Genomic DNA, 57671 nt, shown 5'->3' on the forward strand with positions numbered 1-57671 from the left:
AACCGGGGTGGGGGTTCAAGGCGGACTACCGGCCCGGCCAGTACGTCGGGATCGGCTTGCGTGTCGACGGGCGCTGGCACTGGCGGTCCTATTCGCTGACCTCGGTGCCTGAACGCGACAACAGACTCATCTCGATCACCGTGAAGGCCACCCCCGAGGGCTTCCTGTCGACGCACCTGGTGGACGGGGTGGCACCCGGAACGATCGTCCGGTTGGCGGCTCCCAAAGGGGACTTCGCGTTGCCCGACCCGCCGCCCGACACGATGCTGTTCGTCACGGCGGGCAGCGGCATCACTCCGGTGATGGCGATGCTGCGTACGCTGGCCCACCGCGGGCAGACCGGCCGCGACATCGTGCACGTGCACTCCGCCCCGTCCGGTGACGACGTGATCTTCCGGGAAGAACTGCAGCGACTGCACGATCGCGCGGACGGGTACCGGCTGCATCTGCAGCTGACCGACCGGGACGGTCACCTCGACTTCGGCAGGCTCGAGGACATCGTCGCGGACTGGAGGCAGCGCCAGACCTGGGCCTGCGGCCCGCCGGCGATGCTCGACACGATCGAGCGGGTCTGGGCCGAGGCGGGGGTACCCGCCGAGCAACTGCACATGGAGCGATTCGTCATCGCCCGCACCGACCGGGGCGGGGAGGGCGGCACCATCACCTTCGCCGTCTCGGACAAGACGGTCGAGGTGGACGGTGCGACCTCGCTCCTGGAGGCCGGTGAGCAGGTGGGCATCCAGATGCCGTTCGGGTGCCGGATGGGCATCTGCCAAACCTGCGTCCTGCCATTGGAATCCGGTCATGTCCGCGATTTTCGATCCGGTACCGAGCACGGCGCGGGCGACCGGATCCAGACCTGCATCTCGGCGGCAGCCGGGAACTGCACCATCAACGTCTAGGAGGTCCCGCATGGCTATCACCGATATCAAGGCGTACGCGCACCTGACGGACGCCGACGTCGCGGAGCTGGAACGCGAGCTGGACGCGATTCGAGCTGACATCGAGGAGTCGCGAGGTGAACGCGACGCACGCTACATACGGCGGGCCATCCGGCTGCAGCGGGCGCTCGCCGTCGGCGGCCGCATCACCCTGTTCAAGAGCCGCAACAGATACGCCTGGGTGGCCGGGACCGGAATGCTCGCCGCGGCCAAGATCATCGAGAACATGGAGTTGGGGCACAACATCACCCACGGTCAGTGGGACTGGATGAACGACCCGGAGATCCACTCCACCGAGTGGGAGTGGGACACGACCTCGCCGACCGTGCACTGGAAAAAGTCGCACAACTACATTCACCACAAGTACACCAACGTCGTGGGTCTCGACGACGACATCGGCTACGGCATCATGCGGTTGACCCGGGACCAGCGCTGGGAGCGCTGGATGATCGGCAACCCGGTGTACAACTTCCTGTTGGGCACGCTCTTCGAATGGGGTGTCGCGCTGCACGGGGTGGAGACGACCAAGTGGCGCAAGGGCGAGAAGTCGATGGGCGAGGTGCGCAAGGACCTCAAGATCATCGGCCGCAAGGTCGGTAAGCAGGTCGGCAAGGACTACCTGGTCTTCCCGGCGCTGGCCGGACGCAACTGGAAGCACACGCTCGGCGCCAATGCGGTGGCGAACCTGATCCGCAACTACTGGGCCTACATGGTGATCTTCTGCGGGCATTTCCCCGACGGCGCAGAGAAGTTCACCCGGGAGGAGTTCGAGCGGGAGACGCACGCCGAGTGGTACCTGCGCCAGATGCTGGGCTCGGCGAACTTCCACGCCGGCCCGGTGATGGCGTTCATGAGCGGCAATCTGTGCTACCAGATCGAGCACCACCTGTTCCCGGATCTGCCCAGCAACCGCTACGCCGAGATCGCGCAGCGGGTCCGCGCCCTGTGCGACAAGTACGACCTGCCCTACACCACGGGATCGCTTGTGCGGCAGTACAGTCAGTCGTTCTGGACGATCGCCAAGCTGGCCTTGCCGAACAGGTTCTTGAAGGCGACCGCCGACGACGCGCCCGAGACCAACTCCGAACTGAAGTTCCGGATCCGCGGCGGCGTCCGGGACACCTTCGGCATCGATCCGCGCACCGGGCGGCGGCGCGGGCTGCGCACCGCGCTGCGCGAACTGGAGAACGACACGGTCGTCATGGCATAGCCCCGAATGCGAGGGCTAGTGTGGCGACATGAAGTCGACCATCCTCTCCCGCCGCGACCTGGACTTCCTGCTCTACGAGTGGCTGCGGGTGGAGGAGCTGACCAGCCGGGAGCGGTTCGCCGAGCACTCCCGGGAGACCTTCGACGGTGTGCTGGACCTGTGTGAGCAGGTGGCCGAACGCTATTTCGCTCCGCACAACAAGCTCAGCGACGCCCACGAACCGCAGTTCGACGGCACGACGGTCACCGTCATCCCGGAGGTCAAGGAGGCCATCGACGCGTTCGCCAAGGCCGATCTGCTGGGCATGAGCTTCGACGCCGAACTCGGCGGCGCACAGCTGCCGGTCACCGTCGCGCAGGCCGGTTTCGCATGGATCTCGGCGGCGAACACCAGCAGCTCCGGGTACGTCATGCTGACCATCGCCAATGCCAACCTGATCGCCAAGTTCGGCACGCCTGCGCAGATCGACACGTATGTGCGGCCGATGCTGGCCGGCCGGTTCACCGGGACCATGGCGCTCTCGGAAACCCAGGCCGGCTCCTCGCTGGCCGACATCACCACCCGCGCCGAACCCCAGGACGACGGCAGCTACCGGCTGACCGGCTCCAAGATGTGGATTTCCGGTGCCGAACACGAACTTTCGGAGAACATCATCAACCTGGTGCTGGCCAAGATCCCCGGTGGTCCGGCGGGCACCAAGGGCATCTCGCTGTTCATCGTGCCGAAGTTCCTGGTCGGAGCGGACGGCTCGGTCGGCCGCCGCAACGACGTCGCCATCTCCGGGCTCAATCACAAGATGGGCCAACGCGGGATCACCAACACCGTGCTCAACTTCGATGGTGCCGTCGGCTATCTGGTCGGCGAACCGCACCGCGGCCTGGCCTACATGTTCCACATGATGAACGAGGCCCGCCTCGGCGTCGGGATGGGCGCGGTCGCGCTCGGCTACACCGGCTACCTTAAATCCCTGCAGTACGCCCGGGAGCGTCCGCAGGGCCGGCTGGTCAAGGACCCGGCCAGCCCGCAGGTCCCGATCATCGAGCACGCCGATGTGAAGCGGATGCTGTTGGCGCAGAAGGCCTATGTGGAGGGGGCGCTTGGACTGGCGCTGTACTGCGCGAAACTGGCCGACGAGGAGGACACCGCGCTGCTGGACATCCTCACCCCGATCGCCAAGAGCTGGCCCTCGCAGTGGTGCCTGGAGGCCAACAGTCTGGCCATCCAGGTGCACGGCGGGTACGGCTACACCCGTGAGTACGACGTCGAGCAGCACTACCGGGACAACCGGCTCAACCCCATCCATGAGGGCACCCACGGCATTCAGAGTCTGGACCTGTTGGGCCGCAAGGTCACCCAGAACGGTGGCGCGAGCCTGGCGGCCTTGGGGGAGCGGATTGCCGCGACGGTGGCCGCAGCCGGCGATGATCCGCTGGCCGCACAGTTGGACGCCGCCTGGCAGCGGCTGGTGACGGTGACCGCCGGCATGTTCGCCTCCGGTGACGTGGAGGCCGCGATGGCCAACAGTGCGGTCTACCTGGAGGCCTTCGGGCACATCGTGATCGCCTGGATCTGGCTGGAGCAGTACCTGGCCTGCGCCGGCAACGACGGCGACTTCTACGCGGGCAAACGGCAGGCCGCGCGGTTCTTCTTCCGCTATGAACTACCCAAGACCGCAGCGCAACTGGATCTGCTGGAAAGCCTGGACCGCACCACCCTGGATATGGAAGACGCCTGGTTCTAAAACCCCGCCCAAACGAACAAACGGGCGCCAGAGTGCGAGTGGATCGCACCATTTCGTCGATCTCGGCGGCTAGAACTCGATGATCTGGCGCACCGCCCGCCCGTCGGCGAGTTCGTCCATGCCGGTGTTGATCTCGTCGAGCGCGATGGTGGAGGACACCAGCTTCTCCACCGGCAGCCGTCCGGCCCGCCACATCTCGACGAAGCGCGGGATGTCCCGGGCCGGCACCGCGGAGCCCAGGTAGCTGCCGATCAGCGTGCGGCCCTCGGCCACCAAACTCAACGGTGACAACGAGATCCGCGCATCCGGTGGGGGCAGGCCGACGGTGATGGTGCGTCCGCCCGGCGCGGTCAACCCGATCGCGGTCTCCAACGCGCCGGCATGCCCGACGGCCTCGATCACCACCTGCGCCGTGAAATCGGCCTGCTCCGGCGTGAACGTCTCGTGCGCGCCGAGTTCACGCGCCAGCGCCAGCTTGTCGGGCAGGCGGTCCACGGCGATCACCCGGACGCCGTCGTGGGCGAGCGCGGTCAGCATGGCGGCCATCCCGACCCCGCCCATCCCCACGATCGCCATGGTCTGCCCGGGCTTCGGTTCCCCGGCGTTGAGCACCGCCCCGCCACCGGTCAGCACCGCGCAGCCCAACAGCGAGGCGACCACCGGGGGAACGTCCGCGTCCACCGGCACCACCGAACGCCGGTCCACCACTGCGTGGGTGGCGAACCCGGACACCCCGAGATGGTGCAGCACCCCGCCGCCGAGCCGGACCGCACCGGTGAGCAGGGTGCCCGCACCGTTGGCGGCGCTGCCCGGAATGCAGGGGGCCAGGCCGTCGGTGGCGCAGGCCGAGCATTCGCCGCACCGCGGCAGGAAGGTCATCACCACCCGTTGGCCGGGCGCCAAGTCCGAGGCGCCGCCGACCTTCTCGACGACACCGGCGGCCTCATGGCCGAGCAGCATCGGGATGGGGCGCACCCGGTTGCCGTCGACCACCGACAGGTCCGAGTGGCACAGCCCGGCCGCCTCGATGCGCACCAGCAGTTCACCGGCACCGGGATCGTCGAGTTCGAGTTCGGTCACCGACAGCGGCCGCGACGCCGCATAGGGCCGGGACGCGCCGATCGTTTCCAGCACCGCACCACGGATCCTCATGGTTCCAGCCTGACATGCTGAGCGGCATGGAGTATTCGAACGCGGACTTCGGAGTGCACTGGCCGGTGCAGACGCGGTGGACCGACAACGACATGTTCGGCCACCTCAACAACGCGATCTACTACCAACTGTTCGACACCGCCATCAACGCCTGGATCGGTTCCGGCGCGGGCGTCGACCCGATGTCGGCGCCCTGGCTGGGGGTGGTGGCCGAGTCGAGTTGCCGCTACTTCACAGAGCTGAAGTTCCCCTCCGATCTGGTGGTGGGACTCGCCGTCACCCGGCTGGGCACCAGCAGCGTCACCTACCGCACCGGGTTGTGGGCCGACGGTGGGCCGGTCGCCGCCGTCGGATCCTGGGTGCACGTCTACGTGGACCGCCAGACCCGCCGGCCGGTCCCGATCCCCGACGCGATCCGAACACTGCTGGGCACGGCTGTCCGCGACGCGAAGCTCTGACCAGCCCGGCGTTTCCGCCGCCGCTCAGCGGGTAGCCGCCCGTGAAACAGCCACGGAGGAGGCGCCATGCGCGCAATGGTGTACCGCGGGCCGTACAAGGTGCGGGTCGAGGAAAAAGATCCTCCCACGATCGAGCATCCCAATGATGCGATCGTGCGGGTCACGATGGCGGCGATCTGCGGATCCGATCTGCATCTCTACCACGGGATGATGCCGGATACCCGGGTCGGCATGACGTTCGGTCACGAGTTCATCGGCGTGGTCGAGCGGGTGGGCCCGTCGGTGCAGAATCTCAAACCGGGCGACCGGGTGATGGTGCCGTTCAACGTCTATTGCGGGTCGTGTTATTTCTGCGCGCGGGGCCTGTACTCCAACTGCCACAACGTCAATCCCAACGCCACCGCCGTCGGGGGCATCTACGGGTACTCCCACACCTGCGGTGGTTACGACGGCGGGCAGGCCGAATTCGTCCGGGTCCCGTTCGCCGATGTGGGTCCGGCGATCATCCCGGACTGGATGGACGACGAGGACGCGCTGCTGTGCACCGACGCGCTGGCGACCGGCTACTTCGGTGCGCAACTGGCCGATATCGCCGAGGGCGACACCGTGGCGGTGTTCGGGGCGGGGCCGATCGGTCTCTACGCGGCGAAGTCGGCCTGGCTGATGGGCGCGGGTCGCGTCATCGTGATCGACCATCTGGAGAACAGGCTGCAGAAGGCCCGCATCTTCGCCCACGCCGAGACACGCAACTTCGCCGAGTACGACGACATCGTGGTGGAGATGAAGAAGGCCACGGGTTGGCTGGGCGCGGACTCGGTGATCGACTGCGTCGGCGCCGAAGCCGACGGCAACTTCTTACAGCACGTCACCGCGACCAAGTTGAAACTGCAGGGCGGCTCCCCGGTGGCGCTGAACTGGGCGATCGATTCGGTGCGCAAGGGCGGCACGGTATCGGTGATGGGTGCCTACGGGCCGATGTTCAGCGCGGTGAAGTTCGGCGACGCAATGAACAAGGGGCTGACGTTGCGGATGAACCAATGCCCGGTGAAACGCCAGTGGCCGCGGCTGTTCTCGCACATCCAGAATGGCTATCTGAAACCCAATGACATTGTCACCCATCGGATCCCGCTGGAGCACATTGCGGAGGGGTACCACATCTTCTCGGCCAAACTCGACGACTGCATCAAGCCGGTCATTCTTCCCCAAGCCAGCTGACAGGAGTATCGCCATGGTCTACACCGCCGAACACCCGCCGGTACCCGACAGTGACGAGTTGCGCGCCCGCATCCCGGGGTGGGGCGCCGACCTCGACCCGGCCGACCGGCCCGCCGTCCCCAGGATGCGGTTCGATCCGTCGGCCTCCGGGGCGCACTGGGACCTGCCCGAGCAGCAGCCCGAGCGCGTGCCCAGGGAGCGTTCCATCGAACATGCGCGTCTGACACCGGTTTTCGGGACGTCTGCGCCGTTACGGGGGGTATCCGGTCTCGTGCGCAGGTTCGCCTACCGGTACAGCGAGGGGCGCGCGGCGCACTGGCTGCTGCTTCTCGGCGCCGACCGGGTGGACGCCGTGGAGAGCCACCTGGCCTCGCTGTTCACGTTGCGTCCGGACAATCCGATCACCGAGACCGGGGTCAAGAGCGAGTTCACCCACCACGGCTGGAAGGCCCGGGTCGGCACCACCCGCGTCGACAACGCACACACCTGGATCGACCCGCTACTGATCGCCGGGCCGTGGGTGGCCGTCGGGGCGCTCGCGGTGAAAGGCATCCGCCGGGTGGCGGCCCGGTGGACCTGACCGTCACCTTCATCGGTAATGCCACCACGCTGATCGCGTGCGGTGGCCTCACCGTCCTGACCGATCCGAACTTTCTGCACCAGGGCCAGCACGCCTACCTCGGCTACGGGCTGGTGTCCAAGCGGCGGCACCCGCCGGCGCTGAGCATCGACGAACTGCCGCCGCTGGACGGAATCGTGCTCTCGCACATGCACGGCGACCACTGGGACCGCGTCGCGCAGCGCGACCTGGACCATGGCCTGCCCGTCGTGACCACCCCGCACGCCGCCAAGCGTCTGGTCCGTCGCGGCTTCGACGCCGCAGCCGGGCTGACGACCTGGGACTCCCGCGAGATCGTGAAGGACTCCACCAGGTTGCGGATCACCGCCCTGCCCGGACGGCACGCGCCCGCCTGGACGCAGCGGCTGCTGCCGCCGGTGATGGGGTCGATGCTGGAGTTCGGTCCGGTGGGGGCGGACTTCCGGCGCCGGCTCTACATCTCGGGGGACACCCTGTTCATCGAGGACCTCAAGGAGATCCCGGTCCGGTTCAGCGCCATCGAGGCCGGCATCGTTCACCTCGGCGGCACCCGGCTGCCCGCCGGGGACCGACTGCCGTTCGGGCTCACCGTGACGATGGACGGCGCGCAGGGGGCCGCCGCCGTCGAGGCGATCGGACTGCCGAAGGTGATCCCGGTGCACTTCGTACGACTACGGGGTGTTCGCCTCGCCGCTGCGCGACTTCCGGGAGGAGATGAGCCGACGCGGGATGGGCGAGCGGATCATCGAGATCTCCCGGGGCGGGTCCATTCAGCTCACCGATTGATTCTGCGCACAGGTCACCGAAGTGCGCGAGCGGTGCGCCCTCACCGCAGAGTCAATACGCGGTCCGGTCCCGATATGCTCGCCGAATGCCGATCGTCAGCAAGACCGTCGAGGTCGCCGCACCCGCCGCCGCCATCATGGGGATCGTCGCCGACTTCGAGGCGTACCCGCAATGGAACGAAGAGGTCACCGGTGCCTGGGTGCTGGCCCGTTACGACGACGGCCGGCCCAGCCAGCTGCGCCTGGACACCAAGGTGCAGGGCATGGAGGGCACCTACATCCAGGCGGTGTACTACCCGGGTGAGTTCCAGATCCAGACCGTGATGCAGCAGGGCAACCTGTTCTCCAAGCAGGAACAACTCTTCGCGGTGGTGGATATGGGCCCGACCAGTCTGCTCACGGTGGACATGGACGTGGAGGTGTCGATGGCCGGCGTGCCGTCGATGATGGTGAAGAAGATCGCGGGCGACGCGCTCGAGCACCTGGCCGGCAACCTGAAGAAGCGGGCCGAAGAGCTGTCCTGACACCGAGATCGACGTTTGGTCGGTTTCCTCTCGCACTTTCCTGCCCGTTTGTTCGTTTGGGCGCAAGAGGGGTCAGGTCCACAGGCCGAGCTCGTCGAGCAGGCTGGTCAGCCGGCGCGCCCCGTCGTCGAACTGGCTGCGGGTCAGCCGCACCACCTCGGCGACGTCGCGTCGGCGCATGGCGGCCACCAGTTGCCGGTGATTGGCCACCGCCTCGACACCCCACTGCGGGTCGGAAGCGTAGATGTGCGGGGGTAGGTAGCGGGCCGCGTTGAGCAGGAACCAAGCCAGCTTCATCCGATTCGTCGAGCGGTTGAACGCACGGTGGAAGTTGAACTCCGCCAACGCGATGGTGTCGACGTCCCCGCCCTGCACGGCCGCGTCCAGGGCGTCGGTCAACCGGTCCAGTTCGTCGATGTCGGCCTCGCCGGCGCGCACCGCCGCGGTCGAGGCGAGTTCGGCGGCGATGGCGCCCTGCAGCCAGAAGATGTCGGCGATGTCGTCACGGGTGAACGGCGCGACCACGTGCCCGCGGTTGGGTTCCAGTTGCACCAGGCCCTCACCGCGCAGGGTGCGCAGCGCCTCGCGCACCGGGGTGATGCTCACCCCCAACCGGGCCGCGGTCTCATCGAGACGCACGAAGGTGCCCGGTCGCAGCGTTCCGGACATGATCGCGACCCGCAGATGGCCGGCCACCTCATCGGAGAGCTGTTCGCGGCGGCGCTTCACTGGTGCTTCCACGTCTGTCGGCGCCGTCCTTTCGAGCGGGGTATTGCGGTCGGACGGCTTGTTCTCCCGGCCGGTGTCGTCATAGTGTGACCGGGCCGACACAAAGTTTGATCAAATATAAACCTTGCCCAAGCCTCGTTGCGCACCCTCGACGAAAGAGCCTCCGCGTTGACCGCTCAGAGCACCGAACAGCCCTACCTGGCCCGCCAACAGAACTGGTCCAACCAACTCTCCCGGCATGCGCTGATGCAGCCCGCGAAGACCGCGCTGCGGTTCCTCGGGCAGACCACCACCTGGGCCGAGCTCGATCAGCGGGTCACCAAGCTGGCCGGCGCACTGCAGCGCCGCGGCGTGGGCCCCGGCGACCGGGTGCTGATCCTGATGCTCAACCGCACCGAGTTCATCGAGTCGTTCCTGGCCGCCAACCGGCTCGGCGCGATCGCGGTGCCGGTGAACTTCCGGATGACCCCGCCCGAGATCGCCTACCTGGTCAGCGACTGCGAGGCGGCGGTCGTCATCACCGAGGCGGTGCTGGCGCCGGTGGCGACCGCGGTGCGTGACCTGGACGCCACCCTGTCGACGGTGATCGTCGCGGGCGGGGCCACCGAGGACGGGGTGCTCGGTTATGACGACATGCTGGCCGAGGACGGGCCCGATCCGGCTGCGGTGGATATCCCCAACGACTCCCCGGCGCTGATCATGTACACCTCGGGGACCACCGGGCGGCCCAAGGGTGCGGTGCTCACCCACACCAACATCGCCGGGCAGGCGTTGACGACCCTGTACACCACCGGTGCGGACATCAACCACGATGTCGGTTTCATCGGCGTGCCGCTGTTCCACATCGCCGGTATCGGCAACATGATCCCGGGTCTGCTGCTGGGCCGCCCGACGGTGATCTACCCGCTCGGTGCGTTCGACCCGGGCGCCCTGCTCGACGTGCTGGAGGCAGAACAGGTCACCGGCATCTTCCTGGTGCCCGCGCAGTGGCAGGCGGTCTGCGCCGCCCAGCGCGCACAGCCGCGCAACCTCCGGCTGCGCGCGTTGTCGTGGGGGGCCGCGCCGGCCTCGGATACGTTGCTCAAGCAGATGGCCGAGACCTTCCCCGGCGCCAACATCCTGGCCGCCTTCGGGCAGACCGAGATGTCCCCGGTGACCTGTATGTTGTTGGGCGAGGACGCCGTTCGTAAGCTCGGCTCGGTGGGTAAGGTCATCCCGACGGTGTCCGCCCGGATCGTCGACGAGGACATGAACGACGTCCCGATCGGTGAGGTCGGCGAGATCGTCTACCGCGCACCGACGCTCATGGCCGGCTACTGGAACAACCCCAAGGCCACCGCGGAGTCGTTCGCCGGCGGCTGGTTCCACTCCGGGGATCTGGTGCGCCAGGACGAGGAGGGCTACATCTGGGTGGTCGACCGCAAGAAGGACATGATCATCTCCGGCGGGGAGAACATCTACTGTGCCGAGGTCGAGAACGTCCTGGCGGCGCACCCGGCGATCACCGAGGTCGCGGTCATCGGTCGCCCGCACGAGAAGTGGGGCGAGGTGCCGGTCGCCATTGTGGCGTTGGCCGCGCCTTCCGACGCGTCGCTCACCCTGGAGGCGCTCGACGAGTTCCTCACCGAGCGGCTGGCCCGCTACAAGCACCCCAAGGCGCTTGAGATCGTCGACGCGCTGCCCCGCAATCCGGCGGGTAAGGTGCTCAAGACCGACCTGCGTGCCACGTACGGTTCCGGCACCTGATTGACGGCGGCGAAAGTTCTACTCCGGCAATGGTTTCTGAACCCGATCAGTCGACGGTCACCGCACGGGATTTGTTTGCTAACGGTTGCGGGGTCAATAAAGCGGTTGTGCAGCACCGCCGGTACCGGATCGGGTACAGTCCTGTGGTCCGTCTTACTACCGACCAGTAGTAAGGCGGCGCATCACACACCGACGGATACGGGGCTCCGGATAAGTGGAGGAGGGGGCGTGCGACAGGTGATGCCGCCACGCAACGAGCTCGGTTCGGCGGTGCGCCGGTGACGGCGGGCAACGGTCTGGTCGACTACGTCAAAGAGCAGCTCGACAAGCCGCTGACCATGGTCGGCGGCTTCTTCAAAATGTCGGTGCTGACCGGAAAAGCACTGCTCACCAGGCCCTTCCAGTGGAAGGAATTCGTCCTCCAGAGCTGGTTCCTGATCCGGGTGGCGTTCCTGCCGACGCTGGCGGTGTCGATCCCGCTGACGGTGCTCATCATCTTCACCCTCAACATCCTGCTGGCCGAATTCGGCGCCGCCGACGTCTCCGGCGCCGGCGCCGCGCTCGGCGCGGTCACCCAGTTGGGGCCGCTGGTCACCGTGCTCGTGGTGGCCGGCGCAGGATCCACCGCCATCTGCGCCGACCTCGGTGCCCGCACCGTGCGCGAGGAGATCGACGCGATGGAGGTGCTCGGCATCGATCCCATCGAACGGTTGGTGGCTCCTCGCGTCGTGGCCGCCACGTTCGTGGCCTTCCTGCTCAACGGCGCGGTGATCACCATCGGTCTGGTCGGCGGGTACTTCTTCGGTGTCTACATCCAGAACGTCAACGCCGGCGCGTACGTTGCCACGCTGACGCTGCTCACCGGATTTCCCGAGGTGATGATCTCGGTCATCAAGGCGACCCTGTTCGGGCTGATCGCCGGGCTGGTCGGCTGCTACCGCGGCCTGACCGTGGCCGGCGGCTCGAAGGGCGTCGGCACCGCGGTGAACGAGACCCTGGTGCTCTGCGTGGTAGCGCTTTTCGCGGTCAACGTGGTGCTGACCACGATCGGCGTCCGGTTCGGGACGGGGGGCTGACGTGAGCACTTCAGCCGTCCTGCGGACCCGGTTCCCCCGCGCGTTCGACCGCACCCGCGGTTTCGTCGGTGCGCCGGGCCGGTTCCTGGACAGCATCGGGCACGTCGCCTGGTTCGTCCTGCAGGCCGTCGGTCAAGTTCCGCACGCCTTCAAGAACTACCGCCGGGAGGCGCTGCGTCTGGTCGCCGAGATCGGGATGGGCACCGGGGCAATGGCGGTCATCGGTGGCACCGTCGCCATCATCGGTTTCGTCACGCTGTCGGCGGGCTCGCTGATCGCCATCCAGGGTTTCGCCTCACTGGGCAACATCGGTGTGGAGGCCTTCACCGGGTTCTTCGCCGCACTGGCCAATATCCGCGTTGTGGCGCCCGTTGTCACCGGCCAGGCCATGGCCGCGACCGTCGGTGCCGGCGCCACCGCCGAACTCGGCGCCATGCGCATCAGCGAGGAGATCGATGCGCTGGAAGTGATGGGCATCAAGTCGATCTCATACCTGGTGTCCACCCGCCTGATGGCCGGTGCAATCGTCATCGTCCCGCTCTACGCGATGGCGATCCTGCTGTCCTTCCTGTCCGCTCAACTGGTCACCACGGTGTTCTACTCGCAGTCGGTGGGCACCTACGAGCACTACTTCCACACGTTCCTCCGCGTCGATGACGTCATGTGGTCGTTCCTGGAGGTGATCATCATGTCGATCATCATCATGTTGAACCACTGCTACTTCGGCTATTTCGCGAGCGGCGGCGCGGTGGGCGTGGGCGAGGCGGTGGGCCGCTCGATGCGTACCTCCCTGATTGCCATCGTTCTCGTGGTCCTGTTGGCCTCGTTGGCGCTGTATGGCACCGACCCGAACTTCAACCTGACGGTGTGATGCCATGGCCGCCGAGCTGAACAAGTCGAAGACCCCGCCCTACAAGCTGGCCGGGCTGGTGCTGCTGTTGATCAGCGCGTTGATCCTGGGGCTGACCTGGCTGCAGTTCCGTGGCTTCTTCGAGGATCGGGTGCCGCTGACGGTGACGGCCGAACGGGCCGGTCTGGCAATGGACCCAGGCTCGAAGGTCACCTTCAACGGTGTACCGATCGGCCGGCTGCAGTCGGCCGAGGCGGTGACCGATGGACAGGAGTCGCATGCCAAGCTGCTGCTCGATGTGGATCCTCGATATCTGCACTTGATCCCGGTCAACGTCGAGGCGGAACTGCGCGCCACAACGGTGTTCGGCAACAAATACATCTCTTTCCGGTCGCCGGAGGATCCGTCGGCGGAGACCCTGAAACCAGGAGCGGTCATCGTTGCCGGTGGGACCACCACCGAGTTCAATACGCTGTTCGAGACGATCATGGGTATCGCCCAGCAGATCGACCCGGTCAAGCTCAATCAGACCCTCACCGCCGCCGCGCAGGCGCTGGACGGGCTCGGTGACAAGTTCGGCCAATCACTGGTGAACGGCAACGAGATCCTGGGCGATCTGAATACCCGGATGCCTCAGTTCGCCCATGACGTCAGGGCTCTGGCCGATCTGTCGGAGGTGTATGCCGATTCGGCGCCGGACCTGTTCGACGGGCTCGATAACGCGGTCACCACTGCGCGCACCTTCAACCAGGAGCGCGGCAATATCGATCAGGCGTTGATGGCCGCGGTCGGATTCGGTAACAACGCCGGTGATGTCTTCGAACGCGGTGGCCCGTATCTGGTGCGCGGCGCGCAGGATCTGCTCCCCACCTCGAAGTTGCTCGACTACTACAGTCCCGAATTCTTCTGCCTCATTCGCAATTTCGCCGAAGGGGCTCCGAAAATCGCTGCGTCACTTGGCGGTAACGGCTATTCGTTGCAGACCATCACCGAGATAATCGGCGCGGGAAATCCCTATGTGTTCCCGGACAACTTGCCGAGGGTCAACGCAAAGGGCGGACCGGAGGGTCGTCCGGGCTGTTGGCAGAGCATCACCCGTGATCTGTGGCCCGCACCGTATCTGGTGATGGATACCGGAGCCAGCATCGCCCCGTACAACCACTTCGAACTCGGTCAGCCGATCGCCGCCGAGTACGTCTGGGGCCGCCAAGTGGGGGAGCACACGATCAACCCATGAGTGACGCTTGCGGAACGAATCGACTGCGCAGCATGCGGGACCCGAGCTTGCGAGGGAGCCGCATGAGTGACGCTTGCGGAACGAATCGACTGCGCAGCATGCGGGACCCGAGCTTGCGAGGGAGCCGCATGAGTGACGCTTGCGGAACGAATCGACTGCGCAGCATGCGGGACCCGAGCTTGCGAGGGAGCCGCATGAGTGACGCTTTCGGAACGAATCATCAGAGGGCATGCGAGGGGGCCGCATGAGCATCAAGGGCACATTGTTCAAGCTGGGTGCCATCTCCGCGGTGTTGCTGACCTTCACCGCGCTCATCTTCGTAGTGTTCGCCCAACTCCGATTCGACAAGACCACCGGATACTCCGCCGTGTTCGAGAACGCCAGCGGTCTGCGCCCCGGCCAGTTTGTCAGGGCCTACGGCGTAGAGGTCGGCAAGGTCGAGGACGTGACCCTGATCGACGGCGGCGAGAAGGTCCGGGTCGACTTCGCGGTGGAACGCGATCTCCAGCTGTTCTCCGAAACGGCCGCTTCCATCCGCTATCTCGACCTGATCGGCAACCGCTATCTGGAGATCCGTCGGGGAGACAGCAACCAGATCCTGCCGGCGGGCAGCACCATCCCGGTGGAGCGCACCGAACCGGCGCTGGACCTGGACGCGCTCGTCGGAGGGTTCCGTCCGCTGTTCAAATCCCTGGACCCGGACAAAGTGAACAACATCGCCAACTCGCTCATCACGGTTTTCCAGGGGCAGGGCGGCACCATCAGTGACATCCTCGACCAGACTGCGGAGTTGACCACCGCCCTGGCCAGCCGTGATCAGGCCATCGGTGAGGTGATCACCAATCTCAACACCGTGCTGGACACCACCGTGAAACATCAGACGCAGTTCGACGAAACACTGCAGAACTTCGAGAAGCTGATCACCGGTCTGAAGAACCGGGCAGATCCGATCGCGTCGTCGGTAGCCGAGATCAGCAACGCCGCCGGATCGCTGAGCGATCTGCTGTCCGACAACCGGCCACTGCTCCACGACACCCTCGGGTATCTGGAGGGCACCGGACAACATCTCGTCGCGCAGAAGGATGCAATAAACCAGTTCCTGTTGGACATCCCGGAGGCGCTCAAGGTCGTCGGGCGCTCCGGCGGTATCTACGGTGACTTCTTCAACTTCTACGTCTGCGATCTGTCCTTGAAGCTCAACGGGGCGCAGCCGGGCGGGCCGGTCCGCAACGTCCGGTTGGTCACTCAGCCGTCAGGTAGGTGCACGCCGAAATGAGGACGATCCAGGGTTCGGACCGGGTCCGCAAGGGTGTGATGGGCGTAGTCACAGTGCTTCTCGTCATCGGCGTGGGCTCCAGTATCACCAGCGTGCCGATGCTGTTCGCGGTGCCCACCTACTACGCGCAGTTCAAGGACACCGCCGGCCTCAACGTCGGTGACAAGGTGCAGATCGCCGGAGTCGACGTCGGCACGGTCACCAGCATGGATATCAACGGCGACAAGGTCGAGATCGGCTACACCCTCGGCGGCCGGGAGATCGGAACCGAGAGCCGCGCTGCGATCCGGACCGATACCCTCCTGGGCCGGAAGAACATTCAGGTGGAGCCGCGCGGTGACCAGATCCTTCAGCCGCGCGCTTTTCTACCGGTCGAGCAGACCCAGACGCCGTACCAGATCTACGACGCATTCCTCGATGTCACCCGAGCCTCGCAGGGCTGGGACACCCAGGCCGTCAAACAGTCGCTGAACGTACTGTCCGAAACTGTCGATCAGACCGCACCGCACCTGAGCGCAGCACTCAAGGGCGTGCAGGAGTTCTCCGATTCGCTGGGCAAACGTGACGATCAGCTCAAAGCACTGCTGGCCAACGCAGGCAAGATCGCCACAGTGCTCGGTGACCGCAGCGCGCAGGTCAACGCGCTGCTGGTCAACACGCAGACGCTGCTGTCGGCGGTCAACGAGCGCCGGCAGGCCGTCAGCGTGCTGTTGGAGCGGATTTCAGCTGTCTCGCACCAGGTTTCCGGGTTCATCGACGACAACCCCAACCTCAACACCGTGCTCACCCAGCTGCAGACGGTCAGCACCGTCCTCAATGAGCGCAGGAATGAACTCGCGGACACGATCAGTCTGGCGGGCAAGTTCATGATCTCGCTCGCCGAGGCACTATCGTCGGGCCCCTACTTCAAGGTGGTGCTGGCCAACCTGCTGCCACCGACCCTGCTGCAGCCGTTTGTCGATGCGGCGTTCAAGAAGCGCGGTATCGACCCCGAGCAGTTCTGGCGAAATTCCGGACTGCCTGCGTTCCAGTTCCCGGATCCCAACGGCGAGCGCTTCGAGAACGGTGCGCCCCCGCCTGCACCGCGGGTGCTGGAGGGCACTCCGGAATTCCCGGGTCCGGCTGTCCCGCCCGGATCGCCCTGCTCGTACACCCCGCCGGCCGACGGCCTGCCCCGTCCTGGAACCCCGTTGCCCTGTGCGGATCTGAGCGTCGGTCCGTACGGCGACAACCCGTACGGACCGAACTACCACGGTCCGGTCGGCGTCCAGACCTCTGAACCCGACCCACACGGACTCGGGCCGACCCCGGGCATTCCCAGTGCTGCGATCCCCGGCCAGTTGCCGCCGAATGTCCCGGGCGCCCCGGCACCGCCGTTGGCTCCCGGTCCGCCCGGAGCGCGCACCGTGCCGGTCGGTCCGCCCGGGGTTCCGGCCCCGCCGGGACCGACCCCGGGCCGCGCCGTCCCGGCACCGATCCTGCCCGGACCGCCCCCGCCGCCGGGGCCGGGCCAGCAGCTCTCCCCGGCCGGCACCTTGCCGTTGCCGGGTAACCCACCGTTCCTTCCGCCCGGATCGCAGCAGGGAGGGGTGCAGTAGATGTCGACCATCTTCAACATCCGAAACATCAAGCTGCCGGTGCTGTCCAGGGCGTCGGTGATCCTGGGGATCATCGTGCTGGTTGTTGCCGTCGGTGCGGCCGCGGTGGGCTGGAACGTCTACAAACGGGTGAGCACCACGACGGTCACCGCGTACTTCCCCGAGGTGCTCGCGCTGTACCCGGGGGACAGAGTCCTCATCATGGGCGTCAAGGTCGGCCAGATCGACTCGATCACCACCGACGGCGACAAGATGAAGGTCGATTTTCACTGGGACAGCAGGTACAAGGTGCCGGCGAATGCGTCGGCATCGGTGCTCAACCCGAGCCTGGTGGCGTCCCGCGTCATCCAGCTGTCCCCGCCCTACACCGGCGGGCCCGCCATGGCTGATGGTGCGGTGATCCCATTGGAGCGCACCCAGATTCCGGTCGAGTACGACGAGTTGCGCAATGAGGTGACCCGAATCCTGGCCGACCTCGGGCCGACCGCCGAACAGCCCAGGGGGCCGTTCGGCGATATCGTCGACTCCTTCGCGGACGGGTTCGCCGGCAAGGGCGAACAATTCAACAAGACGATCCAGGGACTCTCCGAAGCGCTCGGTGCGTTGAATGAGGGTCGCGGTGACATCGTGACCGTGATCAAGAGCCTCGCGACGTTCGTCAACGCGCTCTACCGGAACGACCAGCAGTTCGTGGCCCTCAACAACGATCTTGCCCAGTTCACCGATTCGTTCACCAATACCGACCGCGAGGTGGCCACCGCGCTACAGGACCTCAATCAGGTGCTGGCGACGACGCGAAAGTTCCTCGACGACAACGCTGAACCGCTCACCGCCGACATCAAGAACCTGGCGGACGTGACCAACGCGATCCTCCAGCCGGAGCCGCGCGACGGTCTGGAGATCGCGCTGCACACATTCCCCAACCTGCTGGCCAATGCGAACAACATCGCGTCACCGAATCAAGGTGGCGTCGTTGCCCTTCCGGTGCTGCCCGGCGTCACCAGCTTCTCCAACCCGCTGAACTTCATCTGCAGTGCCATCCAGGCCGGCAGCCGGCTGGGCTATCAGGAGTCCGCGGAGCTGTGTGCCCAATACCTGGCGCCGATCATGGACGCCATCAAGTTCAACTTCCTGCCCTTCGGCATGAACATGGCGAGCACCGCGATGACTCTGCCGAAGCAGATCTCCTACTCCGAGCCCCGGCTTCGGCCGCCGCCCGGGTACAAGGACACCACCGTGCCGGGCATCTTTGCCCGTGACACCTTGTTCTCGCACGGCAATCACGAGCCGGGCTGGATCGTGGCGCCGGGCATGCAGGGCGTCGAGGTGTCGCCGTTCACAGCGAACATGCTGACCCCGGATTCGTTGGCTGCGTTGCTCGGTGGGCCCGACATCGTGCCGCCGCCGGCGCCTCCGGCCTTCGGTGTGCCACCGGGAGGCAATCTGCCCGGCCCGCCGAACGCGTACAGCCAGACCAATCCGCTGCCGCCGCCTTGGTACCCGCAGCCGGGCCCGCCGCCGGCCCCGGCACCGGGCGTGATCCCCGGTGATCCGTTGGGCGCCATCGCTCCTGCGGCTCCGGCAGCGCCGGCCGCCGTACCGGCACCCCCCGGGCCCCCGCTGCCCGCCGAGATAGGAGGGGGCTCATGACTCGGCCACAGATGAACTGGACGAAGCTCGGCGTCCGCACCGTCGCGCTGGCGGCCACCGGTCTGATGCTCAGTGGCTGTGGCCAATGGCGGGGTATCGCGAACGTCGCGCTGCCGGGTGGCCCCGGCACGCAGGACGGTCACTCGACGATCTACATCCAGATGCCGGAGACGTTGGCGCTCAACGCGAACAGCCGGGTCCGCGTCGCCGATGTCTTTGTCGGGCGGGTACGGACCATCGAGTTGAAGAACTGGGTGCCCACCCTGACGGTGGACCTGGAACCCGGCATCAAGTTGCCGTCCAACGCCCTTGCACGGATCGGGCAGACCAGCCTGCTGGGCTCTCAGCATGTGGAACTGGACTCCCCCGCTGAACCGTCGCCGACCCCGCTGCGGAACGGCGACACCATCCCGTTGCAGAACTCCTCGGCGTTCCCGACCATCGAACGGACCCTGGCCGCGATCTCGGGAGTCCTCACCGGAGGTGGCATCCCCAACCTCGAGGTGATCCAGAATGAGGTGAACGCGCTGCTGACCGGTCGGGCCGATGAGATCCGCGAGTTCCTGAACCGGTTGGACACCTTCACCCTGGAGCTGAACAAGCAGCGCGACGATCTGACCCGCGCGATCGACTCCACCAACCGCCTGCTGGTCGTCATCGCGCAGCGCAACGACACGCTGGATCAGGTGCTGACCGAATTCCCGCCGCTGATCCAGCATTTCGCGGAAACCCGGGACCTGTTCGCCGATGCGGTGACGGCGCTGGGCCGGGTCTCCGAGGCGTCCGACGAGACGCTCAGCAACTCGAACGCCAACCTGCACACCAACTTGCAGGATCTGCAGCGCCCGCTCAAGCAGTTCACGAGGGCGGCACCGCACCTGGTAGAGGCGGTGAAGTTGATCCTGACCGCACCGTTCGCGATCGAGAACATCCATAAAGCCATCCGCGGCGACTACATCAACACGTCGGCGACCATCGACCTGACGCTGTCCGCCCTGGACAACGGCTGGCTTTCGGGCACCGGTCTGTCGGGCATGCTGCGCGCGCTGGAACAGGCCTGGGGCCGTGACCCGGCGACGATGATCCCGGACATCCGTTTCACGCCGAACCCGCTCGATGCGCCGAACGGACCGCTGGTCGAAAGGGGGGAGTGAGACATGTTGCTGACCAAGTTCATTCGAATACAGTTGCTGGCCTTCGCCGCCCTGACACTGGTCGCTCTGGTGGTGCTGTCCCTGGTATATCTGCGCCTCCCCGCCCATTTCGGCATCGGGATGTACCGCCTGTATGCCGATCTGCCGAGTTCGGCGGGACTCTACGAAACTGCCAACGTCACCTACCGCGGCGTCACCATCGGCAAGGTGCGCGCCGTCGAACCCACCCCACAGGGCGCCCGGGTGACGATGGACATCGACAACGACGCCAAGATCCCACTGGATGCCAGCGCCAACGTGCATTCGGTGTCGGCGGTCGGCGAGCAGTTCATCGACGTGGTGTCCGACACCGATGACGGCGCGTACTTCTCTTCCGGCCAGACCATCACCAAGGCCACTGTGCCCTCGGAGGTGGGGCCGGCACTCGACGCCGCCCAGGCCAGCCTGGCCGCGATACCGAAGGAGAAGATCGGCCAGCTGCTCGACGAGACGGCCACGGCGGTGGGCGGGCTGGGGCCGTCACTCCAGCGGCTGGTGGATGCGACGCAGGCACTGGCCGGGGACTTCCGGGACAATCTGGGGGCGGTGGACGATATCGTCGACCGTTCCGGGCCGATCCTGGACAGCCAGGTGAATTCTGCGGACGCCATCGCCCGGTGGGCGGCCAATCTGAACACCATCGCGTCGCAGACCGCCGAGCAGGATGCCGCGCTGCGCAGCGGTCTGCAGCAGGCGGCCCCGACGGCCGATCAGCTCAGCGGGGTGTTCAGCGACGTCCGCGACGCTCTGCCCCAGACGCTCGCCAATCTCGAGGTCATATTCGACATGCTCAAGCGGTACAACAAGCATGTCGAGCAGATACTTGTGCTCCTACCGCAGGGTGGCGCCCTTGGCCAGGCCGGGACGATCTTCGGTGCCCAGGGCCTGCTGCACTTCGGTCTGGGCGTCAACTCGCCCCCGCCTTGCCTGACCGGGTTCCTGCCGGCCCCGCAGTGGCGGTCACCGGCCGACACCAGCACCCAACCGATCCCGCAGGGTCTCTACTGCAAGATTCCCAAGGACGCCACCAATGTGGTGCGCGGCGCGCGCAACAACCCCTGCGCCGACGTGCCGGGTAAACGTGCCGCCACCCCACGGGAATGCCGCAGCGACGAGCCCTACGTGCCGTTGGGCACCAACCCCTGGTACGGCGATCCGAATCAGATCGTCGACTGCCCCGCCGCCGGCGCGCGATGCACCCAACCGGTGAACCCCGGCCAGGTCATCCCTGCACCGTCGATCAACAACGGGTTGAATCCACTGCCGGCCAGTCAACTGCCCCCACCGGAATCGAGCGCACCGACCAGCGATCCGCTCACCCCGCCCGGACAGGGCACGGTCACCTGTAGTGGACAGCAACCCAACCCCTGCATCTACACTCCGGCATCAGGTCCGTCGGCGGTCTACAGCCCGTCCAGCGGCGAGGTGGTCGGACCTGACGGGGTCAAGTACTCGGTCAACAACTCGAATAACCCAGGAGAGAACGGATGGAAGGAGATGCTGGCACCAGCCGGCTGAACCCCACCGACCAGGACGACGACACCAGCGACATCCCAGCCGCCGAGGAGGCGGTTCCCGCGACACCCCAGGACACCAACCACGGCCGACTCGGCCGCGGCTGGTTGACCGGCATCTGCGCCGCACTCTTCGTGCTGGCCGCGGGCCTCACCGTGACCGGATACCTGCTGCTGCAGTCCAATGCCCGCAGCGAGCAGATCGCTCGCGACGACGCGGTAGCCCTGCAAGCGGCCAAGGACTGCGTGATCGCGACCCAGGCCCCGGATACCGCGTCGATGGGCGCCGCGCAGGCCAGGATCGTCGAGTGCTCGACCGGTGACTTCGGCGCCCAGGCCGTGTTCTACAGCTCGATGCTGACGGAGGCCTATCAGGCGGCCAATGTGCAGGTCGAGGTCGCCGATCTGCGTGCGGCGGTCGAGCGCCACCACGACGACGGCTCGGTCGATGTGCTGGTGGCGTTGCGCACCAAGGTGAGCAACAGCGAAGCCGCCGGCCAGGAACAGGGCTACCGGTTGCGCGTCACGATGCAGCGTGACAACGGTACCTACAAGATCGCCAACCTGGTCCAGGTCAGCACGTGACGGCCGTGCTCGACGAGGTTACGCAGACCCGGGAGGTCGCAGCGGCGGACCTGGCGTCCTGGGGCGCCAGGGCGGGCGCGTTGAGCATCGATGTGCTGTTCGGCATGGCGCTCCTCGGCACGCTGGCGCAGCTGGCCTGGACCGCGCCGTTGCTGGGCTGGCTGTGGTGGGTCTACGTGACCCTGGCGGCCGTGGCCGGCCTGGCGATGATGGCCAACCGCTGGCTGCTGCCGGCGCGGTACGGCTGGACGGTGGGTCGTGCGGTGGCCGGTATCCGGGTGGTGGGCCTCGACGGCACGCCGGCGGACGTCGGACGGTTGTTTCTCCGCGATATCGCCCACCTGCTGGACACCGCCGCAGTGCTGCTCGGCTGGCTGTGGCCGCTGTGGGATCGGCGACACCGCACCTTCGCGGACCTGTTGTTGCGCACCGAAGTGCACCGGGTTGGCGAGCCGGAACGCAGTCCGCGCCGACCGGTCGCGATCGGACTGCTGACCCTCGCCGTGGTATGCATCGCCGCGACCGCGTCGGGCTACCTGGTGGTGTACCGACACGACCGTGCCCTCGAGGAGGCGCGGACCCAGATCGCCGAGCAGGGCCCCCGCATCGTCGAGCAGGTGCTGAGCTATACCCCGGAGACCGCCGAGGATGACTTCGCCCGGGCACAGTCGCTGGCCAGCGAGGTCTATCGGCCCCAGCTGATCGCCCAACAGGAGGCGCTTCAGACGGCACCTCTGGCGTCCAACGAGTACTGGGCCGTCAACAGCGCCGTGCTGGAGGAGCCCGAGCTGACCTCGACCACCGCATCGATGTTGTTGGCGATGCAGGGCTACCGCAGCACCGATCCGAACACCACGCGATTCATCACCGCGACGGTGCGGGTGGATTTCGTCAAGGCCGGCGACCAGTGGCAGGTGCAGAACTTGACCGTGCTGACGAGGCCCTATACCCCAGCGCCCGATGCAGGGGGCGGCGGATGAGCCCGCGCCGCATCGTCGATCCCGACGCCCCGGAGTTCTTCGTCGCGCCGGTCGACCGGCCCGCCCGGTGGGGGCTGCCACTGGTCGCCGGCCTCGCCGCGCTGGTGATCGCGGTGGCGCTGGGGCTGGCGTCGTTCATGACGGTCGCGCACGAGTCGAACCGTCAGACACAGATCCGGGACGCCGATGCGCTGGGCTATGTCCGGGCGTTCATGACGGCCTACACCACTCTGGATCCGTTCAACGCCAACGATTACGCCGACCGGATCCGCGCCCAGGGCACCGGAGAGTTCGTGCAGACGTTCACGGAGAAACAGAACGAGATCCTGCTTCAGGTGGCCCGGGCCGAACCCACCACCGGGGAGGTCCTGGAGGCCGGCGTGCAGCGGTGGAACGACAACGGCAGCGCCGATGTCCTGGTCGCCACCAAGATGACCAGCACCACCCCGGACGGAAAAACCACTATCGAGACCGGAAGTCGTTGGCTGGCAACGACAATCAAGGAGGGACAGCAGTGGAAGATCAGCCGGCTGATTCAGGTGATCTGACCACCGAGGCCGAGACGGAGGACACGGTGCCGCACCGCGCGCCGAGCCGCGGGATCAAGGTGGCCGCCGCCGCCGGGGCCGCGGCGTTCGTCGCCGCCGCCGCGTTCGCCGGGGCCGGCGCAGAGCCCTATCTGACCGATCGGGCGCTGGTGCAGGTCAAGCTCGACATCGCCGGGACCGCCGCCGACGCGATCACCACACTGTGGACCTACACGCCCGAGGACATGGAAACCCTGCCCGACCGGGCCGCCAAGTTCCTCGGCGGGGACTTCGAGGCGGAGTACCGTAAGTACATCGACGCCATCGCCGCACCCAACAAGCAGGCCCAGGTGTCCAACAACACCGACGTGCTCGGCACCGCGGTGGAATCCCTCGACGGTGGCAACGCCTCGGCGATCGTGTACACCAACTCGGTGGCGACCAGCCCGGTCACCAAGAACATCCCGTCCCTGCGCTACCTGTCCTACCGTCTGATCATGGAGAAACGCGGAACCGACTGGCTCATCACCAAGATGAACGCCATCACCTCGCTGGATCTGACACCCCGGCTGTAGCGCCCGGGGGTCGCCGGTATGAAATCGCCTGTCTCGCATCGGCTCACCATGACGGCACTGCTGCTGCTCACGTTCGCCACCGGTCTGGTGGACGCGGTCAGCGTGCTGGTGCTGGGCCACGTCTTCGTGGCCAACATGACCGGCAACGTCATCTTCCTCGGATTCTGGTTCGTCCCGCATTCCGGCGTCGACCTGTGGGCCGCGGTGGTGGCGTTCCTCAGCTTCGTCACCGGCGCCGTCGTCGGTGGGCGTCTGGTAAGGCACCGGGGCCCGTCGGTGCGTCGCTGGTTGCCGACCGCTCTGGCGGTGGAGGTGGTGCTGCTGGTGGCGCTCGCCGTCCTGGCCGGCGCCGGTGTACTGCACTATGACGACGACACCAAACTCATCCTGATAGCCGGATTGGCAGTGGCTTTCGGCATCCAGAACGCCAGCGCCCGCCAGTTCGGTATCCAGGAACTCAGCACCACCGTGCTCACCCAGACCATCGTGGGCATCGGATTCGACAGCCGGTTGGCCGGCGGCACCGGCCAGCGCGAGAAGCTGCGCTACACGGTGGTGCTCACCATGTGCGCGGGTGCGGTGCTCGGTGCGACCCTGACCCTGAAAGTGGTGGCACCGGTGATCGGGCTGGCCGCCGCGGTCGTCACCGCGGCGGCGCTGATCTTCGCGTTCGGCCCGAGGCGCTCGACGAGCAGTAGCCCGACCGTGCGCGTCCGTGCGGATTTCGCAAAGGGCCGCTGGGGTGCGGCGAAAGGCATCAAAGGTGGTCGGCGCGGTACCGACCGGCAAAGGGCTGCGCCACCGCTACATCAGCGTGCCGGCGCCCTGATGCTGCGGCGAACGTGGGGAACCCAGCCTCGCGAAAAGCCTTGCGGCAAACCGGATCGACGCCCGAGATAATTACCGATGCAAAAGCCCCGGTCGAGAAAGATCTTGATGTTAAGTTTTGGCTGAGAGTCCACTGGCAGCGGGGGAGGCACGGGGATATGGCCGGGAAACACCGGAAGGTGGCGGAGCGGACCAGGCGGGTCGCGGTGGTGACGGCGGCGACCGCCACTGCGACGGCGCTGACCGTCGGTGCGGCCGCACCGACCCCGCCGCCTCGCCCGGAAGAGCATTACCTGAGGCTGGTCGAGCAGACCGTCGACCTGAGCGCCTCGGTGAGTCCCTTCGGCCCTCCCGGGACCCATTCCGACGTCACCCGGGGTGCGGGCAAGACCGCGTACAAGTCGGTGCAGGACTTCATCGAGTCCTACGAACGCGCGCTGGTCCGCAACTTCAACATCGCCGGCGGACTCGGCCTGAACCTCCAGGATCTGCTGACCGGGATTCCGGCGGGCCTGCTCGACGAGGTGCTGGGCGCCATCCCGATCGACCTCAGCCCGCTGCTCGACGAGGTGCTGCCGAATCTTCTGGTCAGGCCGCTGATCGACCTGCTGTCGATGCTCGGCATCACCGACGGCGCCGGCAACGTGACGCTGTCGGGCCTGCTCGGCATCATCGGCCTGGACCTGTCCGACCCGCTGAACCTGTCCGGGCTGGACATCCCGGGGGTCAAATTCGTCACCGCCGGTGAGCCTTTCGCGCTGCTGAAGATGATCTCCGGGTTGGACCTGGGGTGGACCCCCGGCACGGCGAACGCGGTGGCCGACGCCATCAACAGCGCCCCGTACCTGTCGGTCGGCGTGGAAGAGTTGTTGGACGGCATTCTGGACCTCGCCGACGCGGCGGTCGAGAACATCCCGGCGGTCGGACCGCTGCTCGCCGTCGTCACGAACCTCATCGACGTCCTCACTCCCGATCTGGGGCTCGACGTCATCGATGTGCGGATCCCGATCACCATCGGGTACGGCTTCGGCGCGATGGCGACCGGCTCGGCCTATCACCAGGTGCTCGCGGATCTGGTCAATCAGCCCAGGGTGGGCGCCGGTGGTGGGCCGCTGGGCAGCCTGACGATTCTGCCGTTGATCCTGGCCAACAATGTCGGCAGGGCGAACGGTGGCATGCTGGCCCGCTTCTACCCGCTGTTCGAGCGGCTCGGCATCGACATCATCAGCCCCGACGTGGCCACCTCAAACCGGGGTGTCGGAATCCCGGTGCTGGGCACCGGAATCGAGCTCGGCGCGGGTAATCTGATCCCCATCAAGGTGGACGCCACCGTCCAGTACCAGCCGTACTCCGACTTCGCGGCGTGGCCGAATCCGTTCACGCTGTTCAACAATCTGCTGGCCGGCACCATCGGCGCGGCCTACATCATGCGCGGGGTGGAACTGGACAGCGCGCTGGACCAGATCCTCGGTGAGGTCAGCGAGACGGTGGCCGACGCGTTGAACCTCGGTACGCCGTTGGCGCTCAACGTCTATCTGACGCTGGCGACCAGGACGCTGCCCCTGCTGGAGCCGCTCTACCTGCTCGGTGACGTGCTCAACATGGTGAGCTTCGGAACGCTGGGCACCATCCCGATCCGGCTGGCCAACGCGCTGTCGCCGGCGCTGACCAGTCTGGTGAACCTCGGCTACACCGACGTGGTACGCAACCCGGACGGCACCTACACCCGGACCCTGGACGACCCGGACACCGCCACACCGTTCCTGTCGTTCCCGAAGGTCAACTGGGGTCGCGCGATGAACGACGTGCTGACCTCCCTGATGAACGGTTTCCACAAGGAGTTCATCAGCGGAAACCCCACCGCCGCCCCGCCGAATGTTCTGGAGAACATCGGAAAGCTGATCCAAACCCTCACCCGCGGACTGAATATGGGTGGTCTGGCGGCCGGGTTGCAGGAGGGGATCGACGATCTGGTCGGCGGACTCACCGGCCAGGCCGCCCGGCAGGCCGCCAATGCGTCCCGCACCCTGGCTGCGGCGGCCGGAGAGCTGCCGGACTCCGAACCCAAACTGGTGACGCTCTCGGTGCAACCCGACGGCGATGTATCGACCGGCAAGCATGCCGCCGCACCGGACGCCGAGGTTCCGGCCGACTCCGGCTCGGCACCCAGACATGCTGCCCCGGAACCGGAGTCGGCTGACGCCGAGAAGTCCCCCGAAGACGTTGCGGTGGACGCAGCCGAGGACGTCACCGAAGACGCCGCCGAAGAGCCTTCGTCCGATGCGGTCGAGCCGGCGGTGGACGCCGAGGCCGAGGATGCGGACGCGGTCGAGCAGCCGGCCGCGAAGAAGGACCCGGTGCGCAAGATCGTGCGCGACCTGAAGAAGGCCTTCACGCCGAAGAAGAAGCAGCCCGCCGAGAGCACGGCCGATTCGGATGCCGACGCCAAGGCGCCGAAGAAGTCCGACAGCAAGAAGACCGAGACGACCAAGGCGGATACGGACACGTCGGGATCCGAGCGGGCCGACAAGGCGGCCGCATAGAAGCACCTGCGTGCCCCGCAGGCTGTGGATGAATCGGTGATTGTGGATAACTGCGGGTTTCCCGGCACCGCGCACCGCCACGTGTCGGACCTCGTCGTGAGAGTGGTTGTATGCCACCGCCGACAACACCTTTCGCGGAGAATTACGTTGAGCCTCGGCTGGATGTGCTGTTCGAGGAGATCGCCGAGCTGACCGGGCAGCGCAATGCGATCGACGGCCGGTTGGTGGAGATCATCGCCGAGATCGACGGCAGAGGTGCGGCCGACGGCAACGCGTTGTGGGGTGCCACGGGATGCCGGTCGATCGAGGCGCTGGTGGCCTGGAAAGCCGGTGTCACCCCGCGCCGGGCCGGGACCATGGTCGCCGTCGCGCACCGCATCGACGAATTGCCGCGCTGCACCCAGGGATTGCGCGAAGGGCGGGTGTCCCTCGATCAGATCGGGGTCATCGCCGAACAGGCTGCCGCGGGTTGCGACGATCACTACGCCAATCTGGTGCAGGTCGCCACGGTCACCCAACTGCGGACCGCGGTCAAACAGGAACCCCGCCCCGATCCCGACCGCAAGCCGGAGCCCAAGCGTTCGTTCTCCTCGGTCGATGGCGACGGCTACACCACCTACAAGATTCGGCTGCCCAAGCTGGAGGCCGCGAAGTTCGACGCCGCGGTCGCCTCGCACAAGGATGCGTTGATCGCGGACTGGAAACGTGATCACGACGCCGGCGACAGCGACGATGAGCAGGCCGGTGCGCAGACCTGTGAGCAGGCACCGCCGTTCCCGGACACCACCGATGCCTTCATGAGCCTGGTCGAGGCCGGCTGGGACACCGACGCCGCAGCCCGCCCGCACGGAGCCCACACCACCGTGGTGGTGCATCTGGATGTCGAGAAGCGCGTCGCCGCGCTGCATCTGGGAGCCGCCCTCACCGACGCCGACCGCCGCTACCTCTTGTGCGACGCCACCTGCGAGGTCTGGTTCGAACGCCGCGGCACCCCGATCGGGGCTGGGCGGACCACCCGCACCATCAGCCGCCGACTCCGCCGAGCCCTGGAGTACCGGGATAAGTCGTGTGTGGTGCCCGGCTGCGGGGCGACCCGCGGTCTGCACGCCCATCACCTGGTGCACTGGGAGAACGGCGGACCCACCGAACTCTCAAATCTGGTGCTGCTGTGCCCGTTTCACCATCGATCCCATCACCGTGGTGGGATCACCCTCACCGGGCCCGCCGACCGGCTGGTGGTCACCGACAGAGACGGACAACCCCTGACCGGTGCGGCACTGGCCCGCCCACCGACCACCCCGCCCCCGGATGTGGCACCCTGCAAAGGACCACTGGGCGAACGCGCCCAATGGTGGTGGTACACACCGTTCGAACCGCATCCGCCACCGCCCGACGCGATCAATTGAAGGCGAGCCAGCTCGGCAGGGCGCGCTCGCGGGAGTCGCACAACACCTCGAAGGTGTCGCAGGATCCCTTGGGGACGCCCGCGCCCGCCCACATGCCGCCGGTGTCGCGGCGCAGCACGATCGACGAGGAGCCGCCGCCGTCGAGCAGGATCGCGGTGTCGCTTCCCAAGCCGCGGAAAAGATCCTGGATCTGATCGGGGGTGTAGCTGCCGCCCTGGAAGACGTACATCTCGTCACGATCGCGGGCGTACGCCAGTGCGGTCCGGGCGGCCGAGGGGCCGGGGTCGTTCATCTGCCCGGTCTTCCCGGGGGCGAGCAATCCCAGTCCGCTGACCGCGACGAACCGGGTGCCCTTGTTGACCAGATCGTTGATCACCGGCCCGGCCGCGTCGAAGTCGTCGCCGGAACGCGGCAGCACCACGAACGGCGCACCGGCGACCGGGAGGATCATCGTCGCCAGCGGAGTCCACACCTCGTCTCCTCCGGAGAGCCCTTGCTTACCGGCATAGGCGACGGTGCCGGTGAGCGGCACATTCGCGCGGCCCAGTCCACGCGTGTTGTCCACGTAGGCACCCAGGGGAGAGCTGCAACCGGTGGACTTCCACGAACCGCGCTGCTGCCCGCGAATATCGAAAAAGTTGGCGTTGATGGCGATGGTGGGCTGCCCGAGAGCCTGCCAGGCGGCGATCGGGGTGTAGATCTCCGACGCCTGCACGAGTCCGTCGCCGGTCCGGGCACCCGGTGTGCGCTCGCACCGGGCCTGATAACCGTTGTGGGTGTCCACCAGCAGTCGCGGTGCCAGCCGCGCGGAGGCGGCCTTGATGATCATCAGGTGGCCGCCACCGCCACTCTCGTACCAGTTTCCCGCGGCGTTGAGCAATGGGGCGGGGTGGCCGCTGCCGAAGTTGTAGACCAGATAGGAACCGCGGGTATTGGCGATGGCGGTGGCCAGCAGTGTGCGACCGTCGGCCGCGCTCGCGACCGGCGTGCCGGTGGTCGTGGCCAGCGCTGCGGTCACCGCAAGCGTCACGAGACCGGCGGCCAGGCGCCGGAAACGGGCGGCAACGATCGGCACGGCTTTCCCTCCAGGATCGGCGGGCCACTGACGTGGACCGAACGCTCAGATTAATCACACCAGCAACACTGTCAACTTTCGTCACAACTGAATCACGGTTGCGCATCGAGTTACGTGCTTGAACCTCACCGGAATTGGGTACGCAGCCAAAGACCTGTCACTTAGTTGAGGAGCAGCAATGATCGGGACAATTATCAGCGCGCTTTTCGTCGGCCTCATCGTCGGCGCGTTGGCGCGATTGATCATGCCTGGCAAACAGAACATCGGTGTGCTCATGACCGTTGCGCTGGGTGCGGTGGGCTCGCTGGTGGGCAGCTGGGTGACCTACCAGATCGGCTACGCGAACAGCAACGGTGGCTTCGCCATCATCCCGTTCCTGGTCGGTGTGGTTGTGGCCATCGTGCTGATCGCCCTCTACATCGGGATCTCCGGTCGGCGGGGCACACCGGTCCACCACTGATCTCGTCAGCCCGGCGGCGCGAGCCGGTACACGGCATCGGCGTAATCGTCGGTGATGTACACCGCGCCGTCGGGACCGCTGACGGCGGCCACCGGCCGGCCCCAGCGGTTTCCGTCGGGGGTCTGGAAACCTCCGACGAGAGTCTGCTGGTTCCCGAGAGTGCCGTCGCGCCAGTCGAAGAACGACACCTCGGGGGCCTGCGGATTCTGTCGGTTCCAGGACCCGTGCACTCCGATAAGGGCGCCGCTGTCATAAGGCGCCGGCAGCTGCCCGACGGTGAAACTCATGCCCAGCGGTGCGGAGTGCGCGGCCAGACTCTGTTCGATGCGCGGCAGGGCCGCGCAATTCATCGCCTTACCGTCCGGGTTGGTCTGCACATCGCGGATGAGTGCCAGATCTGCCGGCCCGCCATCGGGATTGCAGTAGGGCCAACCCAGTTCGCGGCCCGGGGTGAGCCGAGCCACCGATTCGGGCGGGTGGTTGTCGACGTAGTCGGGACGCACCTGCCCGGTGTCCGGGTCGGCGACGTTGTCACGATTGTTCACCGCCGTCCACACCGAACCATCCGGCGCGATGGCGAGTCCGGTCCCGTTGCGCACACCCGTGGCGAAGGCTTCCATCTCGCTCCCGCCGGCGGGAACCCGCATGATGGTGGCCCGTGGAGGGTCGGCGTCACGGTCGGAGGCGGAGATGTTGCCGGTCGAACCGATGGAGAAGTAGACCGCACCGTCCGGACCGACCGCCACACTCTTGAGCGCATGCGAGTACGCGCCGCGCAGGTCGGGACTGCGCGCGTCGGGTAGCCCGCCGGCGATGGTGCGGCGGTCGGCGGCGGAGCCGTCGCGGTAGGAGTACGCATCGACCCGGTCGCTCTCGGCCACGTAGAGGGTGTCTCCGGCGAAGGTCAGCCCGTGCGGCTGGGTGAGGCCGTCCAACAGCACCTCGGCTCCTCGGCCGGGCTGCATCGACAGGACCTGTCCCGTACTGGGAATCGAAACCAGCAGCTTTCCGTCCGGGGCCCACGCCGCCAGTCGGGGTTTCGACGTCCTGGCCCACACCTCCAACGTCCAGCCCCGCGGTATCAGCGCGCGCCGGGGCTGGTCGAACGGGGGCTGATCCATACCGTCGGGCACGGTGACCGTCACCTCGGCCAGGCCTGTCGACACCGGGGCCGGCGAGCTGGTGTCCGCAACGGTGGGCGGGCCGGGCGCCGGGGCCTCGGTCGAGCACGCGGCCACCAGGGCGGCCCCGGCCAGGCCGCCGATCAACCTGAGGCTATCCGCCCAGGCCGGCATGCATCTCCCACACCAGGATCTCCGCCGGTTCGGTGGCGGTGACCCGCTGCCCGCCGGTGGCCGTCAGTCGCGCGGCGTCGCCTTGCGCCAGTTCACCGGCGCCCTCCAGGCTCACCGCGCCCCGGGGCACGAACAGATGCAGATAGGGTGCCTGCGGCAACTGCACCGACTGGCCCGGTTGCAGGCGGGCTCCGTGCAGTGCGGCATACCGATTGCCGATCGCGATGGCCGATGTGTCGCGGTGCTCTGGCATCCCGGAGGCGATGGTGACCAACCCGCCGCGAAGCAGTTCGTCGTCGATCTCGAGCTGCTGGTAGCCCGGGTCGCGGCCCGACTCGTCGGGGACCACCCACATTTGCACGAAATGCACGGGCTCGCTGTGGCTTTCGGATCCGGTCAGCGTCCAGGAGTCGTTCTTCTCCGAATGCAGGATGCCGCGCCCGGCCGACATGCGTTGGGCCAGACCGGGATAGATGACGCCGTTGTTGCCGGTTGAGTCCTGGTGCACCAGCGACCCCTGCAGAACCCAGGTCACGATCTCCATGTCGCGGTGCGGGTGGGTGTCAAAGCCGGTGCCGGGGGCGACCCGGTCGTCGTTGTTCACCAGCAGCAGGCCGTGGTGGGTGTTGCTCGGGTCGTAGTGGTCGCCGAACGAGAACGAGTGCTTGGAGTCGAGCCAGGAGATCCTGGTTGCCGGGCGGTCGGCCGCGGGCCGGATGTCCACGGATGCGGTTCGGGTCATCGTGCTCCTCGATATCAGCGCCCAGCCTAGGTGGGGGCGATGGACAGCACAACTTAAATGATGTGTCATGTATTCCATGTGGCTGAATGCGCAGCAGCAGGCGCTGTGGCGGGGATACCTGACGATGACGGGACGGTTGCAGACCGCCATGAACCGGCAGTTGCAGCGGGACTGCGGACTGTCGCTGGCCGACTACGACGTGCTGGTGGCCCTCGACGAGTCGCCCGGATGCCGGGTGAACGATCTCGGCCGGCATCTCGGCTGGGAACAGAGCCGGGTATCGCACCAATTACGCCGGATGCGCGACCGGGCGTTGGTGGAACGCCGCGATGCCGACGACGACCGGCGCGGGGCGATCGTCGAGCTGACCGTGCAGGGGCGCGCGGCGCTCGCGGCGGCCGCGCCCGCACATGCCGAGTTGGTGCGCACGGTGGTGTTCGACGCGATGACGCCGGCCGAATCCCGCGCCATCGAGCAGTGGGTCACGCGGGTGGCGGCCCGGCTCGCGCCGTAGTCCCTCAGCCGGCCGGGTCCCAGCCGTGCATGGCCGTCTGCATGCCGTCGGGGTCCAGGGCGTCGACGCCCAGCGGCTGCTGATCCGGACGCCGGCGCATGCCCTCCAGCAGCAGGGCCACATAGCGGCGCCACAGTTGCGGCTCGACGTGACCGGCCCATTCGCTGACGGTGCCGGCCAGCAGGAAAATGATCGGGGTATCGGTGTGCTGAATGTCCTCCCTCAGGTACCCGTCCCGCCTGGCCCGCTCGACCAACTGCGTGACCAGGGGGGCCAGCCGTTCCCGCATGCGCTCGACCCGATTGCCGCCGTAGGCCTTGCTGTAGACCATCTCGCGCAATCCCCGGTCGGTGGCCGTGAGCTCACACTGGCGCTCGATGAACCAGACGAACCCGTCCCACGAATTCTCTTGTTGGAGAGCGGTTTCGGCCAGGCACACCACCTCGTCGATACCGTCCTCGAAGACGGCCTCGACCAGTTCGTCCTTGGTGGCGAACCGCCGGTACACCGTTCCGACGCCCACCCCCGCGTGGTGGGCCACATCGTTGAGGCTGCCCTCCATGCCCTTGGCCGCGAACAGTTCCCGCGCGGCCTTCAGGACGCGCTGGCGGTTGCGCTCGGCGTCCTTGCGCAGGCCCCGGCAGGGTTTGTCAACCACGCGGCCCACTGTAGTGACGTCGCTTACCGTTCGGCATAACCGGATTGATCTTATCCACTTATCCGGTTAGGTTTTTCCCAGCCAAGTGTCGGTCGCCATCGGGGGGACCGTCCCATTCGTCTCAAAGGGGCACCCCATTGATCGGCGTCATCGAGCACTGCGCTGTCCGCACCCGCGAGGTCCACGCATGACCACGGTGCTGCGCCGGTACTGGCTGCCCATCCTCATCGTGATCGCCGTCGCCGCCGGCGCCTTCACGGTGAGCAATCTCCGCCTGGTATTCGGGTCGAACCCGGTCGTCGTCACCCCGGTCGGGGCAGGCATCGCCGAGGACGACGACCCCAAGGTCGTCGTCCTGGAGGTGTTCGGCACCGCCGGCACCGCCGTCATCAACTACCTGGATCTCGACGGCAAACCGCAGCGCGCGGCCGACCCCACGCTGCCCTGGTCGCTCACGATGACCACCACGGCCGCGGCCGCCAACGTCAACCTGCTGGCGCAGAGCGATGGCGACAGCATCACCTGCCGGATCACGGTCGACGGCGAGGTCAAGGATGAAAGGACCGCAACCGGCATGAACGCCGAAACCTACTGCCTGGTGAAGGCCGCATGAGCGCCACCGTCGACGACGACCAGGACGAGGCCGCCACCAGTCCGATCCCCACCGCGCGACACCGGGCCGAGGAACGCAAGCCCCTCATCCCGCGGTTCCTGCGGACCTTCGCCATCCCGGTCATCCTGGCCTGGGTCGCCATCATCGCGGTGCTCAACACCGTTGTGCCGCAACTCGACGAGGTCGGCAAGATGCGCGCGGTCTCGATGAGCCCCGCCGACGCCCCCTCCAAGATCGCCACCCAACGCGTCGGCGAGGTGTTCGACGAGTACAACACCTCCAGCTCGGTGATGATCGTGCTGGAGGGTGACGAGCCACTCGGCGCCGAGGCGCACGCCTTCTACGACGACATGGTCGACCGGCTGGAGGCCGACACCAAGCACATCGAGCACGTGCAGGACTTCTGGGGCGACTCGCTGACCGCCACCGGCGCCCAGAGCGTCGACAACAAGGCCGCCTACGTGCAGGTCTATATCGCCGGCGAGCAGGGCGAGGCGCTGGCCAACGAGTCGGTGGCCACGGTGCGCGAAATCGCCTCGGACGACAACGCTCCCGAGGGCCTGCACGTCTACGTGACGGGCCCGTCGGCGCTGAGCGCCGATCAGACCGCGGTCGGCGACGCCAGCATGAAGACCATCGAGCTGGTGACGTTCGCGGTCATCATCGTCATGCTGCTGATCGTCTACCGCTCCGTGGTGACGACCGGCATCGTGCTGGTGTTGGTGATGGCCGGCCTGCTGTCGTCCCGCGGCATCGTGGCCGTGCTGGCCTATCACCACGTCTTCGGCCTCACCACCTTCGCGATCAACCTGCTGGTGACGCTTGCCATCGCGGCGGCCACCGATTACGCGATCTTCCTCATCGGCCGCTACCACGAGGCGCGCCGCAAGGGTAAGGACCGAGAAGCCGCGTACTACGACATGTTCCACGGCACCGCGCACGTGGTGCTCGCCTCGGGCCTGACCATCGCCGGTGCCGCCAGCTGCCTGTACTTCACCCGGCTGCCGTACTTCCAGACGATGGGCCTCCCGCTGGCCGTCGGCATGGTGATGGTGATCGCGTCGGCGCTCACGCTGGGTCCGGCGGTGATCTCGGTGTGCAGTCGGTTCGGCAAGGTGCTCGAGCCCAAGCGCATGGGACAGTCGCGACTGTGGCACAAGGTCGGTACCACCACGGTCCGCTGGCCGGGCGCCATCCTGGTGTGCGCCGTCATCGCCACGTTGGTCGGCCTGCTTGCCCTGCCCGGCTATCACACCACCTACAACGACCGGATCTACCTGCCCGAAACGGTGCCGGCCAACGTCGGCTACGCCGCCTCCGACCGGCATTTCACCCAGGCCAAGATGAACCCGGACCTGCTGCTGATCGAGACCGATCACGACCTGCGCAACCCGGCGGACTTCCTGGTGATCGACAAGATCGCCAAAGCCCTTGTGCGGGTTCGCGGCATCGCCCAGGTGCAGACCATCACCCGGCCCGATGGCAAGCCCATCGAACACTCGACGATCCCGTATACGCTCGGCCAGAGCGGCAATCTGCAGATCATGAGCAACGACTACACCCAGAACAATCTGGCGAACATGCTCGTCCAAGCCGACGATCTGCAGATCAGCATCGACGCGATGACCGAGATGATGAACATCCAGGAGGATCTGGCCGCGGTGTCGGCGTCGATGGCCGACAAGATGGCGACGACGTCGGATGACATGAACGAGGTGCGCGACCATCTGGCCGATTTCGACGATCAGTTCCGGCCGCTGCGCAACTACCTGTACTGGGAACCGCACTGCTTCAACATCCCGATGTGCTGGTCCATGCGGTCGATATTCGACGCCATGGACGGCATCGACGTGATGTCCGGCGACTTCGAGGAACTGGTGCCGGAGATGCGCCGGATGGCGGATCTGATGCCGAAGATGGTGGCCGTCATGCCGGATCAGATCAACTCGATGAAGCACCAGAAGGAGATCCTGCTCAACCAGTACGCGTCGCAGAAGGCGCAGCAGGATCTGGCGATGTCCCTGCAGGAGGACATGACCGCGATGGGCGATGCGTTCGACGCAGCGCTCAACGACGATTCGTTCTACCTGCCGCCGGAGGCGTTCACCAACGCCGACTTCATCGACGGCATGGACAACTTCATCTCCCCGGACGGAAAGGCCGTGCGGTTCACCATCACCCACCAGGGCGATCCGCTGACCCCGGAAGGCATTTCGCGCATCGAACCGCTCAAGCTCACCGCGGCCGATGCCATCAAGGGCACCCCGTGGGAGGGTTCGTCGATCTACCTGGGCGGCAGCGCGGCCACCTACGCCGATCTGCAGCAGGGCGCCGACTATGACCTGTTGATCGTCGCCGTCGCGGCGCTGATCCTGATCTTCATCATCATGATCGTGCTGACCCGGGCCATCGCGGCGGCCGGCGTCATCGTCGGCACCGTCGTGCTGAGCCTCGCGGCGTCGTTCGGTCTCTCGGTGCTGTTGTGGCAGCACATCGTCGGTATTCCGCTGCATTGGATGGTGCTGCCGATGTCGGTCATCGTGCTGCTGGCGGTGGGTGCGGACTACAACCTGCTGCTGGTCTCCCGGATGAAGGAAGAGGTCCACGCGGGCGTCAACACCGGCATCCTGCGCTCGATGGTGGGCACCGGTTCGGTGGTGACGGCCGCGGGCCTGGTGTTCGCGTTCACCATGATCTCGATGTCGGTCAGCGACCTGATCATCATCGGCCAGGTGGGCACCACCATCGGTCTGGGCCTGCTGTTCGACACGCTGGTGGTGCGGTCGTTGATGACGCCGTCCATCGCCTCGCTGCTGGGGCGCTGGTTCTGGTGGCCGCAGCGGGTGCGTCCGCGCCCGGTGCCCTCGCCGTGGCCCAAGCCGCAGCCGGCCGCCGAGGAGGTGACCGCGTGAGGCGGCTGTTCGCCGGTGTCGCAACGGCGCTGATCGCCGTGCCGATCGCCTTGGCGCCGAGCGCATCTGCGGACCGGGACACCGAATTCGCAAACCAGTTACACGGTTTCGGGATCTACGGGCAACGGGACTTCAACGCTTGGCTGGCCAAGATCGCCTGTAAGCGGTTGACCACCGGCGTCGACGCCGACGCCACCGCATCGGCGGAGTTCCTCTCGGCGAACCTGGCCCGCTCGACGAGCACCGAACAGGTCTGGCAGTTCCTGGGCGCCGGGATACCCCGGTACTGCCCCGAGCACCTCGGCGTGCTCACCGCGCCGGCGGGTGAGCACGCGTGAGCGCACGGGCGCTGCTGTTCGTGCTGGCGGCAGCGGGAGCGCTGACGACATCGCCGCAGGCCTTCGCCGACGCCACCGGCGAATACCCGATCCCGAGCAAACAGATCGAAACCCGGTGCGACGCCGAGCAGTATCTCGCGGCGGTCCGCGACACCAGCCCGATCTACTTCGAGCGGTACATGCTCGACAAGAGCAACCGCCCGCTCGATGTGCAGCGGGCCGCACAGGACCGCATCCACTGGTTCTACTCGCTGGATGCCGCCGGCCGGCGTCAGTACGCGCAAGACACCGCCACCGACATCTACTACGAGCAGATGGCCACCCGGTGGGGCAACTGGGCGAAGGTCTTCTTCAACAACAAGGGTGTGGTCGCCAAGGCCACCGCGGTCTGCCTGAACCACCCGCGCGGTGACCTCTCGGTGTGGGACTGGCCCGTAGCCCGCTGAACTACCTAGGGTGGGTAGGCATGGGCCAGCCGTACCCGGACGAGTACCCGGAGGAGTACGACGAGAACTGGGACTACTCCGCCTTCGAGGACCCGGACGACGAGATCGTGCCGCGCCCGAGCAATCGGGGCGCGGTGGGGATCTTCCTGCTGGGCTGGCTGCTCCTGCCCTCCGCGGCGGTCGTGCTGAGCAGACTGCAGAGCCCGTGGTTCGAGGTCGCCAGCGTCGTGACGCTGACCTTCATCGCGATCTTCGTGGTGGCGTTGATCCGGGTGGTCCGGAACTTCTGGTCCGCCCGGTAACCGTCCCCGTCTGGGGCCTGAGCACCCGGGGCGGCGTCAACCCACCGGTCGGGTGGCGACCGGAAAGGGCTTAGTCTGTCGACGTGGATATCAATGGAGCTAGCGCAATCGTCACCGGTGGCGCGTCGGGTATCGGCGCCGCCTCCGCACGTCTTCTCGCGGACCGGGGTGCCCGGGTCGTCGTCGCCGACCTCAACGCCGAACGCGGTGAGGCCCTCGCCAAGGAAATCGGCGGCGTCTTCGTCACCGTCGACGTCACCAACACCGACCAGATCCTGGACGCCGTCAACACCGCCACCGACCTGGGCCCGCTGCGTGCCCTGGTCAACTCGGCCGGCATCGGCTGGGCGCAGCGGACCATCGGCAGGGATGGCGAGTTCGACTCGGCACACAACCTGGACGCCTACAAGAAGGTGCTCGCCATCAACCTGGTCGGCACCTTCGACTGCATCCGGCTGGCCGCGACCGCGATGAGCCGCAACGAGTTCACCGAGACCGGTGAGCGCGGCGCGATCGTCAACCTGACCAGCGTCGCGGCATTCGACGGACAGATCGGCCAGGCCGCCTACTCGTCGTCCAAGGGCGGCGTCGTGGGCCTGACCCTGCCGGTCGCCCGCGATCTGTCGGCCGCGGGCATCCGCGTCAACACCGTCGCACCGGGCCTGATCGACACCCCGATCTACGGGGAAGGCGAAGCCTCCGAAGCGTTCAAGGCCAAGCTGGGCGAGTCGGTGCTGTTCCCGCACCGCCTGGGCAAGCCGGAGGAGCTGGCCTCGATGGTCATCGAACTGCTCACCAACTCCTACATGAACGCCGAGGTCGTGCGCGTCGACGGCGGCATCCGGATGCCACCCAAGTAATCCCGCCGCACCAACCCGCGAAGCCCCCTCTGCCCGCTCCTGGGCGAGGGGGCTTTGTGCTGTCCGGGGCGCGAGGGGTGTCGTCCGAGCGAATCGAGGTCGGCTATCCACAATTGGCAATACTATTTGCCACTAGTGCAAATTACGAAGCCGCAGAGGAAACGCGCCGGTAGCGTAGCAAACTCTGTCCGCTCAGCGAAACGGTCCATGGACTATCCGGAATCTCCTGGTGATTCGGTTATTGACCGTCGCAAGTCGGTTGTATAGTCACCGCCACGGTCAACATATTCAGACAACGAGGTCGGAGAAAACGTGGCGAGCAAGCATCTCAAAAAAGGTAGCCAGACAGTACGTACATCGTTGCTGGGGTTGACGACGGCAACGGTCACCGCGGCAGCGTTGACGATTTCGGCGCCGGCGCCGACACCTCCGGCGCTACTCGCCCAGGAACAGCAGCTCAGCCAGCGTGCCGTCGACCTCACCGCCGCGAGCACGCCGTATCAGCGGGCCCAGAGTGCGGTCAACACGCTGCTGCCCGCGCTGGTCAACACCTTCGGCGCGCAGCCCACCATCACCCTCGACACGCTGCTGTCCAAGGTGCCGGCCGGACTGCTGACCGAGTTCCTCAACGCCAACGGCGGCACGGTCAACGTCTCGACGCTGTTGGCCACCCTCGGTCTCAATTCGGCGGACTCGGACCTCAACGCCGCGGTCTCCGCAGCCGTCAGCGCGGCGCTGGCCGACTTCCTGACCTCCGCGACGACCGGCGACAGCGCCGCGGCGCTGTCGGCCCAGCTGCGGACCCAGATCGCCGCGGCGGTCGCGCAGCAACTGAACGCCGCCAGTGTCTCGGTGCGACCCGTTTCATTCCTGCCGGCGGTGACCATCAGGTTGTCCGATGTCGTCGGGTCCGGCGGCGTCACGAACATCGCCAACGGTGTGGCCAACACCGTGACGGACAGCATCATGAACAACCTGACGGACATTCTGCCCACCGCCGACGAGTTGACCGCCGAAATCACCGCGACGCTGCCGGATCTGCTGCTCACGCTGTTCAACTCCGCGGAGCTCACCGACGCCGGCGGCAACTTCCAGTTCGGCAACCTGTTGGACCTGGTCGGGCTCAACCTGACCACCCTGGCCGACAGCGGTGCGCTGTCCGTCACCTCCTCCGGGCCGCTGTTCACCCTTGCCCGGCTGTTCGGTGGCGTCGACCTGGGTTGGACGCCCGGCACCCAGAGCGCCATCGCCAACTCGGTCAACGGCACCGGATACCTCGAACTGGGCACCTCGACGCTGAAGACGAATCTGGCGGCCGCCCTCGCCGATGAGTTGGCCGACGGATCCCTGGCCGCCGAACTCGGCACCACGTTGACCCCGGCACTGAACAACGTCGTCAACATGATCGTCGACAACGCGACCGCCACCCTGGAAGCCGATCTGCGAAACAGCATCCAAAGCAGCCTCTCCGGGCTGAACTTCACGGTGCTGGGGGTCTCGGTCCCGGCGGGCAACCTGCTGTACAACGTGATCAGCCCGACCATCGGCAACCTCGCCAACAACCTGAACGACCAGCTGTCGGGCCAGGTCGCCGGGATCGTGGACGGGGCCGTGGACAGCGCGACCGGCAGCGTCGGCGGTGCGCTCACCGACGCCGTCAACGGCGCGATCGATGCCATCCCGGATCAGGAGATCGCTTCGGTGCGGATCCCGATCGTCATCGGGACCGGGGTCGGTGCCTTCGCCGCCGGTGCGGCCTACCGGGATGTGCTGGCGCAGTTGTCCGCACAGCCGGGCGGGCTGGACTACACCGGCGCCAATCCGTTGCTGGGCAGCCTGACCCTGCTGCCGGCGATCCTGCTCAACAATGCGGGACGCGCAAACGGCGGCATCATGGCCCGGTTCGCCTCGTTGTTCAAGATGCTCGGAATCGACGCCGTCACACCGGATGTCGCGATCAGCAGCAGCGGTGGGACGCCGGTCGGGGACACCGGGCTCGCGCTGGGCGGCGCCAACCTGGTGCCGGTCAAGATCGACGCCACCGTCGAGTACCAGCTGATGTCGGACTTCGCCGCCTGGGCGAACCCGCTGACGCTGGTGAACAACCTGGTGGCCGGCCTGCTGCCGACCTACATGCTGCGCGGTCTCGATCTCTCAAGCGCGGCCGACCAGTTGACGTCCGAGCTGGAGGGCCTGGTCGACGATCTGGCCGACCAGAATGCGCCGGATACCAACATCTACCTGACCGTCCGGGCCAACACGCTGCCGATGCTGGAGCCGCTCTACCTGGTCGGTGACGTGCTGCGGCTGGCGGGCCTGGAGCCGGTCGGCAATCTGGTCAACGGGCTGGCCAACGCGCTGTCCCCGGCGCTGACCAGCCTGGTCAACCTGGGCTACTCCGACGCGTACTTCAACCCCGCGACCGGGGCGTACGAGCGCACCCTCGACGCCGCAGCGACCCGGGTGCAGTTCGGAACACTGCCGAACGTGAACTGGGGACAGGTGCTGCCCAACGTCCTCAAGCAGGTGTTCACTGGATTCCAGACCGCCATGCGCTCGAACAACAACTCGGTGCCGAACGCGCTCACCGGCGTGAAGTCGCTGATCGACGGAGACCTCGGCGACGTGCTGGGCGGCCTGCTCGGCGGCGTCGGGGCTCCGGCAGGCAGCGCACTGGCCGCGGCCACGGCCGAGGGCGACAACACCGGAGCGCAGACCACCGGTGCCGACGCCTCGGCGAACCGGGCGGCCCGCGCGGCTGCTCCGGCCGAGAACGTTTCTGCCACCGAGGAATCCGGTCCGGTGGGCGAGCAGGCGCCGGCCCCGGCCGCAGAACCGGCACCGGCACCGGCACCGGCACCTGCTGTCGAGCAGGCGCCCGAGGCCGACGTCGTACCCCTGACCAAGGCGCAGAAGCGGGCCGAACTGCGGGCGGCGAAGTCCGCCGCGAAGTCTGCCAAGCAGGCCGCGTCCCAGTTCCAGGGCTCCGGTTCCGGCTCCGGCGCGGGTTCGCCGGCGGCCGGCGCGCCCAGTGTCCCCGGTGCTGCGGACTCGACATCCGGGTCGGACAGCGGGTCGGACTCCGGGTCGGGTAGTGGTGACTCGGGCGACAGCGGGGGAGGGCAGAACGCGGCCTGAGCGTCGCACCTGCTCGCGGCGGATCGCCGGGCGCGCGACAATGGCAGGGTGCCCGCACATCGAAATGGCAAGGTGTCCATCGTGGGTGTCGGCAGCGTCGGCACCGCGATCGCTTACGCCTGCCTCATCCGGGGCTCGGCCGCCTCGCTCGCGCTCTATGACGTCGTCGCCAAGAAGGTCCGAGCCGAAGTGCTCGACCTCAGGCACGGCAGCCAGTTCGTCCCGCACTGTCAGGTGTACGGCAGCGATGACCTGTCCGTCACCGCCGATTCGCAGATCGTCATCGTCACCGCCGGCGCCAAACAGAAACCAGGCCAGACCCGGCTGGAGCTGCTGGCCGCCAACGCGGCGATGGCCGCGGATGTGACCCCCAAGCTGCTCGAGCTCTCGCCCAACGCCGTCATCGTGTTCGTCACCAACCCCGTCGATGTGATCACCCACGCCGCGACCGCATCGGCCGACGCCCCGCCGGGACACATCTTCGGTTCGGGAACGGTCTTGGACTCCAGCAGGTTTCGTTACCTGATCGCCGAACTGGCGGATCTGGCCGTTGGTAACGTGCACGGGTTCGTCGTCGGCGAGCATGGTGACTCCGAGATCGCGCTGTGGTCCAGCGTGTCCATCGGCGGGGTGCCCGCCGCGCATTTCCGCAAGGACGGCCGACAGATATTCGACCCTGCGACTCGCACCCAGATCGCCGCCGATGTGGTCAACGCCGCGTACGAGATCATCGAGGGCAAGGGCGCCACCAATCTGGCCATCGGCCTGTCCACCGCACGCATCATCGAGGCGATCCGCGGGCATCAGCACCGGGTGCTGCCGGTATCCACCCTCCAGACCGGTGCCTACGGCCTGGGCGAGGTGTGCCTGTCCCTGCCGACGGTGGTGTCCGCCGACGGGGCGGGCCAGGTGCTGGAGGTGCCGTTGTCGGTCGACGAACGCGACGGGCTGTTCGCGTCGGCGGCGACGCTACGCGACGCCTACCGGTTGGTTTCGTCGTAGCGGATCACACGATTTGTAGGGAGTTGAGGCTTCCGGGCCTACCAGTCGGCCTCGTCGTAGCGGATGACGCCACGGATGTTGTTGCCGTCCAACATGTCCTGGTAACCCTGGTTGATGTCTTCCAGGCGGTAACTGCGGGTGATCATGTCGTCGAGGTTGAGCAGGCCGGACTTGTAGAGCGCGGCCAGTCGCGGAGTCTCGACATGCGAGCTGCCGCCGCCGAAGATGTTGCCCTTCAGCGTCTTCTGCAACATGGTGAACAGGAACAGGTTCAGCTTGACGTCGGCGTCCATCATCGAGCCCATGCCGGTCACCACGCAGGTGCCGGTCTTGGCGGTGAGGATCATCGCCTCCTCGATGTACTCGCCCTTCATCTCGCCGACGGCGATGATCACCTTGTCGGCCATCAGCCCGTGCGTGACATCGATGACCGGGGCGATGGCCTCGGCCATGGACGGGTAGACGTGCGTGGCGCCGAACTTGATCGCCTGGTCGCGCTTCCACTCGTTGGGGTCGATCGCGATGACCTGCTTGGCCCCGGAGATGACCGCACCCTGCAGCGCGCTCATCCCGATCCCGCCGACGCCGACGATGATGACGGTCTCGCCGGGCTTGACCTCGGCCACGTTGGTGGCCGACCCGAATCCGGTGGGCACCGCGCAACCCATGATGGCCGCGGTCTCGAACGGGATGTCCTCGTCGATCTTGACGACCGAGTCCTTGTGCACCGTCATGTACGGCGCGAAGGTGCCGAGCAGGTTCATCGGCGACACCTCGTGGCTGCCGGCGTGGATGCGGCTGGTGCCGTCGGCGATGGCCTTACCGCCGAGCAGGACCGCACCGCGGTCGCACAGCGAGCGGAACCCCTTCAGGCACGGTGGGCACTCGCCGCAGGCCGGGATGAAGGCCAGGATGACGTGATCGCCCTCGGCCAGGCCGGTGACATTCCTGCCGACCTTCGTGATGACGCCGGCGCCCTCATGGCCGCCCAGGGCGGGCAGTCCGATCGGGGTCGCGCCGGTGGTGATGTGGTAATCGGAGTGGCACATGCCGGCGGCGTGCATCCGGATCTGTACCTCGTCGGCCACCGGATCGCCCAGGTCGATCTCATCGACCTTGAACGGTGAGTTGAGCTCCCAGAGCAGGGCACCTTTGGTCTTCATGGAAGCCGATAATAGAACACGTTTCAAATCGATGGATATTCTCTACGTGAACTGCGCATTTACCGGCTTTAATTCGTCGTTCCCGGGTGTCCGCGATGAGTCCTGCTCGCCACGCAGGTCTATTCATCGACGTGCAGATGAACCGACCCGGAAAGGTGGCCCCTGATGGCCCAGATCAATGCCCGCATCGTGCCCAACCTCTGGTTCGACCGTGAAGCGGTCGAAGCCGCCGAGCACTACATCGCCGCTTTCGGGGGCAACGGCCGGATCGTCGGCACCACCCCCGCTCATCCAGATTCACCGTCCCCGCAGGACGTGCCGTTGGTCGTGGAGTTCGAACTCGACGGGCAGCCGTTCGTCGGAATCAACGGGGGTCCGCATTTCCACTTCACCGAGGCGGTCTCGCTGGAGGTCCGGGTCGACGGCCAGGAACAGCTGGACCAACTGTGGGCCGCGCTCGCCGACGGCGGTGAGGAACAACCGTGCGGCTGGCTCAAGGACAAGTACGGACTGTCCTGGCAGATCACGCCGACGGCCTACTACGACCTGCTGGCCGGCGGCGACGAGGAGGCCAACGCCCGGTTGTTCAGTGCGGTGATGGCCACCTTCGGCAAGTTCGACATCGCGGCGCTCGAGCGCGCCCACCGGTCAGAGCCGGCCGGGTAACCCGAACTTCTCGAACAACCGGGGGTCCATGAACGCCACCACGTGGGCGATGCCCGCGCCGCTCACGTCCATGACGTGCAACTGGAACGCCTCATGCACCCCGTTCTGCGGATTGCGCATGTACATCGCCGCCGCGGGCTGTCCATTCGCGGTGGTCGACAGCAGCCGCATATCGCCGGGCCGTTCGGCCGGGCACTTGTCGCGGGACAGGGTGCCGATGGCCGCCGGCCCGACATACCAACTGTCGAAGGGGGGCATCTCCCAGACCGCGTCGTCGGTGAACAGCTTCTCCAACGCGTCGATGTCGTAGGCCTCGAAGGCCGAGATGTAACGGGCCAGCAGTTCCTGCGCCTCCGGGGACTCCGGTGTGGTCAGCGGCTGGTCCGCGCTGGGGCCGACCGCGTCGAGCTGTGCCCGGGCGCGCTGCAGCAGACTGTTGACCGCCGCCGTGGACGAGCCGACCGCGTCGGCCACCTCGGCGGCCCGCCACTGCAACACATCCCGCAACACCAGCACCGCGCGCTGGCGGGGTGAGAGATGTTGCAGCGCTGCCACGAACGCCAGCCGCACCGACTCACGGGTCCCGACGACGGCCTGCGGATCGGACGGGTCATCGGCATCCGGCAGCGGCTCCAGCCACGCGATCTCGTGCCGTTCGTGAATCTCGGTGTACGGATCCGAACTCTGGGTGCCGAGCCCCGACGGCAGCGGGCGCCGCTGCTTGCCTTCCAGCGCGGTCAGGCAGGTATTGGTGGCGATCCGGTACAGCCAGGTGCGCACCGAGGATTTGCCCTCGAACCGGTCGTAGGATTTCCAGGCGCGCAGGAACGTCTCCTGGACCAGGTCCTCGGCGTCGTGCACCGAACCCGTCATCCGGTAGCAGTGCGCCTGCAACTCCCGCCGGTACCGCTGGGCGTCGGCGAGGAAGGCGTCTCTGGAGTCGAACCGGCCGTCTGCTTCTGTGAGGACGCTCACGTTGGGCAGCTTACCCACCGCCCCCGACAAGTGGGGTCCCTCGGAGGCAGCCGATAGGCTCTCCCGGTGGCGATAACCCGCAGTGAACGCAGTTTCGACGGTGTCGGCGGCGTGCCGATCTTCTACGACGTGTGGACGCCCTCGGCGGGCGGGAGCGAAGCGACTGGGGGATCAACACAGCCGGAGGCCACCGGCGTCGTGCTGATCTGTCACGGCTACGCCGAGCACGCTCGCCGCTACGACCACGTCGCCCAGCGGTTCGCCGACGCCGGCCTCATCACCTATGCGCTGGATCTGCGCGGGCACGGGCGCTCCGGGGGCAAGCGGGTATATCTGCGGGACATCTCCGAGTACACCCGGGATTTCCATCACCTGGTCGGATTGGCCACCGCCGCGCACCCGGAACTGAAACGGGTCGTGCTCGGCCACAGCATGGGTGGCGGCGTGGTGTTCGCCTACGGCGTCGAGCACCCCGACGACTATGCGGCCATGGTGCTGTCCGGCCCCGCGGTGTACGCCCACGACGCGGTGTCCCCGGTGCTGACCGTGGTGGCCAAGGTGGTCGGCAGTGTGGCGCCCGGAATGCCGGTGCAGGATCTGCCCGCCTCCGCCGTCTCCCGCGACCCGGAGGTGGTGGCCGCCTACGAGGCCGACCCGCTGGTGCATCACGGCAAGCTGCCCGCCGGTGTCGCCAAGGCCCTGATCGGCATCGGGGAGACCATGCCGCAACGGGCCTCGGCACTGACCGCACCGCTGTTGGTGGTGCACGGCGAGCAGGACACACTGATCCCGGTGGCGGGCAGTGAGCGGCTGGTCGAATGCGTGGGGTCCGCCGACGTCGCGCTCAAGGTCTATCCGCAGCTCTATCACGAGGTGTTCAACGAACCCGAACGCGCCGTGGTGCTCGACGATGTGGCCTCGTGGATCGAGACGCGCCTGTGAAACGGATTGTCCGCCAACTGGGTTCACTGCTGATCGCTACCGCGCTGGTGGCCGGGTGCTCATCCGGGGACGACCAGACCCAGCAGCAGGGCTGGGTGGAGGAAGAGGTCTCCTTCACCGACTCCGCGGGTCTCACCCTGCACGGCACCTACCGCCATCAAGGCGAAGACGCCGGACCCGCGGCCCTGCTGATCTCCGAGAGCGGGCAGACCGACCGCAACGGTGACAATGCGGTGGCCGGCCCGGTCGGCAATATGCGCCAACTCGCGGAGTACCTGTCCGAGAAGGGGATCGCCTCACTTCGCTACGACAAGGTCGGCACCGGTAAGACCGGGCTCGGGCCGCACGCGCAGAATCCGGCGGCCGTGGGCAGCGCCGCCTATTCCGCCGGTGCCCGCGCCGCGGTGCGCTACCTGGCCGCCCGGCCGGGCACCGATGACTCCCGGATCTCCGTCTATGCCCTCGGGGAGGGCACCATCCACGCCATGACGCTGGCCGACGACCTGGAGCCGGACGCGCCGAGAATCCACTCGCTCGGGCTGTTCCAGCCGCTGCCCGGCCGCTATCTGGACATCATCACCGCGCGGGTGAAGGTGGACGTCGAAGCGGCCGTCGAGGCCGGGGCCAAGACCCCGGAGCAGGGGCAGACGGTCCTGGATGCCTGGGCCGCTGCGGTCGAGGAGGCCCGCACCCGCGGCACCGCCCCGCGGCAGCTGCCCGACGGTCTCGGCGCGATCCTCAACCCCGGCAACGTGAACGCGGTGGTCGAAGCCGACGCCATCGACCCGCTCGCACTGGCGGCGAAGGTGCCCACCGGCACTCCGGTCCTACTGACCTGCTCGGACTCCGACGGCCAGGCCAACTGCGCGTCGGTGCGTCCGCTGACCGCCGCGCTCAAGCACACCGCGCTGACCGTGCTGGACCTCAAGGGCGTCAACCACGTGCTGCGCGACGACCCCACCGACAACGTGGCCAACTACGCCAAGCCCGGGCCGTTGTCCGCCCAGCTGACCGCGGCCCTGGACACGTTCGTGACGAAGTGAAGTCGGCAGGGCTGGTGATGAATTCGTGGCTGTGGACAACCACCGTCCGCAGGGCGCCGACGGCGGATTCGCCGGTCGGCCTGTCGGACCGACTTTCTAGCGTGTGGTCATGAGCAACGACAAGATGCTGGGTCGGATCGCGGCGCTGCTGCGGCAGGCCGAAGGCACCGACAACCCGCACGAGGCCGAGGCGTTCATGGCCGCGGCCCAACGACTGGCCACCGCGACGTCCATCGATCTGGCGGTGGCACGGGCGCACTCGGCGCACCGGACCGCTGCGGAGGTCCCGGTGCAGCGCACCATCACCATAGGCGAACCCGGCACCCGGGGGCTGCGCACCTACGTGCAGTTGTTCGTGGTGATCGCCATGGCCAACGATGTGAAATGCGATGTGGCGTCCAACTCGACCTTCGTCTACGCCTACGGATTCGCCGAGGACATCGACGCCAGCCATGCGCTCTACGCGGGGCTGTTGGTACAGATGGTCCGGGCGGCGGATACCTATATCGCCTCCGGTGCGCACCGCCCGACCCCGACCATCACCGCCCGGCTCAACTTCCACCTGGCCTTCGGCGCCCGGGTCGGTCAGCGTCTCGCCGAAGCCCGCGACGAGGCGCGCCGCACGGCCACCGAGGACACCGAGCGGGTGCCGGGGACCGCACTTGCTTTGCGCAACAAGGATCTGGAGCTGAAGTCGTTCTACCGGCAGGCCTCCGCGGCGCGCGGTACCTGGCGTGCGGCCAGCGCGTCGGCGGGTTATTCGTCGGCGGCGCGCCGGGCGGGGGACCGGGCCGGCCGGCGGGCCCGGCTGGGGCCGAGCCAGGAACTGTCCGGCCCCCGGGCGCGATTGGAGCGCTAGTGCGCGATGTGCAGCGTGCAAAGGTCTACGCCGCAGAGGAATTCGTGCGCACCCTGTTCGACCGGGCGGCCCAGCACGGCACCGGGTCCATCGATTTCTTCGGTACCGCCCTGACCCTGCCGCCCGAGGCCCGCTTCGGCTCCGTGGAGTCGGTGCGCCGGTACGTCGAGGATGTCCTGGCGATGCCGGCGGTGCGTGACCGGTGGCCCGGAGTGGGGGTGCCCGCGGTGCGGGCCCGGCGCGGGTTGACCGCCGCGCATTACGAACGCAGCGGCGACCGGGGGACGGCGGCAGGGACCATCGCGGTGCCAGACCGGCACACCACCTGGGCACTGCGAGAACTGGTGGTGCTGCACGAGATCGCCCACCATCTCGCCGACGGCGGCGCACCGCACGGTCCGGCGTTCGTCGGGACCATGGCCGAACTGGCAGGCTGGGTGATGGGGCCCGAGGCCGGGCACGTCCTACGGGTGGTCTATGCGAAAGAAGGGGTGACCGGATGACCGAGCCTGCGGCGGTGGACAGATTGTTCGACGAGTTGCTGCACACCGAGGACGAGGCGCTGCGTGCGGCGCGGGAGTCGACCGGACCGGCCGGGATGCCGGCCATCGAGGTGTCCCCGCAGCACGGGCATCTGCTGAGCCTGCTCGCCCGGATCTCGGGGGCCCGCAGGGTGCTCGAAATCGGCACGCTGGCAGGCTATTCCACCATCTGCCTGGCGCGCGGCACCGGTCCGGACGGGCGGGTGGTGACGTGCGAGTACGAGCCGCGTCATGCCGAGGTGGCGCGGGTCAACCTGGTCCGGGCCGGCTTGGGCGACCGGGTCGAGGTGATCGTCGGCGCAGCCCTGGACACCCTGGCCACCCTGGACGGGCCGTTCGACATGTTCTTCATCGACGCGGACAAGGAGAACAACCCGGCCTACGTCGAGGCGGCGATCGGCCTGGCCGCCCCGGGCGCGCTCATCGTGGTCGACAACGTCACCCGCAATGGTCGCGTGCTCGATCCCGCCCCCGACGATCTGCAGGCCACCGCGGTCCGCGACACCCTGGCGATGATGGGCGAGCATCCGCGGCTGGACACCGCGGCGATCCAGACCGTCGGGGTCAAGGGCTGGGACGGTTTCGCGGTCGCCGTGGTGACCTGATCAGGTGTCGGACAGCCCGAACCTGACCGGGGCCAGCCCGGAGGCGTAGCTCTCCTTCACCACGTCCAGGTGCGACCAGCTCTCCAGCGTCCAGACCCCGGGCAGGCCCCGGATGAGGTCGGTGATCTCCGCCAGTTGCGCCGGGGAGAACGCCCGGATGGTCACCAGCAGATCGAACCGGCCCAGGGTCCGGGCGATGAAGATGACCTGTGGCATCGCGGCCAGCGCGGCGACCACCTCGTGGTGGTCACCGGCCAACCGGATCCCGCAGCCCATCGCGCTCTGCCGGTCCTGCCCGGAATGGCGCACCACGGCACCGATCCGGACGACCTGGGCCTCGATCAACCGCACCACCCGCCGGCGGGCTCCGGCCGGTGACAGCCCGACACCGGCCGCGAGTTCCACATACGAGGCGCGGCCGTCCCGCTGCAGGGCGGCCAGCAGGGCGCGGTCGGTGTCGTCGATCTCGGTGCGCACGTCCCCGACCGGTCCGATGACGTCGCGCATCACCTCCACATAGGTCAGGGTGTCCACCGCCGAGACCCCGGGCAGTGACCGCAACTCGGCCACCGAGCGGTCGATATCGCGGGCCGAGGCCGCCCGGACCTCGGCGACCAGGCCGTACACGCCGCTCGTCATGGACAGGAAGGGCACATCGTCGCGTTGGGCGAGTTCGGCCGCGACCGGTGCCGCGGGTCCGTGCACGAGGACGCTGACGTGGGCCAGCGCCCCGCGCCCGAGGACCGCGGGATGCACGGCCCCGCGGATGACCACCCGACCGCTGCCGATGAGCCGCTGCACCCGGGCGGCGGCGGCCGACCGGGACATGCCCACCCGGCGCGCGATGTCCAGGTGGGTCAGCCGGCCGTCGCCCTCGAGCAACTCCACGATCGCCTGGTCGACTTCGTCCACCGGCGCACCTTCCGAAAATCGATCGAAGATTTTTCAGACACATGGTGTCGGCGAATCGATCACATGTAACCCCTATTCCATCACAGAATGACGGATATTCCGGTGGCAAGGCGCAGATCAAAACCCGAAACACCGCCGTAACGAACGAACTGCTTGCGGGGTGCTGCCTGCGGTTTTACCGTGAGGCCCACCACATCCCGTCCGCAGAAGGACCACCATGGCCGCCGATTCACCCGTACTCGCGACGCCGCCCAAGATCACCCAGGTCGAGACCCACGGCGTGGAACCCATCCCCGCCGAAGAGCGCACCGCGGGCCCGCTGGACCTGTTCAGGCTCGTCTTCGGCGGCGCGAACACCATCGCGACGGTGGTGCTCGGCAGCTTCCCGATCATCTTCGGGCTGTCCTTCCGCGACGCTCTGCTGGCCACCCTGCTCGGGGTGATCGTCGGCGCGGCCATCCTGGCCCCGATGGCGCTGTTCGGCCCGCGCAACGGCACCAACAACGCGGTCTCCTCCTCGGCGCACCTGGGCGTGCACGGCCGCGTCGTCGGGTCCTTCCTGTCACTGTTGACGGCCGTGGCGTTCTTCTCGATCTCGGTGTGGACCTCCGGTGACGTGCTTGTGGGCGGCGCCAACCGGGCCATCGGCCTGCCCCAGAGCGATATCGCGGTCGGCGTAGCGTACGGCATCTTCGCGCTGCTGGTGCTCACCGTCTGCATCTACGGATTCCGATTCATGTTGCTGGTCAACAAGATCGCCGTCGTCGCCGCCACCCTGCTGTTCCTACTCGGCATCCTCGCCTTCGGCGGTACCTTCGACCCCGGCTACCCGGGCATTTTCGGGCCCGACGCGGATGCCGCCACCAACGCGCTGTACTGGCCGTCGTTCGTGGGCGCCGCCCTGATCGTGATGTCGAACCCGGTGAGTTTCGGTGCGTTCCTGGGAGATTGGGCACGCTACATCCCGCGGGACACGCCGGCCTGGAAACCGATGGCGGCCGCGTTCTGCGCTCAGCTGGCCACCCTGGTGCCGTTCCTGTTCGGGCTGGTGACCGCGTCGGTGGTGGCGACCAACGCCCCGCAGTTCTTCGACGAGGGCAACTACGTCGGCGGCCTGCTGGAGGTGTCGCCCGGATGGTACTTCCTACCGGTGTGCCTGATCGCACTGATCGGCGGCATGTCCACCGGCACCACCGCGCTGTACGGCACCGGACTCGACTTCTCCAGCGTCTTCCCGCGTTTCAGCCGCGTGCAGGCCACGGTGTTCATCGGCGTGCTGGCGATCGTGTTCATCTTCATCGGCCGGTTCGCGTTCAACGTGGTGCAGAGCATCTCCACCTTCGCCGTGCTGATCGTCACCTGCACCGCGCCCTGGATGGTCGTGATGATGATCGGTTGGGTGGTGCGCCGCGGCTGGTATGACTCCGACTCGCTGCAGGTGTTCAACCGCCGCCAGCGCGGGGGGCGGTACTGGTTCAACCACGGTTGGAACTTCCGCGGTCTCGGTGCCTGGCTGGCCTCGGCCGCCCTGTCGCTGTGCTTCGTCAACCTGCCTGGCCAATTCGTCGGCCCGCTCGGCAATCTGGCCGACGGCATCGACCTGTCCATCCCGGTCGGCCTCGGCGTGGCGGCGGTGCTCTACCCGCTGCTGCTGATCGTGTTCCCGGAGCCGGCGGACGCCTTCGGTCCGGCCGGGCCGCGGTTCGTGCGGGCCGGTGCACCGGCCCAATCCCCCATCGTGTCTGAAGACACACCCGAAAACCCTGTACTACCAGAGGAAGTGACTGCGTGAGCACCCCAGTTGGACCCATCGACGCGTCGAAGACGCCGCGTTTCACCGGAGCGGCCTCCTTCGCGCGGCTACCCCGCCTCGACCAGGTGCCGCGCGCCGACGTCGCCGTGGTCGGGGTGCCGTTCGACTCGGGAGTGTCCTACCGGCCCGGTGCCCGTTTCGGCCCCACCTACGTCCGGGAGGCCTCACGGCTGCTGCGCCCGTACAACCCGGCACTGGACGTGTCCCCGTTCGAGATCGCCCAGGTGGCCGACGCCGGTGACATAGCGGTGAACCCGTTCAACATCCACGAGGCGATCGAGACGATCGAGGCCGCCGCCACCGAGCTCACCGACGACGGCACCAGCCTGTTGACCATCGGCGGCGACCACACCATCGCGCTGCCCCTGCTGCGGGCCGCCGCGGCCAAGCACGGCCCCGTCGCGCTCGTGCATTTCGACGCGCACCTGGACACCTGGGACACCTACTTCGGCGCCGAGTACACCCACGGCACACCGTTCCGCCGCGCGGTCGAGGAGGGCATCCTGGACACCGAGGCGCTCTCCCACGTCGGCACCCGCGGGCCGCTCTACGGCAAGAAGGATCTCGAGGACGACCGCCGATTCGGATTCGGCATCGTCACCTCCTCGGACGTGTACTACCAGGGGGTCCGGGAGATCGTCGACAAACTCCGGCAGCGGTTGGGCAACCGGCCGGTCTACGTCTCGGTCGACATCGACGTGCTCGACCCGGCCCACGCCCCGGGCACCGGTACCCCCGAAGCCGGCGGCATCACCAGCCGGGAACTGTTGGAGATCCTGCGCGGCTTCCGCGGGCTCAACCTGATCGGGGCCGATGTCGTCGAGGTGGCGCCGGCCTACGACCATGCCGAGATGACCGGCGTCGCGGCATCGCATGTGGCCTACGATCTGGTGTCGCTGCTCGCGATGCGACACGACTCGCCGTCGTGAGCCGCAACGGGGGGACGGTGGTCGTGGAAACCCTGACTGCGCTGGGGGTTTCGCATGTATTCGGCATACCCGGGCAGAACGCGCTGGCCCTGTTCGACGCCATCCGGCGCAGCGATCTGCGGTTCGTGAGCTCCCGGGTGGAGAACAACTCGGCGTTCGGCGCCGACGGATACGCCAGGGCCACCGGCGAAGTCGGCGTGCTGTTCCTGTCCACCGGGCCCGGGGCACTGACCGCGCTCGGCGCACTACAGGAGGCCCACGCCACCGGGGTCCCGGTGCTGGTGATCGCCAGCCAGGTGCCCCGCGCCGGCATCGGTCTGCGCCGCGGGATGCTGCACCAACTCGACGACCAGCAACGCAGCGCGACCAACGTCACCAAGTCCACCGCGGCGGCCCGCAACGCCGGGGAGATCCCCGGCCTGATCGCCGATGCGTGGGCGCTGGCGCAGTCCGCCCCCGCCGGGCCGGTGTGGGTGGAGATCCCGCAGGACGTCCTGCTGGAACCGACCGACGTCCCGCCGGTGACCTCCCTGGACCCGGTGCCGCGCCGGCGCACCCCACGTCCGGAAACCGTCAGTGCCGCCGCTGATCTGCTGAACAGCGCCGAACGCCCGGTCATCCTGGCCGGCGGGGGAGTGCGCCGGTCCGACGGCGGGCCGCAGGCCCTGGTCGCGCTCGCCGAGCGACTCGACGCCCCGGTGGTCTGCACCGTGGGCGGCAAGGGGGCCATCGGGTTCGGGCATCCGTTGTCGGCCGGCTCCTGGATCGAGGACCGTCACACCACCGAGCTTCTGGAGAACGCGGACGTGCTGGTGGCCGTGGGCACCGCGATGGGTGAGGTGACGAGCAACTACTTCACCCTCACCCCGAAGGGCCGGCTGATCCACATCGACGCCGAACGCCGGGTACTGGAGGCCAATCATCCCGCGCTGGCGGTGCACGCCGACGCCGCGGCCGCGTGCGCGGCCATCACCGCGCAGGTGCAACTCCGCTCCGGTGACGGCGCGGCCGCCGCTCGGGATCTGCGTGCTGCGGTACAAGACCGCCTCGCCGGTCAGGACGTCGCCGCCGAACTGCGACTGATGGCGGATCTGCGCGAGGCGGTACCCACTGCGGCACAGACTTTCTGGGATATGACGATCGCCGGCTACTGGGCCTGGTCGGTCTGGGATCCGCGGGACGGTGAGTTCCATTCCGCACAGGGCGCGGGCGGGCTCGGCTTCGCCTTCCCGGCAGCGCTCGCCGCGGCCGTCGGAACCGGGCAGCGGACCCTGGCCGTCACGGGGGACGGTGGCGCGATGTACTCCATCGCCGAACTGGCCGCCGCCCGCCAGCACGACGCCGAGGTGACCTGGCTGATCGTGGACGACGGAGGCTACGGCATCCTGCGCGAATACATGACCGACGCGTTCGGGGCGGCCACCGCGACCGAGCTCGCGCGGCCCGATTTCGTCGGTCTGGCAACAAGTTTCGGCATACCCGCTCGGTGCGTGTCACCCGATGACGTCGGCGCCGCCGTCGCCGAATCCTTCACCGGCCGCGGGCCGCAGGTCATCGTCCTGCCCGCACGACTGCGGATGTTCGCGGCCACCTGACAGGGGAGTCCACCATGGGGAAACCACTCGATATCGCCATCATCGTCGTCTATCTGGCCGCGATGCTGGCCTTCGGATTCTGGGGGAAGACCAGGACCAAGGACTCCGCCGACTTCCTGGTCGCCGGGCGCCGGCTCGGCCCGGCGCTCTACACCGGCACGATGGCCGCCGTGGTGCTCGGCGGGGCGTCCACAGTCGGCGGTATCGGACTGGGCTACAAGTACGGCATCTCTGGGATGTGGCTGGTGGTGGCGATCGCGGCCGGCCTGCTCGCGCTGAGCCTGTTCTTCGCCGGACGGATCCAGCGGTTACGCGTCTACACGGTGGCCCAGATGCTGCGGCTGCGCTACGGGGTGGACGCCACCTCGACGTCCGGGGTGGTGATGGCGGCCTACACGCTGATGCTGTCGGTGACCTCGACCATCGCCTACGCCACCGTGTTCAACGTCCTGTTCGGGACCAACCGCACCGTTTCGGTGATCATCGGCGGCGCCATCGTGATGCTGTACTCCTCGATCGGCGGTATGTGGTCGATCACGCTCACCGACATGGTGCAGTTCGTCCTCAAGACCATCGGGATCTTCGTCCTGCTGCTGCCCTTCGCGCTGCACCGGGCCGGCGGTTTCGCCGGCATCCGGGAACGGGCCGGGGATGCGGCATTCGACCTCGGCGCCATCGGAACCGCAACGATCATCACCTATTTCGTGGTGTACAGCTTCGGCATGCTGATCGGCCAGGACATCTGGCAGCGGGTGTTCACCGCCCGGTCGCCGGGGGTGGCCAAATGGGGCGGCGCCACCGCCGCGGTCTACTGCCTGCTCTACGGGGTCGCCGGTGCGGTGATCGGGATGGCGGCGTCGACCTTCCTGCCCGATATCGAGGCCAAGGACGACGTCTACGCCCAGATCGCCGAGACCATCCTGCCGGTCGGCATCAGCGGACTGGCGCTGGCGGCGGCGGTCGCGGCCATGATGTCCACCGCCTCGGGTGCCCTGATCGCCACCGCGACGGTGGCCCGCACCGACGTGAAACCGTTGCTGCGCAGGGTCATCGGCCACGGCGAGCCCGAGAACGGCCGGGACGGCGTGGACGATGTGCACGGTGACCGGCTCTACGTCGTGGTGCTGGGCGTACTGGTCATCGTGATCGCGGCGCTGCTCAACGATGTCGTCGCCGCGCTCACCATCGCCTACGACATCCTGGTCGGCGGGCTGCTGGTGGCCATCCTGGGCGGGTTCGTCTGGAAACGCGCCACCGGCGCCGGGGCGCTCTGGTCGATGGCGGTCGGCACCGTCGTCACACTGGGCACCATGGCCGTGGTGGGCGATGTGCTCGCCAACGAGCCGATCTACTACGGTCTGGCCGCCAGTCTGATCGTGTACGTGGTCGCCAGCCTGCTGACCCCGCCCACACCCGCGAACGTGCTGCAGGTGTGGAACGACCGGCTGGCCGGACGCGACCAGCCGAGCCCGGTCAGCGCCTAGGGACGGTCACGGCTCGAAGCCGCTCAAGGCCTCTGCCGCAGCGGCATTGAGCTCCTCGGCGCCGGCCCCCAGTAGCGACTTGATCAACCGGGTCTGCTCGTCGGCAAGCACCTCGAAGGCGCCGGTGGCCACCCCGTCGTAGGCCTGCGCGACGACATCGTCGGGGCTGACCTTGGGAAAATCCCAGCGCGCCGACATCGCCGTATCGATCATCCCGACCAGCAGCCCGGTCACCGCGGTGTGTTGGCCGGCCAACTCGGTGCGCAGGGCGTTGGTCGCCGACCAGGCAGCCGCCTTGGAGGCCGCGTAGGCCGTCGGCAGCGGCAGCCACGCCGACAGCGACAGCACGTTGAGGATGGCGCCACCGCCATTGGCCGCCAGCACCGGCGCGAAGGCGCGAGCTACCCGCAGCGTGCCGTGGTAGTTGGTCTCGAAGACCCGCTTGGTGATCTCCTCGTCCTGGGTGAGCATCGACCGGTCGTCGGCCGGGGCGATCGCGGCGTTGTTGACCAACAGGTCGACGTCGGAGGCGGTCTCGGCCGCGGCAGCGACCGAGACCAGGTCCGTCAGGTCCAGGGCCAGCGGCACGATGCGCCGATCCTCCCAGGGATGCGGCCGCCGCGCGGTGGCGTACACGCGCGCCGCTCCGCGATCGAGGGCCTGGCGTACGAACTCTGTGCCGAGCCCCCCGTTGGCGCCGGTCACCAGTACTGTCCTGCCGTCCAACCGTTCTGTCATGGCATGTCCTCGCTGCACCTAGACTAACTGGGGAGCTTCCCCATCTACATATCTGGGGAATGTCCCCAGATATTCCCTCGGAGGTGGACCCCGTGAAGCAGGCCGGCAACAGG

At 67.4% G+C, this 57671-nt stretch carries 52 protein-coding genes and 3 pseudogenes (2 of these 55 running past the window's edge); 45 read left to right on the top strand and 10 right to left on the bottom strand.

What is annotated here, in order from left to right; translation table 11 throughout:
• The 3 genes in view from K0O62_RS01360 to K0O62_RS01370 are tightly spaced (at most 28 nt apart) and all read left to right on the top strand, a layout consistent with a single transcriptional unit that may run on beyond the window.
• On the top strand, window positions 1-902 hold the 3' portion of the coding sequence (locus K0O62_RS01360; RefSeq protein ID WP_073855343.1) for a ferredoxin reductase. The gene continues 238 nt to the left of window position 1, outside the view; only the last 902 of its 1140 coding nucleotides appear in the window; the start codon falls outside the window, past its left edge; the stop codon is at window positions 900-902.
• A 10-nt stretch (window positions 903-912) separates the two neighbouring features.
• On the top strand, window positions 913-2151 hold the full coding sequence (locus tag K0O62_RS01365; protein ID WP_073855344.1) for a fatty acid desaturase family protein: 1239 nt from the start codon (window positions 913-915) through the stop codon (window positions 2149-2151).
• A gap of 28 nt (window positions 2152-2179) precedes the next feature.
• Entirely contained in the window at window positions 2180-3892 is a 1713-nt protein-coding gene (locus tag K0O62_RS01370; RefSeq protein WP_073855345.1) for an acyl-CoA dehydrogenase, read from the top strand.
• Between the two features lie 69 nt (window positions 3893-3961).
• Here K0O62_RS01370 and K0O62_RS01375 read toward each other — a convergent pair whose 3' ends face one another.
• A complete protein-coding gene (locus tag K0O62_RS01375; protein WP_073855346.1) occupies window positions 3962-5044 on the bottom strand; it encodes an alcohol dehydrogenase catalytic domain-containing protein in 1083 nt (360 codons plus the stop codon).
• A gap of 26 nt (window positions 5045-5070) precedes the next feature.
• On the opposite strand from K0O62_RS01375, the gene K0O62_RS01380 reads away from it, so the two are divergent.
• The 5 genes and pseudogenes from K0O62_RS01380 (at window position 5071) to K0O62_RS01400 (ending at window position 8624) form a co-directional block, all read left to right on the top strand.
• On the top strand, window positions 5071-5502 hold the full coding sequence (locus tag K0O62_RS01380; protein WP_083603701.1) for an acyl-CoA thioesterase: 432 nt from the start codon (window positions 5071-5073) through the stop codon (window positions 5500-5502).
• Between the two features lie 66 nt (window positions 5503-5568).
• The gene (locus tag K0O62_RS01385) at window positions 5569-6717 is read left to right on the top strand and encodes a zinc-dependent alcohol dehydrogenase (protein WP_073855348.1); all 1149 of its coding nucleotides are present in this window, start codon (window positions 5569-5571) and stop codon (window positions 6715-6717) included.
• Window positions 6718-6730: 13 nt separating this feature from the next.
• Entirely contained in the window at window positions 6731-7297 is a 567-nt protein-coding gene (locus tag K0O62_RS01390) for a hypothetical protein (protein ID WP_073855349.1), read from the top strand.
• Window positions 7288-8101: pseudogene (locus K0O62_RS01395) on the top strand (MBL fold metallo-hydrolase). Before K0O62_RS01390 ends, K0O62_RS01395 begins: the two are co-directional and overlap by 10 nt.
• An 85-nt stretch (window positions 8102-8186) precedes the next feature.
• Complete coding sequence (locus K0O62_RS01400) at window positions 8187-8624, top strand: SRPBCC family protein (protein ID WP_073855350.1); 438 nt, start codon at window positions 8187-8189, stop codon at window positions 8622-8624.
• Window positions 8625-8696: 72 nt separating this feature from the next.
• Here the strand turns inward: K0O62_RS01400 and K0O62_RS01405 are convergent, their stop codons facing one another.
• The gene (locus tag K0O62_RS01405) at window positions 8697-9365 is read right to left on the bottom strand and encodes a GntR family transcriptional regulator (RefSeq protein ID WP_205870623.1); all 669 of its coding nucleotides are present in this window, start codon (window positions 9363-9365) and stop codon (window positions 8697-8699) included.
• A gap of 156 nt (window positions 9366-9521) precedes the next feature.
• Here K0O62_RS01405 and fadD5 point away from each other — a divergent pair.
• From fadD5 to K0O62_RS01485, 16 genes and pseudogenes are all read left to right on the top strand, one after another.
• A pseudogene (gene fadD5 / locus K0O62_RS01410) lies at window positions 9522-11137 on the top strand (fatty-acid--CoA ligase FadD5); the annotation flags it as partial.
• Window positions 11138-11377: 240 nt separating this feature from the next.
• Window positions 11378-12175, top strand: coding sequence for an MlaE family ABC transporter permease (locus tag K0O62_RS01415; RefSeq protein ID WP_073855353.1), 798 nt, complete (start codon window positions 11378-11380; stop codon window positions 12173-12175).
• Window position 12176: 1 nt separating this feature from the next.
• Window positions 12177-13046, top strand: coding sequence for an ABC transporter permease (locus K0O62_RS01420; protein ID WP_073855354.1), 870 nt, complete (start codon window positions 12177-12179; stop codon window positions 13044-13046).
• 4 nt (window positions 13047-13050) lie between these two features.
• A complete protein-coding gene (locus tag K0O62_RS01425; protein ID WP_073855355.1) occupies window positions 13051-14262 on the top strand; it encodes an MCE family protein in 1212 nt (403 codons plus the stop codon).
• Between the two features lie 244 nt (window positions 14263-14506).
• Window positions 14507-15538 carry an MCE family protein gene (locus K0O62_RS01430; RefSeq protein ID WP_073855356.1) on the top strand — a complete coding sequence of 344 codons (1032 nt, stop codon included), beginning with the start codon at window positions 14507-14509 and terminating at the stop codon, window positions 15536-15538.
• Window positions 15535-17136, top strand: coding sequence for an MCE family protein (locus tag K0O62_RS01435; protein WP_073855357.1), 1602 nt, complete (start codon window positions 15535-15537; stop codon window positions 17134-17136). The genes K0O62_RS01430 and K0O62_RS01435 overlap by 4 nt, the downstream gene beginning before the upstream one ends.
• Window positions 17137-18786 carry a virulence factor Mce family protein gene (locus K0O62_RS01440; RefSeq protein ID WP_073855358.1) on the top strand — a complete coding sequence of 550 codons (1650 nt, stop codon included), beginning with the start codon at window positions 17137-17139 and terminating at the stop codon, window positions 18784-18786.
• Complete coding sequence (locus K0O62_RS01445; protein WP_097934189.1) at window positions 18783-19940, top strand: MCE family protein; 1158 nt, start codon at window positions 18783-18785, stop codon at window positions 19938-19940. The genes K0O62_RS01440 and K0O62_RS01445 overlap by 4 nt, the downstream gene beginning before the upstream one ends.
• Window positions 19941-19946: 6 nt before the next feature.
• Window positions 19947-21497: an MCE family protein gene (locus K0O62_RS01450; RefSeq protein WP_073855732.1), complete on the top strand. Its 1551-nt coding sequence runs from the start codon at window positions 19947-19949 to the stop codon at window positions 21495-21497.
• Window positions 21467-22078, top strand: coding sequence for an Rv1363c family protein (locus K0O62_RS01455; RefSeq protein ID WP_073855360.1), 612 nt, complete (start codon window positions 21467-21469; stop codon window positions 22076-22078). Before K0O62_RS01450 ends, K0O62_RS01455 begins: the two co-directional genes overlap by 31 nt.
• Entirely contained in the window at window positions 22075-23058 is a 984-nt protein-coding gene (locus K0O62_RS01460; protein ID WP_073855361.1) for an RDD family protein, read from the top strand. The genes K0O62_RS01455 and K0O62_RS01460 overlap by 4 nt, the downstream gene beginning before the upstream one ends.
• Window positions 23055-23606: an Rv1363c family protein gene (locus K0O62_RS01465; RefSeq protein ID WP_073855362.1), complete on the top strand. Its 552-nt coding sequence runs from the start codon at window positions 23055-23057 to the stop codon at window positions 23604-23606. Before K0O62_RS01460 ends, K0O62_RS01465 begins: the two co-directional genes overlap by 4 nt.
• Window positions 23573-24160: a mammalian cell entry protein gene (locus tag K0O62_RS01470; protein WP_372512808.1), complete on the top strand. Its 588-nt coding sequence runs from the start codon at window positions 23573-23575 to the stop codon at window positions 24158-24160. Before K0O62_RS01465 ends, K0O62_RS01470 begins: the two co-directional genes overlap by 34 nt.
• An 18-nt stretch (window positions 24161-24178) precedes the next feature.
• A pseudogene (locus K0O62_RS01475) lies at window positions 24179-24838 on the top strand (YoaK family protein); the annotation flags it as partial.
• Between the two features lie 308 nt (window positions 24839-25146).
• Window positions 25147-27531 carry a hypothetical protein gene (locus tag K0O62_RS01480; RefSeq protein WP_073855363.1) on the top strand — a complete coding sequence of 795 codons (2385 nt, stop codon included), beginning with the start codon at window positions 25147-25149 and terminating at the stop codon, window positions 27529-27531.
• Window positions 27532-27641: 110 nt separating this feature from the next.
• Window positions 27642-28937, top strand: coding sequence for an HNH endonuclease signature motif containing protein (locus K0O62_RS01485; RefSeq protein WP_073855364.1), 1296 nt, complete (start codon window positions 27642-27644; stop codon window positions 28935-28937).
• Here K0O62_RS01485 and K0O62_RS01490 read toward each other — a convergent pair.
• Window positions 28930-30012 carry a phosphodiester glycosidase family protein gene (locus K0O62_RS01490; protein WP_073855365.1) on the bottom strand — a complete coding sequence of 361 codons (1083 nt, stop codon included), beginning with the start codon at window positions 30010-30012 and terminating at the stop codon, window positions 28930-28932. The two genes, K0O62_RS01485 and K0O62_RS01490, sit on opposite strands and share 8 nt — an antisense overlap.
• Window positions 30013-30190: 178 nt before the next feature.
• Here K0O62_RS01490 and K0O62_RS01495 point away from each other — a divergent pair, with 178 nt between their 5' ends.
• On the top strand, window positions 30191-30472 hold the full coding sequence (locus tag K0O62_RS01495; RefSeq protein WP_073855366.1) for a GlsB/YeaQ/YmgE family stress response membrane protein: 282 nt from the start codon (window positions 30191-30193) through the stop codon (window positions 30470-30472).
• Between the two features lie 5 nt (window positions 30473-30477).
• On the opposite strand, the gene K0O62_RS01500 is transcribed toward K0O62_RS01495, so the two are convergent.
• Both K0O62_RS01500 and K0O62_RS01505 read right to left on the bottom strand, forming a co-directional pair.
• Complete coding sequence (locus K0O62_RS01500) at window positions 30478-31767, bottom strand: PQQ-dependent sugar dehydrogenase (protein WP_073855367.1); 1290 nt, start codon at window positions 31765-31767, stop codon at window positions 30478-30480.
• On the bottom strand, window positions 31748-32509 hold the full coding sequence (locus K0O62_RS01505) for a pirin family protein (protein ID WP_073855368.1): 762 nt from the start codon (window positions 32507-32509) through the stop codon (window positions 31748-31750). The genes K0O62_RS01500 and K0O62_RS01505 overlap by 20 nt, the downstream gene beginning before the upstream one ends.
• 67 nt (window positions 32510-32576) lie before the next feature.
• On the opposite strand from K0O62_RS01505, the gene K0O62_RS01510 reads away from it, so the two are divergent.
• Window positions 32577-33023, top strand: coding sequence for a MarR family winged helix-turn-helix transcriptional regulator (locus tag K0O62_RS01510; protein ID WP_073855369.1), 447 nt, complete (start codon window positions 32577-32579; stop codon window positions 33021-33023).
• Between the two features lie 4 nt (window positions 33024-33027).
• On the opposite strand, the gene K0O62_RS01515 is transcribed toward K0O62_RS01510, so the two are convergent.
• The gene (locus K0O62_RS01515) at window positions 33028-33681 is read right to left on the bottom strand and encodes a TetR/AcrR family transcriptional regulator (protein WP_073855733.1); all 654 of its coding nucleotides are present in this window, start codon (window positions 33679-33681) and stop codon (window positions 33028-33030) included.
• 187 nt (window positions 33682-33868) lie between these two features.
• On the opposite strand from K0O62_RS01515, the gene K0O62_RS01520 reads away from it, so the two are divergent.
• The 8 genes from K0O62_RS01520 (at window position 33869) to K0O62_RS01555 (ending at window position 43292) form a co-directional block, all read left to right on the top strand.
• Window positions 33869-34294, top strand: a complete 426-nt coding sequence (locus tag K0O62_RS01520) for an MmpS family transport accessory protein (RefSeq protein WP_073855370.1) — start codon at window positions 33869-33871, stop codon at window positions 34292-34294.
• A complete protein-coding gene (locus K0O62_RS01525; RefSeq protein ID WP_073855371.1) occupies window positions 34291-37206 on the top strand; it encodes an MMPL/RND family transporter in 2916 nt (971 codons plus the stop codon). The genes K0O62_RS01520 and K0O62_RS01525 overlap by 4 nt, the downstream gene beginning before the upstream one ends.
• Before the next feature lie 5 nt (window positions 37207-37211).
• Window positions 37212-37544 (top strand): DUF732 domain-containing protein, encoded by a 333-nt coding sequence (locus K0O62_RS01530; protein WP_073855734.1) that lies wholly within the window; start codon window positions 37212-37214, stop codon window positions 37542-37544.
• Entirely contained in the window at window positions 37541-37990 is a 450-nt protein-coding gene (locus tag K0O62_RS01535) for a DUF5078 domain-containing protein (RefSeq protein ID WP_073855372.1), read from the top strand. The genes K0O62_RS01530 and K0O62_RS01535 overlap by 4 nt, the downstream gene beginning before the upstream one ends.
• 20 nt (window positions 37991-38010) lie before the next feature.
• Window positions 38011-38292, top strand: coding sequence for a hypothetical protein (locus tag K0O62_RS01540; RefSeq protein WP_073855373.1), 282 nt, complete (start codon window positions 38011-38013; stop codon window positions 38290-38292).
• Window positions 38293-38375: 83 nt separating this feature from the next.
• Complete coding sequence (locus K0O62_RS01545) at window positions 38376-39152, top strand: SDR family NAD(P)-dependent oxidoreductase (protein ID WP_073855374.1); 777 nt, start codon at window positions 38376-38378, stop codon at window positions 39150-39152.
• Window positions 39153-39521: 369 nt separating this feature from the next.
• Complete coding sequence (locus K0O62_RS01550) at window positions 39522-42290, top strand: alpha/beta hydrolase family protein (protein WP_073855375.1); 2769 nt, start codon at window positions 39522-39524, stop codon at window positions 42288-42290.
• 48 nt (window positions 42291-42338) lie between these two features.
• On the top strand, window positions 42339-43292 hold the full coding sequence (locus tag K0O62_RS01555) for an L-lactate dehydrogenase (protein WP_079244405.1): 954 nt from the start codon (window positions 42339-42341) through the stop codon (window positions 43290-43292).
• 38 nt (window positions 43293-43330) lie between these two features.
• On the opposite strand, the gene K0O62_RS01560 is transcribed toward K0O62_RS01555, so the two are convergent.
• Window positions 43331-44455 carry an NDMA-dependent alcohol dehydrogenase gene (locus tag K0O62_RS01560; protein ID WP_073855377.1) on the bottom strand — a complete coding sequence of 375 codons (1125 nt, stop codon included), beginning with the start codon at window positions 44453-44455 and terminating at the stop codon, window positions 43331-43333.
• Window positions 44456-44620: 165 nt separating this feature from the next.
• Between K0O62_RS01560 and K0O62_RS01565 the strand changes: the two genes are divergently transcribed.
• Window positions 44621-45121, top strand: a complete 501-nt coding sequence (locus K0O62_RS01565) for a VOC family protein (RefSeq protein WP_073855378.1) — start codon at window positions 44621-44623, stop codon at window positions 45119-45121.
• On the opposite strand, the gene K0O62_RS01570 is transcribed toward K0O62_RS01565, so the two are convergent.
• Window positions 45104-46126, bottom strand: a complete 1023-nt coding sequence (locus tag K0O62_RS01570) for a sigma-70 family RNA polymerase sigma factor (RefSeq protein ID WP_073855379.1) — start codon at window positions 46124-46126, stop codon at window positions 45104-45106. The genes K0O62_RS01565 and K0O62_RS01570 overlap by 18 nt on opposite strands.
• 36 nt (window positions 46127-46162) lie before the next feature.
• On the opposite strand from K0O62_RS01570, the gene K0O62_RS01575 reads away from it, so the two are divergent.
• The 5 genes from K0O62_RS01575 to K0O62_RS01595 all read left to right on the top strand — a co-directional run bounded on the left by K0O62_RS01575 (window position 46163) and on the right by K0O62_RS01595 (window position 50087).
• Window positions 46163-47038 (top strand): alpha/beta hydrolase, encoded by an 876-nt coding sequence (locus tag K0O62_RS01575; protein WP_073855380.1) that lies wholly within the window; start codon window positions 46163-46165, stop codon window positions 47036-47038.
• Window positions 47035-48081 carry an alpha/beta hydrolase family protein gene (locus K0O62_RS01580; protein WP_073855381.1) on the top strand — a complete coding sequence of 349 codons (1047 nt, stop codon included), beginning with the start codon at window positions 47035-47037 and terminating at the stop codon, window positions 48079-48081. The genes K0O62_RS01575 and K0O62_RS01580 overlap by 4 nt, the downstream gene beginning before the upstream one ends.
• Before the next feature lie 109 nt (window positions 48082-48190).
• Window positions 48191-48940 (top strand): DUF2786 domain-containing protein, encoded by a 750-nt coding sequence (locus K0O62_RS01585; RefSeq protein ID WP_073855382.1) that lies wholly within the window; start codon window positions 48191-48193, stop codon window positions 48938-48940.
• A complete protein-coding gene (locus K0O62_RS01590; protein ID WP_079244595.1) occupies window positions 48940-49443 on the top strand; it encodes a TIGR04338 family metallohydrolase in 504 nt (167 codons plus the stop codon). The genes K0O62_RS01585 and K0O62_RS01590 overlap by 1 nt, the downstream gene beginning before the upstream one ends.
• Window positions 49440-50087, top strand: coding sequence for an O-methyltransferase (locus K0O62_RS01595; protein WP_073855383.1), 648 nt, complete (start codon window positions 49440-49442; stop codon window positions 50085-50087). The genes K0O62_RS01590 and K0O62_RS01595 overlap by 4 nt, the downstream gene beginning before the upstream one ends.
• On the opposite strand, the gene K0O62_RS01600 is transcribed toward K0O62_RS01595, so the two are convergent.
• Window positions 50088-50999 carry an Lrp/AsnC family transcriptional regulator gene (locus K0O62_RS01600; protein ID WP_073855384.1) on the bottom strand — a complete coding sequence of 304 codons (912 nt, stop codon included), beginning with the start codon at window positions 50997-50999 and terminating at the stop codon, window positions 50088-50090.
• Between the two features lie 217 nt (window positions 51000-51216).
• Here K0O62_RS01600 and K0O62_RS01605 point away from each other — a divergent pair, with 217 nt between their 5' ends.
• The 4 genes from K0O62_RS01605 to K0O62_RS01620 are packed head-to-tail and all read left to right on the top strand — an operon-like array spanning window position 51217 to window position 56820.
• Window positions 51217-52791, top strand: a complete 1575-nt coding sequence (locus tag K0O62_RS01605; RefSeq protein WP_073855385.1) for a purine-cytosine permease family protein — start codon at window positions 51217-51219, stop codon at window positions 52789-52791.
• Window positions 52788-53741: an agmatinase gene (gene speB / locus K0O62_RS01610; RefSeq protein WP_073855386.1), complete on the top strand. Its 954-nt coding sequence runs from the start codon at window positions 52788-52790 to the stop codon at window positions 53739-53741. The genes K0O62_RS01605 and speB overlap by 4 nt, the downstream gene beginning before the upstream one ends.
• On the top strand, window positions 53738-55336 hold the full coding sequence (locus tag K0O62_RS01615; RefSeq protein WP_073855387.1) for a thiamine pyrophosphate-binding protein: 1599 nt from the start codon (window positions 53738-53740) through the stop codon (window positions 55334-55336). The genes speB and K0O62_RS01615 overlap by 4 nt, the downstream gene beginning before the upstream one ends.
• 14 nt (window positions 55337-55350) lie before the next feature.
• Window positions 55351-56820, top strand: a complete 1470-nt coding sequence (locus K0O62_RS01620; protein WP_073855388.1) for a sodium:solute symporter family protein — start codon at window positions 55351-55353, stop codon at window positions 56818-56820.
• Between the two features lie 6 nt (window positions 56821-56826).
• Here the strand turns inward: K0O62_RS01620 and K0O62_RS01625 are convergent, their stop codons facing one another.
• The gene (locus K0O62_RS01625; RefSeq protein ID WP_073855389.1) at window positions 56827-57558 is read right to left on the bottom strand and encodes an SDR family oxidoreductase; all 732 of its coding nucleotides are present in this window, start codon (window positions 57556-57558) and stop codon (window positions 56827-56829) included.
• Window positions 57559-57650: 92 nt separating this feature from the next.
• Here K0O62_RS01625 and K0O62_RS01630 point away from each other — a divergent pair, with 92 nt between their 5' ends.
• Window positions 57651-57671, top strand: the start of a protein-coding gene (locus tag K0O62_RS01630; protein ID WP_234800015.1) for a TetR/AcrR family transcriptional regulator. Its footprint extends 564 nt past the window's final position; the window shows 21 of its 585 coding nt (coding positions 1-21); the start codon lies at window positions 57651-57653; the stop codon falls past the right edge of the window.

This window comes from Mycolicibacterium diernhoferi, from assembly GCF_019456655.1.
GTDB classification, from domain to species: domain Bacteria; phylum Actinomycetota; class Actinomycetes; order Mycobacteriales; family Mycobacteriaceae; genus Mycobacterium; species Mycobacterium diernhoferi.

Excerpts from the sequence above, each read along its gene's own strand:
- K0O62_RS01370 (WP_073855345.1), top strand. The coding sequence starts at position 2,180 with ATGAAGTCGACCATCCTCTCCCGCCGCGACCTGGACTTCCTGCTCTAC.
- K0O62_RS01385 (WP_073855348.1), top strand. The coding sequence starts at position 5,569 with ATGCGCGCAATGGTGTACCGCGGGCCGTACAAGGTGCGGGTCGAGGAA.
- K0O62_RS01480 (WP_073855363.1), top strand. The coding sequence starts at position 25,147 with ATGGCCGGGAAACACCGGAAGGTGGCGGAGCGGACCAGGCGGGTCGCG.
- K0O62_RS01625 (WP_073855389.1), bottom strand. The coding sequence starts at position 57,558 with ATGACAGAACGGTTGGACGGCAGGACAGTACTGGTGACCGGCGCCAAC.
- K0O62_RS01390 (WP_073855349.1), top strand. The coding sequence starts at position 6,731 with ATGGTCTACACCGCCGAACACCCGCCGGTACCCGACAGTGACGAGTTG.
- K0O62_RS01365 (WP_073855344.1), top strand. The coding sequence starts at position 913 with ATGGCTATCACCGATATCAAGGCGTACGCGCACCTGACGGACGCCGAC.
- K0O62_RS01425 (WP_073855355.1), top strand. The coding sequence starts at position 13,051 with ATGGCCGCCGAGCTGAACAAGTCGAAGACCCCGCCCTACAAGCTGGCC.
- K0O62_RS01565 (WP_073855378.1), top strand. The coding sequence starts at position 44,621 with ATGGCCCAGATCAATGCCCGCATCGTGCCCAACCTCTGGTTCGACCGT.
- K0O62_RS01445 (WP_097934189.1), top strand. The coding sequence starts at position 18,783 with ATGACTCGGCCACAGATGAACTGGACGAAGCTCGGCGTCCGCACCGTC.
- K0O62_RS01380 (WP_083603701.1), top strand. The coding sequence starts at position 5,071 with ATGGAGTATTCGAACGCGGACTTCGGAGTGCACTGGCCGGTGCAGACG.
- K0O62_RS01495 (WP_073855366.1), top strand. The coding sequence starts at position 30,191 with ATGATCGGGACAATTATCAGCGCGCTTTTCGTCGGCCTCATCGTCGGC.
- K0O62_RS01505 (WP_073855368.1), bottom strand. The coding sequence starts at position 32,509 with ATGACCCGAACCGCATCCGTGGACATCCGGCCCGCGGCCGACCGCCCG.
- K0O62_RS01560 (WP_073855377.1), bottom strand. The coding sequence starts at position 44,455 with ATGAAGACCAAAGGTGCCCTGCTCTGGGAGCTCAACTCACCGTTCAAG.
- K0O62_RS01375 (WP_073855346.1), bottom strand. The coding sequence starts at position 5,044 with ATGAGGATCCGTGGTGCGGTGCTGGAAACGATCGGCGCGTCCCGGCCC.
- K0O62_RS01605 (WP_073855385.1), top strand. The coding sequence starts at position 51,217 with ATGGCCGCCGATTCACCCGTACTCGCGACGCCGCCCAAGATCACCCAG.
- K0O62_RS01465 (WP_073855362.1), top strand. The coding sequence starts at position 23,055 with ATGAGCCCGCGCCGCATCGTCGATCCCGACGCCCCGGAGTTCTTCGTC.
- K0O62_RS01510 (WP_073855369.1), top strand. The coding sequence starts at position 32,577 with ATGTATTCCATGTGGCTGAATGCGCAGCAGCAGGCGCTGTGGCGGGGA.
- K0O62_RS01455 (WP_073855360.1), top strand. The coding sequence starts at position 21,467 with ATGGAAGGAGATGCTGGCACCAGCCGGCTGAACCCCACCGACCAGGAC.
- K0O62_RS01400 (WP_073855350.1), top strand. The coding sequence starts at position 8,187 with ATGCCGATCGTCAGCAAGACCGTCGAGGTCGCCGCACCCGCCGCCGCC.
- K0O62_RS01500 (WP_073855367.1), bottom strand. The coding sequence starts at position 31,767 with ATGCCGGCCTGGGCGGATAGCCTCAGGTTGATCGGCGGCCTGGCCGGG.
- K0O62_RS01430 (WP_073855356.1), top strand. The coding sequence starts at position 14,507 with ATGAGCATCAAGGGCACATTGTTCAAGCTGGGTGCCATCTCCGCGGTG.
- K0O62_RS01595 (WP_073855383.1), top strand. The coding sequence starts at position 49,440 with ATGACCGAGCCTGCGGCGGTGGACAGATTGTTCGACGAGTTGCTGCAC.
- K0O62_RS01585 (WP_073855382.1), top strand. The coding sequence starts at position 48,191 with ATGAGCAACGACAAGATGCTGGGTCGGATCGCGGCGCTGCTGCGGCAG.
- K0O62_RS01620 (WP_073855388.1), top strand. The coding sequence starts at position 55,351 with ATGGGGAAACCACTCGATATCGCCATCATCGTCGTCTATCTGGCCGCG.
- K0O62_RS01440 (WP_073855358.1), top strand. The coding sequence starts at position 17,137 with ATGTCGACCATCTTCAACATCCGAAACATCAAGCTGCCGGTGCTGTCC.
- K0O62_RS01485 (WP_073855364.1), top strand. The coding sequence starts at position 27,642 with ATGCCACCGCCGACAACACCTTTCGCGGAGAATTACGTTGAGCCTCGG.
- K0O62_RS01540 (WP_073855373.1), top strand. The coding sequence starts at position 38,011 with ATGGGCCAGCCGTACCCGGACGAGTACCCGGAGGAGTACGACGAGAAC.
- K0O62_RS01435 (WP_073855357.1), top strand. The coding sequence starts at position 15,535 with ATGAGGACGATCCAGGGTTCGGACCGGGTCCGCAAGGGTGTGATGGGC.
- K0O62_RS01520 (WP_073855370.1), top strand. The coding sequence starts at position 33,869 with ATGACCACGGTGCTGCGCCGGTACTGGCTGCCCATCCTCATCGTGATC.
- K0O62_RS01525 (WP_073855371.1), top strand. The coding sequence starts at position 34,291 with ATGAGCGCCACCGTCGACGACGACCAGGACGAGGCCGCCACCAGTCCG.